This is a genomic window from Mucilaginibacter ginsenosidivorax (genome assembly GCF_007971525.1).
Taxonomy (GTDB): Bacteria; Bacteroidota; Bacteroidia; order Sphingobacteriales; family Sphingobacteriaceae; genus Mucilaginibacter; species Mucilaginibacter ginsenosidivorax.
In genome coordinates this window covers 1204747-1262417 of sequence record NZ_CP042437.1, presented here as the reverse complement: position 1 = coordinate 1262417, position 57671 = coordinate 1204747, and the positions used below count along the sequence as shown (strand labels likewise).

The following is a 57671-nucleotide window of genomic DNA, read 5'->3' as shown; positions in this document are numbered from 1 at the left end:
TGTTGTTTTCGACAACGCGCAGTATAATTAGTGAATTGGAGTTCCAAATCGGGGATAAAACAGCGTGAAAAACCTATAAGCAGGCAGCAATAATGCCGGTATCTGCCTTAAATTTAATAACTAATGGAAATCTGGCCTCTTAAATAAGTAACCGCTTTGCCACTCATAAGTACGCGGTCGCCTTTAAGTTCGCACCAGAGTTCGCCGCGGCGGGACGAGATCTGGTAGGCATGCAATGTATTTTTACCTAATTTTTTTGCCCAGTAGGGGATCAGGTTGCAATGGGCCGATCCGGTAACCGGGTCTTCGGGGATACCCGCACCGGGGGCGAAGAAACGCGATACAAAATCGCTGTGATCCCCAGGCGCAGTAACTATCACGCCAACGGTATCCATTTTTGACAAGGCAAAAAAATCAGGTGTAATGTCTTTAATATCCTTTTCGCTCTCATAAACCAGGAAGTAGTCCCTTGAGCGGAAAAAGGCCTGCGGCTGTTTTTCGCCTAATGCCTCGGCCAGCCCGTTTGGCGGCTCGATAGGTATGGGCGGCCTTGATGGGAAATCCATGGTGTATTTATCGCCAACGCGTTTAATATGCAAAGTACCTGCTTTTACGGTTTCAAAATGTATTTCATCGCCCTCAAAGCCCAGTTCGGTAAACAATATATGAGCGGCTGCCAGGGTGGCGTGGCCGCAAAGGTCAATCTCATATTCGGGGGTAAACCAGCGCAGTTTGTAGCCGGTATCGGTTTTTACAAAAAAAGCGGTTTCGGCCAAATTGTTTTCAACGGCTATCATTTGCATGGTAACATCGGGCAGCCATTCTGTAAGCGGGCAAATAGCCGCGGGGTTGCCTCCGAATAATCTATCAGTAAAAGCGTCGGCCTGGTATATGGGGATAGTCATAACAAATGTTCTGGTGTAGCTAATATAGTGATGAGAATCAAGAATAAAGCGTAAACAATCAATAAAAAAAGCATCATTCATTTTGAGTGGATAACTTCCTGTAATATCCCGTCCCGATTTGTAATTCACAAGCACGCCGCTTGCTTAATAATTAGGACGACAAAAAAAATTAATTATTAAACAATTCAATGTGTCAATTTGACTCTTTGTATGAATAAATTGTTTTTATTCAAAAAAAAATCGCTTACTTAACCTATCTTTTTAATGCTTTATCACGTAGAACTGCCTTTTTAATTAATTATTTATTTTAAATGGAAAAGCTGAAACGAATTATTGGTTATGGCGATCCAGCTTTATCGCTCGAGAATAAACTTTTTAATGCCATAGCCTTATTCATTTGCCTTAATAACATTATATCCGTTAGTATCAATGTGTTTTTAGGGTTTAGCTGGGGGCTGATACTGGCCAATCTTTTTGTACTAAGTTTCTCTGCATTTGCTTATTACCGTAGCCGTTTTGTACACTATAGCGAAAACACCGCTTACATATACATTGGTTTGGGTATTGTTGCCATGTTCCCGGGATGGTTTTACAATGGCGGTATCGGCGGGTCAACCACCCAAATAGGCATCTTTTTAATTGTATTAATAACCTTATTAGTAAAACAGCGCTATCATTATATTTTCATTGCTTTGTTGTGTGCTGTTTTTATTACCTGTTATCAGTTAGAAAAAATACATCCCGAATGGGTATCAGGGGCAACAAGCAAAGCATCTGCCGAATTTGACCTGATTGCATCTGCTATAATTAATATCATATTGGTGGGCTTATTAATAGGCTTCATTAAAAAAAGCCACGAGAGCGATAAGCGCGACTTAATAAAAAAAAGCGAGCAACTTCAACAATCGCAAATTGAATTGCAGTCTTCAAAAGAAGAGGCCGAAGCCGCCACATTTGCCAAGTCGAACTTTTTGGCCAATATGAGTCACGAAATACGCACCCCGCTAAATGGCATCATCGGGGCTTCGCAGTTATTATCCCGGTCGGCACTTACGCCAGAGCAGCACGAACTTTTACAAACCCTGCAATCAAGCGGACACATCCTTATCAATATCATCAGCGATATATTAGATATTTCGAAGATCGAGGCTGATAAATTAACCATTACCCCGGTTGCCACCAACATCAGGCATTGTGTTAAAACAATCATTGATATCAGTCAGCCGGGAATCACCAATTTTCATAAACCTATCAACCTAAGTTATCATGTTGATGATAATGTATCGCAATTTGTTAAGGTTGATGAGGGGCGTCTGCAACAAATTTTAGTAAACCTGGTAGGTAACGCCATTAAATTTACCGATGAAGGCGCGGTTACCGTAACAGTTAAGGGCTCCGAGATAAAAGACGGCATACAAGATATCAGCTTCCATGTAAAAGACGATGGCATAGGCATTAGCCAGGAATCATTAACGCAACTATTTAAACCCTTTACGCAGGTAAATACAACAGCCCTGCGTAAGTACGGCGGCACCGGCCTTGGCCTGTCTATCTGTAAAAAGCTGGTGGAGCTGATGGGGGGCAAAATATGGGCTATTAGTAAAGAAGCCAAAGGATCGGTGTTTATTTTTAATTTGCCCTTGCAAATTACCAGCGGCGATTTGCCCACCGACACAAAAACGGATAATAAAGAGATTTTTAGGTACCGCCCGCTCAAAATACTTCTGGCTGAGGATAACAAAATGAACCAGCTGATAGCCAGCAAAATTTTTAAAAAGGTTGGCTATAGTATCGACATTGCCGAAAACGGAGTTGAAGCCATCCAGATGAGTGACAAGCAGCATTACGACCTGATATTTATGGATGTACAGATGCCCGAAATGGACGGACTACAGGCCACCCGTACCATTATTAAAAAGCATGGTAAAAACGCGCCCCCAATTATAGCCATGACGGCCAACGTTTTAAGTGAAGACGAAAACGAGTGTACCACAGCCGGAATGAAGGATTTTGTAAGTAAGCCCTTTACCTTTGAGCGGTTGGAGAACGTAATACAGAAATGGACTAAGGTTTGATGGTCCAAAATAAAAAAATCAGTAAATAATACCATTCAAACTATGTACAGTACCATTAAAGCGATGGTATTGTGTGTAGCTTTGAATCATGATACAAAGTATTCCCGTTTATGATATTTGTTCCTTGTCTGACGTAAGGCAGGACGATTTATTGATAAGCCGTTTTGCACCTTATCTTGATGCTCATAAAAACCTGTTTTTTCCGCACAGGCACTCTTTTTATCACCTGGTACTGTTTACCCGGGGCGCAGGCACACATAGTATCGATTTTGAGCGTTTTGATGTAATGCCAGGTCAAATATACTTTATGGTGCCGGGGCAGGTTCACTCCTGGCAGTTTGAGGGTTTTACCGACGGGTATATCATCAATTTTTCGGAGGCTTTTATCCAATCGTTTTTATTACAGCCGGGTTACCTGGATAGCTTTTCATTTTTTAACGGTAATTTAAAAGACGCGGTGGTTAATTTACCTGCCGATAGTTTTGCTACAGTAAAAGAGCTGTTTGAACACATTATTTTCGAGATAATGAAACCTGCGCCATTGGGCAGTGATATGGTGCGGCTGCTGATGCTGCAGATATTCATCCATGTGAACAGGCTTAATTCCAATCCGGCAGGTTCGGGCAAGCTAACCTACAACCAAACGCTGCTAAAAAACTATCAAAAATTAATTGAACAGCATTATGCAGATATTAAGCTGCCAAAAGATTATGCCGAACTGTTGTACATTACCCCAAATCACCTTAACGCAGTTTGTAAGGACTTGTTAGGTTTATCGGCAGGCGAGTTGATTCGTAACCGCACGTTGCTGGAGGCTAAGCGCTTGCTTACCAATCCGCAGCTAAGCATCAGTGATATCTCACTCAGGCTGAATTTTAGCGACAACTCTTATTTTACCAAATTTTTCAAAAAAACAGAAAGCGTTACTCCCGAAGAGTTTCGCAAACAAATATTAAAACCTTAAAACTGGTAACATTATGGAAAATACCCAATATAAATTAGCGGCCTGGCCGGCCATAGTACACGCCAAATGTCCCCGTTGCCGCCGCGGCGACTTGTTTGCCAACAGCATGTATGGCTTTAAGGGCCAGGTAATGAACAAAACCTGCCCGCACTGCGGCCTTGTTTATGAGCGTGAGCCCGGCTATTTTTATGTAGCCATGTTTGTGAGTTATGCATTAAATGTTGCTGAGATGGTTACGCTTGCGGTTGCCATTAGTGTTTTAACCGGCAGCAGTAACCCGTGGTTATATTGCGGCATTATATTGAGTGTGGCTGTGGTATTGTCGCCTTTTAATTTCAGGTATTCAAGGGTTGTGTTGTTACACTGGTTAACTCCGGGTTTACATTATCATCCCGAAATGAGTAAGGATAATTTGTAAACCATTAAACCAAGTGGCGCGCTTTCTGTCAAAATTATAACAATTCATATTTACCGTGACTTTAATTTTTTGAGTTATGAAAGCGAGAATAGAAAACATAAAAACCGATATGTACAAAGTGTTTGTAACAGGCAATGCCGATAACGTACAATTAGCCAAAGCTTACTTTTTATTGGCAATCCCTATGCTAACCATATTTTTCACCTTCGGCCATTTTAAGTATTAATATATGCAGCCGGCAGTATATAAAAACAAGTCAGCCGGTACATTTCTGCACCGGCTGCTTGCAACTGTTTCCCTAACTAAATTAAACTAAAATTAACTGAATCGAACTATTTGAATTTTTGGGGCAGACTAAATTGATTGAAGGCCATCTGGAAATTAACGAGGCCCGAATATTTTTTATAGGCCTGGGATATATTTCCGTTAACTGCATAATAGAAATACGAAGGCGCGCTTTCTTTTACGCTTGTAAGTACATAAGGCCCCGTTTGGTTGGCAGCCATTGTTGAATCATGCGCCGGGTTTTCGTTACCAGGCTGTGGTGATGTAAATTCGTCTGTTTGCGATTGAACCTGCGGATCGGATGCAAATACACTGGCACATGCCAATAGCACGAGTGATGCAATCACGAAGAATAAAAAATGGTAGAATAGTTTCATAGCGATAGGCGATTAAAATCAGGACCAGGTATTAAATAAATGTTACATCAAATATACGGCTTGACAATTAAAAAACACACGGTGTTTTCACCGAAAATGCATACGTAGTTTTACGCAATTTTCAAGAGAAATTAGGTTTTGCTGATATATTTTATACTTATTGCCCTCAGATTTTAAATTCTTTGTAACATACCTATTACAATTAGGCTGCAAAATCCACACCTGTCTTTAACTGATCGGACGGCGGTTCGTGGCTGTCATTTCGTGCCCCCCATAATGGCCGCAAACCAATATCGGTGTTGCTGCCATTATGGTTAAATACGGATTAGCTTTAAACGAACGGTACTGCGTTTATAAAGAAATTGGCAAAAAGATAAGCATTAAACCTTAAAGCATTCAGGTAGCCCACAAAAGTGCGAAAGCAAGAACCGGATAGGGCTACAACACTTCGCCGGCAGAAGCCTATCTTTGAAATATGAACGGTTTAGCCTGGCGAGAGCCGTATCCGGTTATAAACAAATGGGGATATCGTCACAAAAAGCGTGCGATAAAACTGTTAAATATAGATAGTGTTTTACGAACACCACAAAAACCATACCGCTTGCCTGTTTCACTTGTTTTTATCCAAAAACAGGATAAATTATCAATATGTGTTTTTTAACAATCTGTAAATCAATATATTAAAAAAAATATCTATAGCTTATTTTTTTTGAAAATACACCCTACAATTGTAATTTTTTACAACAATTTTATAACTTTGGTCGTTCTGTAGTAAATAAAAAGTACAGAGAGGTTTATAAATAGATGAGACAACTCAAAATAACGCAATCCATTACCAATCGCGAATCACAATCGCTTGACAAGTATCTGCACGAGATTGGTAAAGTTGATCTGATAACAGCCGAAGAAGAAGTAATATTAGCCCAAAAAATCCGTGAAGGCGACCAGGCGGCATTGGAGCGTTTAACCAAAACCAACCTGCGCTTTGTTGTATCCGTTGCCAAGCAATACCAAAACCAGGGCCTTACCCTGGGCGACTTGATTAATGAGGGTAACCTCGGCCTCATTAAAGCCGCCAAGCGTTTTGATGAAACCAAGGGTTTCAAATTCATATCCTATGCCGTTTGGTGGATCCGTCAATCAATATTACAGGCTATTGCCGAACAATCGCGTATTGTGCGTTTGCCGTTAAACCAGGTAGGCTCATTAAGTAAAATAAGTAAAGCATTCTCCAAACTGGAGCAGGAGTACGAGCGCGAACCATCGCCCGAAGAACTTGCCGATATTTTGGAAACTACTGTAGATAAGATTTCCGATACCCTCAGTAATTCAGGCCGCCATGTATCTATGGATGCCCCCTTTGTACAGGGCGAAGAAAACACCTTATTGGATGTACTCGAAAATCAGGAACCCAACACAGATTCCATCCTGATCAATGAGTCGTTATCCGAAGAAATTAAACGTTCGCTATCAACTTTAACCGAGCGCGAGCGTGAAATCATTGTGCTATTTTTTGGTTTGGGAACGAATCACCCGCTTTCATTAGAGGAGATTGGCGAGAAATTTAACCTTACCCGCGAACGCGTTCGCCAGATAAAAGATAAAGCCCTGCAACGTTTGCGCCATACTTCAAGGAGCAAAATTTTGAAATCGTATTTGGGATAATTCAGCAGAGTCAAGAGATAAGAACCAGGAATTAAGATATAAAAGGCCAGGATTGAGCGAACTACTCAAATCCTGGTTTTTTTTTTAGAGAGACGGATGACGTAAAACTCGCTGCAATCGCACCCCATAATTACAAACCTGCAACATTTTAACCTCCATAAAATTTAATCCTCAAATTGCCGTTACATAGCTAACCTGTCATAGTTAGCTCAATGGTAAAATCAATAAAAATAGGTTGGTACTTTTATAAACCGTTAATGGTATGGTGCACGCTCGCCTCGCTTGCCTGTGTGTATTACCTTACCTCGCGTCAATTAAATGTTCCGTTTGCTGTAATATGTAAACTGGTTAGTTACGCCGCCATACTTGGCGTGCAGTATCTGAATTTTAACGCGGCGCAAACCTATTTCTATTTTCGCAATGCCGGCTACAATATCAACGTACTTTACTTATCAGTATTTGCCTGCGATTTTATCGCTTTCATCATCCTTTTATCCTTATCAACCATCCGTTAAATTTGGAGCCACTCATATTAAAAACCGATAGCGTACAACTGGAGTTTGGCGGGCGCAAAATATTACAGGATGTTTACTTGGAATGCAAACAAGGCGAAGTATTGGGTATCCTGGGCCGAAACGGCTGCGGCAAGTCATCTTTATTAAGGATCATATTCGGCACACTCCGCCCTGCCTATAAACACGTAAGTATTAACGGGGAATACATCAAAAAAGGCTATAAAAACATGCGTGTGGCGTACCTGCCCCAGCATAACTACCTGCCCAAAGGCATTAAAATAAAAAAGCTGGCGGCAACCATTATTGACGACCGCTTTTGGGGCGATTTTTCGACTCATCCCATCTATGAAAAATATGCCGAAAAAACTATAGCAGATTTATCAGGCGGAGAACTGCGGCAACTGGAAACATTGATGGTTATTTACAGCAAAGCCGATTTTATTTTACTTGATGAGCCTTTCACCCACATCTCGCCCATACAGGCCGAGGCTTTTAAAGAAATTATCAGGAAATGCGCCAAAATAAAAGGCATCATAGTAACCGACCATCAATATTACAATATCCTGGATGTAAGCGACCGGATTATACTGATTACCGATGGCTACACAAGACCAATTCGCAATAATGATGAATTGGTTACTTATGGTTATGTGAGCCATATTAATTAAACACCACGCCATGTAACATATAAGCAACTGGCACTGTCTATTACCTAAACAACCACGATGCCCCGGCCTTACGTATATTTGATAGTTTTGTTATTTGTTGCCTGCTGGCAAAAAGGCGGGTGCAGCACAAACACATCTATCAACGGCATCACATTCAAAGATGCCAAACGCGGACCGGACCCCGATCCCTCGGGCGATTTTAATACACTTATAGTACCTATAAAACGGGCCGGTAACCTTATCCTGGTAGAAGCCCAGATTGACTCTGTTGCAGGCAACTTTGTACTGGATACCGGTGCGCCTTATCTGGTTTTAAACGCTACCTACTTCAGATACATGCCCGTTATAGCCGACCAGGAGTCGGCAGGTTTAAATGGCAACGCGCCTGGCGCTTTTACTACCGAAGTGCACAATTTCAGCATACTCGATTTGCATTACCCGCGCCTTACAGCCGATGTAACCGATTTGTCGGCCATCGAAAACGGGCGCAATGTTAAAATACTGGGCTTATTGGGCACCCGGCTGTTTAAAAAGTTTGCTATTACTGTTGATTTGTTCAGGAACACCCTCTACATCCACAAACTGAATGACGACGGTGAAATACCTGTAAATGAAAAAGTTTTTCACGAACCGTGGATGTTTACCACGTTTAATTATACCAATGATGTAATGTTTATAAAAGGCGTTGCCAATAATACACCTCTGTGGTTTGCATTTGATACCGGAGCCGAAACCAACTTAATGGATTATGACAGGGTGCGCAAACTATTGCCCGGCATGGCGGTACTCAACCGTACAAAAACCACCGGCATTGGCGGCTCGTCATTTGAGGTGATTTACGCCAGGTTTGATACCCTAACCGTTGGCGGCCGGCGGTTTGTGAAAAACCGCGTGCTGTTAACCAACCTTGATAAAATGGGCAAAGCCTACGGGCACACTGTTGACGGGATACTTGGTTTTGATTTTTTTATCCGCGGTATCTTTAGCATCAACTTTGTAAAAAGAGAATTTGAAATGTACATTTACACTAACCAGTAGTATGAAAAAGTGCAGATCGGTTTTAATTATTTTTTTGTTGTTTACCTGCTTCTCCATTGCAGCAGGGGCGCAAACACGCAATTCCCTTGTGTTAGGTAAAGATCATTTGATTATGCTGCTTGATCTGCGTTCGTCAAAAACACAACTGGATAGTATTTTAAAAATCGCTGGTATCAAAAAACCAAATGGCGCTGCCATTTTAAATGGCGATTTCTCGTCATTGGCCAAAGACGGATGGAACATTGGCAAACGCGATAAAAATATGGTTAGGTTTGACAGGTCGCTTACCGACTTAAACCTGAACCCACAAAATCCACCCTACCAGATAACCACTAACCTTGATGGCAATATTGATGCCCCAGCGGGTATACCTGGCTATCCTGCCGATGAATTATACGGTATAAACAAGTTTATGCGGGTTACGGTATATGAATTACCATCGGGCTTAACGCGCTTTTACCTGCCCGGCTATTTAAACGCTAAACGCGTTTTATTATCGGGTAACTTTAACAATTGGAGTACGCTGAAGGGGGTAATGGCAAAAACCGATAGCGGATGGGTAAGCGATGTAAAACTGGCACCCGGGGTATATGAATATAAATATATTATAAACGGCCGCTGGCAGCGCGATAAAAGCAACCTGCAGCAACACCCGGATGGTTTTAGTGATGTAAACTCGGTTTACTACCGCGTTAACCACACCTTTAGGCTTGCCGGCTTTACAGGTGCCCACAAAGTTACCATAGCTGGTAGTTTTAATAACTGGAATACCGATAATACTCCGCTACAAAAAAAAGACGGTGGCTGGGAAACCAAACTTTACCTGCGCGACGGCACACATACTTATCGCTTTTGGGTAGATGGCCAATGGTACGCCGACCCGGCAAACCCGGCGAAAGTAAAAGATAACGGAGGGCATATTAATTCGGTGCTAAACCAGGGCGAGGCGATTAGCTTTAAACTTGATGGATATAAAGACGCTAAAGCCGTTTACATAGCCGGCAGTTTTAATAGCTGGAAGCCCAATGAAATAAGCCTCCGGAAAACGGCTGCAGGCTGGGCCATAGCCTTAATGATTCCGGCAGGTAATTACGGTTACAAATTTATTGTTGACGGAAACTGGATAACCGACCCTAAAAACCGCCTTTACGCTATTGAAGGCGGCGTAAATAACTCCTTTATTGCCGTTAAGCCCAATTACACGTTCAGGCTTAAGGGGCACGCCAACGCCGGAAGCGTGCACCTGGCAGGCAATTTTAATGATTGGGACCCATCGGGTTTCACCATGGCTCACAATGCCGACGAATGGGTAATAAACCTGTACCTTAAACCGGGCAAATACCGGTACAAGTTTTTGATTGACGGCAACTGGATTCTTGACCCGGCCAATAAACTTTACGAACAGAATGAATACAATACAGGAAATTCTGTTTTGTGGGTGGAGTGAGTTGTGAGTGGGATTTTGTTAAATTGAACAATCCGGTAGTCCGGTAAATCTTTTGAAGTCCTGCGTCAGACAAAATATGGCTGTAGGAGTTTGTGCGGATTAGAGGCGCTAAATAAAGATTGCCGGCAGGGATCCGCAAGCTGTTGGTTTACGGTTGTTGCCGGCAATCTGTGTGTAAAATAATCTCTTGTTTAGCAAAAATTAATAGGCGCTTGCCGTTGTCAATAATTCAATAGCTTCGTTGCTTAGTTGTAACGTTGCTGCTTCGGCAAGCTCTTTTAATTGGGGAATGTTGGTGGCGCTTACTATGGGGGCCGTTACTGTGGGCCTTGCTATTAGCCAGGCTAATGCAACAGCGGCTGGTTTGCTGTTATATTGCGCCGACACTTCATCTAAAGCACTCAGGATACGCAGGCCACGCTCGGTAAGATACTTTTTAACCATGCCCGCGCGCTTACTGCCTTCCAGATCGGCCTCAGAGCGATATTTGCCGCTTAAAAAACCACTCGCTAACGAAAAATAGCTGATAACGCCTATGTTTTGTTCTTTGATGAATGGTTCAAACGTGGTTTCATATTTTTCCCTGTCAAACAGGTTGTATTCGGGCTGCAGGCTTTGGTAGGCGGTTAGTCCTTTTTCGCGGCTCACTTTGAGCGACTCATGCAGCCTTTCTACCGAAAAATTGGATGCGCCGATGGCCCTTACCTTGCCCTCTTTTACCAATTGATCAAACGCGCTTAACGATTCTTCAACCGGTGTGTTTGCATCATCAAAGTGCGATTGGTAAAGGTCAATATAATCGGTTTGCAACCGGGTTAATGAAGCCTCGGCCGCTTTTATGATATAATCCTTTTTAAGCCCTCTTTTATCGGCCGAAAGCTCGGCCCCAACCTTTGTGGCTATAATTACCTTGTCGCGTTTTCCGCTTTGTTTAAGCCAGTTGCCAATCTCGGTTTCCGATTCGCCCCCCTGGTTGCCGGGTACCCAGGCAGAGTAAACGTCGGCCGTATCAACGGCGTTAAAACCTGCATCTAAAAAAGCATCCAGCAATAATGCCGTGCCGGTGCCTTTAACTGTCCATCCAAACACATTGCCCCCAAAAATCAAAGGAGCTGTTTTAATGCCCGATGAGCCTAATTCGCGTTGTTCCATAGCATAAATTGTTAAAAAACTAATATGCTGATAAAAGTACCGGCGTGGTATAATTGTTTGTCAGGGAAATGAAATAGTTGTGAGTTGTGAGTTGTGAGTTGTGAGTTGTGAGTTGTGAGTTGTGAGTTGTGAGTTGTGAGTTGTGAGTTGTGAGTTGTGAGTTGTGAGTGGGCATTATGTTAAATTAGCCCGTCCGCAGGCAACGCCCGGATGAGTAAGCAAGAAGTTAGTATCAGGAATCAAGATTTTTTGCTCATTATCAAGTAGCGGAAAAATCGCTCAACTCACCATTCACTACTCACCACTTACTTCAAAATGCTATCCGTCACCTTCGCAATGTCATAGCTTATTTTGTTGATGAAACCCAGCTGTTCTTTCAACAGGTTTTCGTCGGCGGTAAGTTCGGGTTTTTCAACTTCGGGCAATAGGGTTTTGCCAACCGTATATTCAATACTTTGGCCATGCAGCTTTTTGTTGCTTTCGTTAAGTACCGATATGTTTTTCTTGAGCAAGCGCAGTGCTTCGGGGTGTGGCCGCTGAGCGTTTTTTACCAGGCCGGCTTGTATAACGGCTATATATGATGATAAAATATGGTTAAGTACCACAAATTTGTGCACCTCCTTAACGTTACGCTGCTTGCTTTTGGGCTCGGACGTCATACGCTCAAAAGCGGCCGATAAGTTGGCCGATTTTACGTAGATATCTTTACGGGCCAGCTTGTAGGCTGTAGTACCTATAGTTTTGCCCGATAAACTTTCGGCAATGGTAATCAGGTACTTAATGTTGGCTGTTACAACATCGCGCAGGGTTTCTTCAATTATCTCAAACTCCCATGTTGGGAAAATAAGATAGCTGGCAATAAAGGCTATGGACGAGCCTATTACTGTATCCAATATGCGCTCCTGCGCAACGTTCAACAGGCCTACTCCCAAAAACTTAAACAGAATGAGCACGTAGGGTGTCATGAAAATAACGCTTACCACATAGTTTAGCCGCTGAAAACTATAAGCCCCCACCATAAATATGGTAAGTAAAACAAACTGAACGGTGCTATCGGGTATAAAGTTCAATATCAATATGCCCATTGCGCCACCGCCAATGGTACCTATAAGCCTTTGATAGTTGCGCTGTTTTGATAGGCTGAACCCGGGTTTTAATATCACAATAATGGTTAGCAATACCCAATAACTATGATGGCCCTGTGCTATGGTTTTGGCTGTTATGAAGCCAACCAGGCAAACCAACGATACCCGCAGCGCGTGTTTAAAAGCGCCGGATGCCAGCGTAAAGTTATCGAAGAAAATATGCGGCGCGTAATCCTGGTGGGTTACAAATTGGGAGTACTCTACTTCGCCTTTTATTTCGGTTGATTTTAGTAAGGTTTTTGAGTTGTAGTAGTTGTATATGTTGTTAATGCTTTCGGTAAGGTTACGGAGGTTAATGAGCACCTTTTTTAGCACCAGGGTGCTGGTTTCCTGCTGGTCTTTTCCTATGGCGTCTATTTTTAGTTTTAGCTTTTCCAGCTCTACATTAAAATCCATTACATGGCGATGGCGGGTGTTTGATAGTACAATGTAGGCCACATCATCCAGTTCATCGGCCATGTGGTGAATAATGCGGGCTATCTCATTTAGTACCCCGGTATCCTTAAACCTTTCGCGCATCTGGTAGTAGTCATAATGCGTGGCCATTATTTGCTCAAACATATCTACCAGGTCAACAAAGGTTAAAACCAGGATGCGGCTTGACGGGGTTGATTCCCTTACCACCAGCCTGCTTTTAAACAACATTTCGCGCACGGCATCCTGGTGCTGGCTTACCTGTATCTGTTGCGATACCAGTTTACGGTAATTATCGTCGATATCGCTTTCAGGATTATAAAACTCGGCTTTGATGCGCAAAAATTTGGCAATATCGGCCACGTTTTCGCCGAGGGTTTGCTGCGCAGCCCGGTAGGGGCGGATGCCAAAAAAAATTAGGCTGAACAACATATACCATACACCACCGGCCAGTATCTGCAGGCTGTACAGTAACACTGCCGATGGGGGCAGGGCCTTATCCATCATAAATATCATAATGAGCAAACTGCAGGTACCTACCGATGCGGCCCGGTTGCCATAAACCGTAAACATGCTGAACAGGAACGAGAATAAAGTAATCTCGATACCCAGGGTATAAATATTAAGACGTGCAAAACCGGTAGTAACTGCAACTATGAATAAGCACAAATTGCCAATAGCCATGGCGTTGCGCTTGTGGGTTGCCGGGCCGGGGTTATCAATAACACAAATGCAAAGGGCCCCTAATGATAAGGTAAGCCCAAGATCAAATTTGCCAAACTCCAGTAACAAAAGCGATGGCAACAGAATGCCCGCCGAAATGCGTAAGCCATCAGAAAAGTACTGACTGTAAAAAAAGCTGTTGATTTCGCGGGTGTTAAATTTCATTATTTTTTGTCCGTTTTTACCGGCAATAAAGCTACGATGAATACTTTTATGATTGATTTTTTGTTGAAACAGATGTTATGTTTTCATTTACGCTTTTTTTGTACTCAAAATGCACTGCAAATTTACAATAATTAAATATTTTGCCCGGGTTTTAGTAAATATGGCATTAATACCAGTTTTTTGTTAGTAATTATCTATTTTTTGCCAAAAATGAATTAAATTCACCCCCGGTATTGTGGCCCGCCCTTTACCCATCAATTTTAACCCTCAATTTATTTGTGCTATGTCGTTAAATTTAAAACTCAGTCAAAGGGAAACAACTTTTAACAGCGAAGTTGTAACCCGTTTTGAGTTGTATAACAGTTTATTCCAAACCCTGCCGTTTTACCAGGTAAAGGATACCGGAATTTTACTGCCCTTTTTTAGCTCGCATTGCGAAAAGGGCGCCGCAATGAACGCATCGCCTACAGATATTATTGAAAGCTTTTTCAAAAAGTACGTACCGGATATTGATCATCGCGAGCAAATTAACCGCATGTTCCGTTTTATACAATATATCGAACGGCAGGTGGTTTTGTTTGATGCCATTGAAGATTCGTCATTTAATAAAATAGGTAAGTTTGACGATACTGGTACCCTGCAAAGCTTGTTGCAGCAAGCCGCTATAAGCGATGATACCCGCAAAAACATCAGCGAGAAACTGAAAGATTTTTCGTTGCGGCTGGTACTTACCGCCCACCCAACCCAGTTTTATCCGGGCACGGTGTTGGGTATTATGACCGATTTGATTGAGGCCGTAAAAGTTAACGATATACCTACCATTGATGTGTTGTTGCAGCAGCTGGGCAAAACCCCCTTTTTTAACAAAACATCGCCAACACCGGTTGATGAGGCCATCAGCCTTACCTGGTTTTTGGAAAATATATTTTATTATGCTGTATCGGGCATCCAATCCAAACTGGAAGAGGAGTTTGATATCGACACTACAAATCAATTGCTTGAAATGGGCTTTTGGCCAGGCGGCGACAGGGATGGCAACCCCAACGTTACCACCGAAAGCACCAAAGAGGTAGCCCGGTATTTAAGGCAGCGCCTGTTCAGGTGCTACTACCGCGATTACAGGGTGCTTAAGCGCCGCATCACTTTCCGCGGGGTAGAAAAACCAATGGCCAAGCTGGAAAAACTGATTTACAGGAACGCTAACGAAAACCATGCAGACCCCAAAGATTTGCAGGGCGAACTATTGGATTTGCTGCAAACCATTAAACACACCCTGATAACCGACCATGATGGCCTGTTTAAAGATGTTGTAGAAAACCTGATTCAAAAGATCCGCCTGTTTGGTTGTTATTTTGCTACCCTTGACATCAGACAGGACAGCCGCGTACTGCGCAACGTGTTTGACTATGTAACCTCGCAAACCGAAACCGGTGTTGTTGCGGGTTATCATGATTTTGAGGAAAAAGAAAAGCTTGAAGCGCTTCCGTTTAATGAGCTTGATTATCATCGTGCCGAAGATGCCGATGCCATGACCTGCGATACGCTGGATACCATCAGGCTGATAAAACAAATTCAGCGTAGTAACGGCGAAAAAGCATGCCAGCGTTTTATTATAAGCAACTGCCAGCGCGCATCAGATATTTTACAACTGATTGACCTGTTTTTATGGAGCGGATGGAAGAAGGACGAGTTGAAGGTTGATTTTATGCCACTGTTTGAAACCGTGAACGACCTGGCTAATGCCGGCGAGATTATGGAGCAATTGTATACCCACCCATATTACGCCGAACATTTAAAGTTACGCGGCCAAAGGCAAACCATCATGCTCGGCTTCTCCGACGGAACTAAAGACGGCGGCTACCTGATGGCCAACTGGAGTATTTATAAAGCAAAGGTCGAAATGACAGCCATTGCCCGCAAGTACGGCATTAGCCTGGCGTTTTTTGACGGAAGGGGCGGCCCACCGGCACGCGGTGGTGGCAAAACACACCGTTTTTATGCCTCCATGGGTAATGATATTGCCAATGAGCACATACAGCTCACCATACAAGGTCAAACAGTAAGCTCGCAATATGGCTCGGTTGAAACGGCCAGGTTTAATATGGAGCAGTTACTTAATGCGGGAATTATCTCTGCCCTGCATCCTAATCGTAAAGATTTGTTGGATAACAGGCACAAAACCCTGATATCGCAAATGGCCGATGAAAGCTACTCGCTTTTTATGGCCCTGCGCGCGCATCCATTGTTTTTAGAATACCTTGAAAAGTTTAGTCCGCTTAAATTACTATCAAAAATAAATATCAGCAGCAGGCCAACCAAGCGTGGCGGCGGCGGTCCAATGAAACTGGAAGACCTGCGTGCCATTAGCTTTGTAACCTCCTGGAGCCAGCTTAAACAAAGTATCCCTGGCTTTTACGGTGTAGGTACATCATTAAAAAAGATGAAGGACGACGGCAACTGGCAGGAAGTGCAGGAACTATACCAAACATCGGGTTTCTTTAAAACCATGTTGGACAACTGTATGATGTCGATGTCGAAATCTGATTTCAGGGTTACCGCTTACCTGGAAAAAGACGAGAAGTTTGGCGGGTTCTGGAAAATGCTAAAGGAAGAGTTTGTGCTTACCCGTTCCATGTTACTGGAGCTAACCGGCAGCGTAGTACTGATGGAGGAATACCCGGTTGAACGTAAATCAATCGCCATCCGCGAAAAAATTGTATTGCCGCTGGTTATTATGCAGCATTACGCCTTACAATGTTTAAACAATACCGAGGATGAAGAACTGATTGAAATTTACCGCAAACTGGTGATCAGGACGGTTTACGGTATAGTGAATGCGGGGAGGAATTTGGCATAGAAGCCCGGCACCGGCCCCCTCAAAATCTCCCCCGGTAGGGGAGACTTTTGAATATCAGGCGGCTTTTTTATAACGCAAAACAAAAGGCGGGACTTCTTAATAAAATCTCGCCTTTTGTTTTTTAAGTCTCCCCTACCGGGGGAGATTTAGAGGGGGCTGCTCGGCTCCATCCCTGTAGATATTGCAAACCTGTTCCACGCGTTTATGGCGATGATAGCCAGGATTACCTGTGCTATATAAGCTTCATCCAAAACCTTTGCAACAGCTTCATAGGTAGCATCAGATACATGGTGTTGTATCAGGGTTACTTCTTCAGTTAAGGCAAGGATGGCCCGCTCTTCTTCGGTAAAAAACGGTGTTTCGCGCCAGGCGTTCAGGGCGTAAATGCGTTGCTCGGTTTCGCCGGCTTTGCGGGCGTCTTTGGTGTGCATGTCTATACAAAAGGCACAGCCGTTTATTTGTGATGCGCGGATCTTGATCAGCTCGCGGTGGGTTTTGCTTACTATGCCTTTGGCAACGTATTGATCAAGGTTTAATAATATTTTGTAGGCTTCCGGGTCGGTTTTACCGATACTTACTCTTGTTTTCATTTTGTGTATTGTTTTAATACCCCAAAGGTGGCAACAAAACAGGCTTCAAAAAATGAATCAAGATTAAGAAAATAAAGGGTAGCGGTTTTTGTTTGACATGTATACATAACAACACCTGTGTCATTTCGAACGAGGTACGAGGAGAAATCTTCTACCCCCTGCAATTCAAAAAGCCGTCGGGATGCAGGGTGTAGAAGATTTCTCCTCACCCCGCTGGCTCAATTCCATCGCAGGCTCGTTCGAAATGACATTTTATAATTAAAAAGGTTTGGGTACACGTAGCCCGCTAGGGGATTAAGCTTAAATTCGTGGCATTAGCCGTAGGTCCGGTACATGTTCTGCTAAACTTTCTTCGCCCTTATTTTACTCATAAACTGCGGGGTAAAGCCCAGGTACGATGCCAGCATGTATTGAGGCACACGCTGCATAAATGCCGGGAACAGGCTGCTGAAGTGACGGTAGCGTTCCTCGTCGCTCATGCCGTAAATGTATTTGATACGGGTTTGGGTTGCACTAAACGCCCGTTGTTGTACTATCCTGAAATAACGTTCCAGCTTGGGCACTGCCTCAAATAGCTCTTCCTGTTTGTTTTTGCTGATGCTGATAATTTCCGTGTCTTCAACCGCCTGGATATAATAGTAGGATGGGCGGCCGCTTTCCAAGCTGTCAAAATCGGTCATCCACCAATTTTCAATAGCAAACAAGGTAGTTTGTTCATTCAGCTTTTTGTTGATGAAATACAGGCGCAGGCAGCCCTTACCTACAAAAAAAAGTTCCTTGCAAACACGCTCTGGTTCCAGCAGGAATGTTTTTTTCTTGACCGCTTTTACAGTTACCGCAGTATTAATCAGCTGTTCCTCATCCGCGGTAAGCTGAACAAATTTTTTAATATGGTTTGTAAGGGTAGATTGCACATACAATAATACAGGTATTGAGTGGGTTGTGCAAAAAAGGTATTCCTGTTGGGCGTGTCGCGTTGTAAAATCCCGTAGGCTGTAAAATTTCGTGAAATTCTGAAGGGGGAATGAAATACAATAAGAGAACTGTCATCCTGAACGTAGTGAAGGATCTATTCGCGAACTTTTCTGTCGGCGATGCATGTCGGTTAACAGATTTTTCACTTCGTTCAAGAAATAGTTCTTCACTCTGTTCTGAATGACAAAGGGGGGGGGACAACATGTCATGGGTAGGAACGAAGCATCTATTCGCGAACTTTATTGGCGGGTATGCATGGCGTACAATAGATCCTTCGCCATCGCTCAGGATGACAGAAAATGAAACTTGTGATGGTTAGGCACGAAGGATCTACTTTCGAACTTTTCTGTCGGCCATGCACAGCTGACAGATCCTTTGTTCCTCAAGATGACAGCGAAGTGAGGCAGTACCTTGCTCCCCGCTGTCTGTGTCCTCACCGACAGCTATCCGATTGTTTGTTAGTTTGTGGGTGGACTGCTCCGAATATATACAGGGAAGATGCCTGTGGGGACACAGGCATCGGAAATAGCAATAGGTTGTTTTTTGCTCCCCTTGGCCTGTGTCCTCTCATACCGCTATCCGAATGCCTGTCGGTTTGAAAATTATTTCTCCAGGTATTCTTTTAACGATATGCCAGTAATATGTGTCCAGCCGGCCACAAAGTTTTCGCGTTTGAATGATGGCAATTCCGGGAAAGTTTCCAGGCCCGCATGCGTAAGTTTAAGCCGCGTTCCGTCACCTTCGGGGAATAACTCCCAGGTTACCTCCGAATACCCCTCATAGCCATCGTATGTCCAGCTGTGGGTAATTTTACTGCCGTCAACCACATCGGTAACTTTACATTTGTGTAAAAACTCCTTGGTGCCGTCGCCACCTGTAAATTCAAACTCAAAGCCCACTACGGGTTTAAAATCGGCCAACTTAAAATACCATTCCGCCATTTTATCAACATCGGTAATAGCCGCCCAAACTTTGCTGATGGGGGCTTTGTAAATGCGCTCAATTACAAAAGGTTCTGTGTTCATAGCTTTTTAATTTTTGTTTATATCGATGGTGTGTTTTGTTCGTTGGTTAAAAATGTATCAAGGGCGTCCAGTTTGTTTGTCCAAAACCGACGGTACTGTTCGGCCCAGTCGGTAACTTCTTTCAATTGCTTCAGGTCGGCCCTGCAATAGCGTTCGCGGCCATGTTGTTTAATCACCAGCAGTCCACATTGGGTCAATATTTTGATGTGTTTGGATACTGCCGGGCGGCTCATATCAAAATTATCGGCCACAGCGTTCAGGTTCATGCTTTGGTGGGCAATCAGGTTGATGATTTCGCGGCGTGTAGGATCGGCAATAGCTTTAAAAACGTCTCGGTGCATAGGTGAAAAATGGCTATATGAAACCATTTGGTTACAAATATATATGAAACCAAATGGTTACGCAATGATTTGTAAAAAAAAATGCCGTATCGGTTTTCCGGGTAGCACAACGGCATTAAAAACCAGCAATAGCCATTTGAAAATACCGGGGAAATATACCGGCCAATTGAATTTCGATGTTAAAATCGAGTTTTGATCACTATGGTGCCCCAAAGGTGCCCGATAGATTAACTGCCGGGAGGGTTTTGCATTTATTTTCCGAAAGATGTTTTGGTTGAGGGGGATAGATGTTGGCTATCCCAAACTGGTCCCTTAGCAGCTTATTTGTCGGATGGGTTTTTCTTTTTGTTCAAGAGCATATCTACCATTTTGGCCAGGCGTTCGTCTCGCGTTTTTTCCTGTTTGGCAGTTAGTATCCACAATACATATTCTTTTTTGTTGCTGTAAGATAGTTGCTGATACCATGCCATTGCCGGTGGATGTTGCTCAATTGCACTTTTTATATAGTCGGGCAGGGTAATTATCTTATTATCAACATCGATATAGGCGCTATGCTCATTGTTGCGGATGCCATCATTGCGTCCTTCGGATACCTTTACCTTATCCTGCGGGCGAAAACGCAAGGCAGTCCAGGTTTCATTTATAGCGGCAGATGCTACCGGGCGCAAGCCATAAACGGATGGTTCGTGCCAGCTGCTCATCATCTCCAGATCAGTGGGGATTTTAGATGTTTTTTTGGGATAAATAATCCAGAAAACAGCGTCGTCATTTAGCACAGGGGCAATTACTTTAAGCTCGGATGCCAGTTGCTGGCTGTTGGTTACAAATAAAAGTATGCCATTAAAATTTCCGGCGATATTAAAAATAATTTCGGCATCGTTGGGCAGCGGCATTAGGATATCCAGGAAATTAGCCGGTGAATTATGTAATAACCAACGGGAATTGGGTTTTATTTGAAGCTTTTTGGTTATAGGATTCATTGTTTCAGTATCAAGTAGTTAGTATCAAGATAAAGAGCTATTGTTACAAACTTAAAAGAAAACCGTGAACAAAATCAACCAATAGCTAACTTGGCAAAAAAGTCCCACAGCACAATACCGGCTGATACTACAATGTTGAAGGAATGTTTGGTGCCAAACTGGGGAATTTCGATACAGGCATCTATGGTTTGCATAACCTCGTCGCTTACGCCGTTTACTTCGTTGCCAAATATGAGGGCGTACTTTTGAGCGGGATCGGGAACGAATTCATTGAGCATGGTGCTGTTTTCGGCTTGCTCAACGGCAATAATCACGTAACCCTCATTGCGTAGTTGTTCAACCGCCTGTAGCGGGGTTTCGTAATAAGTCCAGTTTACGGAAAGGGTGGCACCCAGGGCAGTTTTTTCAATTTCGCGGTGCGGGGGCTGAGCCGTGATGCCGCAGAGGCAAACCTGCTCAACCGCAAAACCATCTGAAGTACGAAAGATGGACCCAATATTGTGCATGCTGCGCACATTATCCAACACTACTGCAACCGGCAGCTTGGCTTGTTCTTTAAATTCATCAACCGAAGCCCGGTTCAGCTCATCTAATTTTAATTTACGAATCTCCATATGGTTCATTAGTTCATTGGTTCATTAGTTCATTGGTCTTTTATGACGGGTTAATGAACTAATGAACCATTGGAGCGCAAAAGTATCGATAAATAGCCTAAATAGCCACTTCGTTTAGTAAGCCTACGCCGTTACCTATTAATGAGCTATATACCGATGGTGCATAACCTATTTTGCGGGTATAATATTCGGTAACGCCTTTGCTATAGTCTTCAAAAGCATCGCCTTTTACCAAAGCTATGGCACAGCCGCCAAAACCTGCCCCTGTCATGCGGGCGCCGGCTACGTTGGGGTTTGTTTTACTGTATTCGGCAACGGTATCCAGTTCAACACCGCTTACCTCGTATAAGTCGCGCAGCGAATCGTGCGAGGCATACATCAGGCGGCCAAATTCATCCAGGTTGTTGCCGGCCAAAGCTTTCGCTGCAAGTTTTACCCGGTCGTTTTCTTCAATTACGTGTTTAGCACGTTTAAGTACCGTTGGGTTGGTAATCAGGTGCTGGTATTTGCTGAATGTTTGGCTATCAATATCGCATAAGTAATTGATGTCCAATTCCTGTTGCAATGCTATTAAAGCAGCCTGGCATTCTTCTACACGTTCGTTATATTTTGATTCGGCAAGCTTGCGGGGCTTGTTGGTATTGATAATGGCCAGCACATATTCGCCCAGGTTACTATCAACTGCTTCGTAATCAAGCGTATCGCAATTAAGCATCAGGGCTTTGTTTTTTTCGCCGAAGGCAACTGCAAACTGGTCCATAATACCGCAGTTTACACCAATAAAGTTATTCTCGACTGATTTGGATAGTTTAACCAAATCAAGTTTGCTGTAACCACTATTAAAAATATCATTTAACGCAAAAGAAGTTACCACCTCGATAGAGGCCGACGATGACAGGCCCGAACCGATGGGGATATCGCCGTAAAAAAGCATGTCAAGTCCTTGTAAATTATGGCCTTCCTGTATAAAGCTATTGATTACACCTATGGGGAAATTAAACCAGGTTTCGCCCACTTTTTCGTACGATGCCTGTAGGGGCGTATCTTGTTGCTCGCTGAAATTTAAGCTTCTGAAACGGAAAACACCATCCTCGTTGGGTGATGTTAACAGGTAGGTGCCAAAAGTGATGGCACAAGGCATAACCAGGCCCCCGTTATAATCGATATGTTCGCCGATAAGATTTACGCGTCCTGGTGAGAAATAGGCGTTGTCGGCTTCTTTATTAAAAATGTTGATAAATTCCTGGTGCAGATTATTCTTCATTATTAGGTTATATTACAATTGGGAAACAAATATTGTAAAAATTGTCAAGTTTACATTTATAAATTTAAATTAATTTCAAAAAACATCAAATTTTTACGAGAAATATTGAGGTTTTGTATGGATTTTTAATTTTATAGCTTTACATCCGGCAGAAATAAAAACCAACTGATAAGGTTGGGTTTTACCAAAATTTAAAACTTATGAAACAATACCTGGTTACCGGTTATGATTATACCGACGAAGGCGCCCTTGAACGCCGAATGAATGTACGCCCGCATCACCTTGATGGGGTAAAGGAGCTTAAAGCAAATGGCAATTTTATTGCCGCCGCAGCCTTCCTGAACGACGAGGGCAATATGATAGGCTCGGTAATGATGCTGCAATTTGAATCGGAAGAGCAGTTGGATGCCTGGAAAAAGGCCGAGTCCTACGTAACCCAAAACGTTTGGGAATCTGTAGATGTGAAACCTATTAAAGTTGCGGTTATTTAATTAGTCATTGTCGCTTCGCTTGTCATTAGTCATTGTCGCTTCGCTTGTCATTTTGCTGCGCAGTCATTGGTCATTTCGCTTCGCTGTCATTAGTCATTGGTATCTGCATAATTTGTAAAAATAGTCTGAACTAATTAAAACAATGAAAGGTGAGGTCAATTCCCACTAATGACTAATGACTAATGACTAATGACTAATGACTAATGACTAATGACTAATGACTAATGACTAATGACTAATGACTAATGACTAATGACTAATGACTAATGACTAATGACTAATGACTAATGACTAATGTTATTCCCTTCCCACTCGCCAGCGGTTCATTTGCCAGTAGCCGTCGGCATCTTTGGTGTAAAATGCGGTATAGCCAATGCCCATCATGTTAAAATCGAAAGCAAACTCGGTTACGGTGGGGTCGTCGGGTAAAAAATTGGGGAGTACGCTATCGGCAACTAAAGCTATCTGCTCGCTTAGTTCGTCCTTATCGTTTTTAACAACTTTAATTTCGGTGCTTTTAATATAATCTTCCAGGTTTTTAAACTGGTAATCGGGTATGGGGGCAAATTCATCCTTAAGCTTGCGGGCCGCATTGAATGCATCTGCAAGACTTTGTTGTTTATAAGCTTCCATTGCTTTCAGTAAATCCGGAGCTGATATTTCGGGCACGCCGTCGGCGCCGGTGGTGTAAAAGCTGTTTAGTATTTCTTCTTTAGTTTTCATGTGCAGGGTATCACTTTAATACAAAACAAAAGGATGCGGTAAAATTAACCACATCCTTTTGTTTTTAGCCTTAAATAGCAAATTAATTACAATTCGCCAAGGCTGTTCAACACATCCATATCGTCTTCGGATAGTTGAATGTTGGCTGTTTTCATGTTTTCTTCTAAATGTTTTACGCTGGAGGTACCTGGAATGAGCAATATATTTGGCGAATGGTGCAGCAACCAGCTTAAAGCAACCTGGTGAATGGTTGCGTCATGTTTATTAGCCACGCGTTTTAGTGCTTCTTCGCCTTTTACATTACCGCCACCAAGCGGAAACCATGGGATAAAGGCAATATTATGTTCGCGTGTGTACTCCAGTTCAGCCTCCCATTTGCGGTTATCAACACTGTACATGTTTTGTACCGATACCACCTCAAAAAACTGTTGTGCCAATTGTATATCCTGCACACTCACCTCAGATAAGCCTATGTGTTTAATTTTGCCATCCTGTTGTGCTTTTTGCAACACTTCGAATGATTTTTCGGCAGGCACTTTCGGGTCAATGCGGTGCAGCTGGTACAGGTCAATTCTTTGCAGTTTAAGGCGTTTGAGGCTTCCTTCAAGGGCCTGCGTTAAATGTGCGGGCGATGAATCAACGGGCCATTCGTTTGGGCCGGTACGCAGCAGGCCGCCTTTTGTTCCAATAACCAGGTCGGCGGGGTAGGGTACAAGCGCTTCGGCAATTAGCTCTTCTGATACGAAGGGCCCATAGCTATCGGCCGTATCGATAAAATTAACGCCCAGTTCAACCGCGCGTTTTAGCACACGGATGCACTCTTTTTTATCACTGGGCGGGCCCCAGATGCCCTGCCCGGTAATACGCATGGCGCCATATCCCAGGCGGTTTATTTTGAAATCGCCCCCTAAAATGAAAGTTTTTTCAAATGAACTTGTTGTAGTTGCCATATTGTAATTGTTGATTATAAGTTGAACTCAAATTTGCCCTTATTGTTTGGGGGAAGTTGTGAGTTGTGAGTTGTGAGTTGTGAGTTGTGAGTTGTGAGTTGTGAGTTGTGAGTTGTGAGTTGTGAGTTGTGAGTTGGCATTATGTTAAATTAAGAATCCAATAGTCCATTTATGGGAGAAAGCCCTGTTCATATTGTAAACGTTAGAGATTTCATGTAGCAGTCCTGATACTTGATACGCGCTACTTGATACTAAAAAAGCTATCTTTCCATAAAAAATCAACCTTCATGACCGATCAGAATTTTACCAACCACAGGCGTTTGGCGCCAGGTTATCATTACGTATTAACCCTTTTACTTTTAGTTGGGGTTATATCAGCCATAGTAAATGTAGTATTGCAATGGGGCACCAGCGGATTGATGACCTCGCTACTGATATTGCTATTGTTTACCTGTTTGCTTTTTGTTTTTATCATGATGCGCACTTTTCCGCTAAAAGCGCAGGATAGGGCCATACGTGCCGAAGAAAGCCTGCGTTACTTCATACTTACCAGGCAGCCATTAAGCAGAAACCTTAGTATAGGCCAGATAGCCGCGCTGCGTTTTGCAGCTGATGAGGAAATGGTTCAGCTTGTCGAAAAAACATTAGCCGATAACCTTAAACCCGACGAGATTAAAAAAGCCATCCAAACCTGGAGAGCCGATTATCATAGGGTATAAGGTTAAACTCTAAATCCCAAAATTTGAACCCCAAACGCTAAATTCTAAATCCCAAATTCGAAGATTGGAAGTCGGGATATTAAAAGACTGACTTTTAGAATTTAGATTTTAGGATTTAGAATTTTTCACCCCCTTACCTCCAGGCTCCCAAAATAGCGCCCATAAGTGTTAGGGATACTAAACTGTAGCCGCCATTGATAAATATAAGGCGCCAGCTTTTAAGTTCAAACAGGCTCATGGTGGCAATGGCACTGAATGTCCAGATGCCGGCAAGGGCGCCTGCTGTTGTACCCCAGGCCAGGTCTGTTTTTGCGTCGGCCAAAAAGGCTGCCAGGTTTGCGGCCATAATGAGCGAAAAAATGGCGGTCATTCCAAATATCTTTAGCTTATTGCCGGCCTTTAAATCGTCTTCATTAAGTTTATTATCGGCTATCCAGGCTTTGGCAAACATGATTGGCGAATACCAAATACCGCCTACTAAAAATGACGAGAGAGCAGCCACCACAACGGCAGCCCAGTTGATTAAATTAGGGTTCATAATGATAAGTTTATGTGTGATTTATGTGTAACTAAAGTTATCTGTTTTTGGAATAAACAACAAAGATTTTTTGTGGAATGAGGGGGCTGATTTTAGGATTTGGAGGATCTGGATACTACCTAAGGCATGTTGTAATTTTGATTGCGCAGGCCTGTCACCCTAAGCCTGTCGAAGGGGCGTGCGGAGAGGCCTTTGCCCGGTATGCTTCGATAGGCTACCCATGACAACGCTCTTTAGTATGTCATTTCCCCTTTAGCGTTTTGGCGATATGTTACCACTAACCATAGCGTATTTCGGGTCAAAAAAACATTGGCTTTGAACGCAGGCTAAGACTCACCCGGCTACGCTTCGCTGGACCACCCTCTCTCCGGCTGCGCCGCAAAGAGGGTTGAGGAAATAAAAAAAATATTTTTAGCCCCTTTATGCGCAAGTCGGAGAGAGGGGCAGACGGGCGGAGCCTCGTCGGGGTGAGTCGACTCGCCGCCTTGCTAAAAACCTATTTCACATTAAAATGTATTACCTGCCTGCCTAAATTACCGTCGCCATCAAGGCCTTCAATAATGGCCCGGTATGAGCCACGTGCGTCGCTGTTGTAAAAGTTAAAGGCGGCTACGCCATTTTTATCGGTAATTACTTTAGGGTTCCAGTATATGGTGTTCCTGAGATCGAGCCCTATTACGCTGCTTTTGCCAACTTCGTATTTAGGCACGTAAAAATCCCTGGCTTTGCTATAGCCTTGTACCGCAAACGTAATTACGTTTTGTTTGGGTATCAAAGCCATTAATTGCGACAGCGAAATTTTTTGAGTTTTAATCACTTTTTTGTGTATGATCATAACACCTTTTGTACCGTTTACCCGGTTTATGCCGCTTAAACCATCGTTCAAAAATATCTCTACCGATTCTACGTCATCGCCACTCATTGATGCCAGGTTGCTAACATCAATCTGGGCGCTGTTAATATAAATTTGTACCGGAGTGGTTTTTTTTCCCTGGTTATAATCGCGGGTTACATAAAAGTTATTATCGGCATAAGTTAAGCCAAGCGCCATGGTGCTTAAGCAATTGATCAATATAGGGCAGCCTTTAAGCTGGTCGGGGTTGATTTCATGATCAGCCTGAGGGCTTAAGCCTGCAAATGTGCCATAATCGGAGTGGCTGGCTTTTTTAACAACAGATTTTGCCTTAATTACTACCTCTTTAAGCACCCTTGAGCTTTGATATTGTTTATGGCTGTTTTCCAGGTAGGGGCGTATAACGCTATCGATATTCACAATTTCATCGGCAACATTGGGGTTTTTGTTTACCTTTTGGTAAAGTTCGCCATTAACATTTATCACCATGTTGCGGCCATTGGGGTTATTGCGGGCACTCAAAGTGATTTTTGAAGTATCTCTGACCATTACGTCAGAAAATTTGAAGTTACCCGCCATATCGGTAAGGGTTTCGGCCGAAAAATTATTATCCGGCACAATAAGGCGAATGCTGCCCTTGCTAACCGGCAGCCCGGTATTGGTGCGTAATATACCCGATACCTCGATGCCCTGTTCAGGTGCTGTATAAATAGGCGGGTTTTTATCGGCCAGTATATCCTCGTAATTAAAACGGGTATAACCCTGGGTAAGCATCAAAATATCAAGATTATCTGCTTTTTCCTGGTCGGGTTTATTAAAGTAGTAGTTGGGTTTTTCGATGTAGCCTTTAAGATCAGATGTAAGCAGAATGTAACTTAATATGGTTTGTTCGTTATTTTCTTCGGATGGGATGGTGGCATCATCCAAAACGGCTACCGAAAAGCTGCCTATTACCGGGGCTGTTTTGTTAAGCGCCGTTACCGACATTTTTACGTTTTGCCGAACAGTATATGATGGCTTATCTGTTTTTAAATTAAGGCTCAGCTGATCGTTATGCTGTATAAATACCAGGCGCTGGCACAACGCGTAGCCGCCCGATGAAAACAACGTTATTTGCAATATACCGGTAGGGAATTTTGCTTTCGGGATGGCTGCCGAATAGCTTAAATCTTTTAACACGGTAGAAGCCGCGTAATATATAACACCCCCGCTTTGTGCTACCAGGTAAAAGCTTTTGTTTTGCTTGCGCTGCAAAAACACATCATTGGCAGCTATTTTTATGTTGAGATTATCGGGGTCGCTGTTATTAACGGTAAGGCCTATGCCCATACTTTGTACCCTTGGTAACTTGTATACTGCCGATGAGCCATTGGGAAAGGTAACAGTGGCGGTGTATAACTTACCACTCTCTGGTGTCATGGCAAATACACCCATCCCCAGGTGGGCCGATGTAAATGTGGCCACCTCGGTTCCTGCATCATCAGTTATTTTGCCCTTAACATCGGCTCCCAGGCCCTTGGCGTTGATAGCCTTAAATGCTACTTTGGTGCGCACGCCATTGGTTAACTGGCCACTTTCCGGGAAAAACTGAACGTCGAAATTGGTTATCGATCCTGTTAGCGGGAAGGTGTTGGTAATAAAATTGCGGTCGCCCATATCAATAGCCGTCACCAGCGACCCTGAAGTAAGGGTTGGGGCGTCGTTTTCCGGCAGTTCAACCAATAAGTTACCTTTGGCATCGGTTGTGCCTTTGCCTTTGGCTATGGCGTCGCCATTGCGTACCAATTGCCAGCTTACTTTTTTTTCGGCATAAGGCGCACTTGTGGGGTCTTTATAAACAATATTTGCGTTTAGCTTGATCAGGCCACCCTTTTTGCCCGAACTTTTGTAGCTAATGAAGGTATTTACCTTATTATCAATAGCGTTACCAATGTTTATAGTACGGTCATAAAAATACTCGGCATCAAAATTACGCATCCAGTTGGTGTATGCCCTAATGCGGTAAGTGCCTTGTTTTATGGTTTCGCCATCCAGCGTAATGTTTCCGTTGGCAAAACCGCTTTTTAAAGGTAGCCGCAAACCTGCTATCACCGAATCCTGGCTGTTAAGCAAATCCACATAAACAATACCGCTAAGGCCCGAAGGCTGGTGTTTCTCCACCGTTACATAAGCTTTAAGCCAGATGGTATCGCCTGCGGCATAATAAGGCTTATCCAGGTGCAGGTAAACTTTTTCTATCGGAAAGGATGTGGAATACTTCGCGGTTTTTTCGATAACGGAATTAATAGGGATACTATCCTGCTGCGCCATTGCGGCCAAGCCAAAAGATAAAAACAGCGATGCTACGAGTAAAAATTTTCTTGATATCATTAATATAATATAAAGCGGCTAACGGGGCTAATATAAACATTTAGGGCTGTTGCATACCGGGCGCACACAGCATTTAACATTTTTTTACAAACTGGCAGGATTTGAACTACGTTTTACAATGAACGCTTAAAAATACGCTGCATTGTTTTACATGGCGAAAGTTAAAGCCATTTGGCAGCACAGTGCAGAAAATAACATGATTGTTACTTTTTGTAATGACAAATGGCTGCAAAGCAAGGCTATTTTGCAGGCGCCATTTTACCTTCAACATGTACAGATACCATGCTTGAATGTACGATACCCAGTGTAGAGCCCGGTTTTACACCAAGATAAAACTTAAAATAACTATCCATAATACCGCTGGCCATCCTGTTGTAGGTTTGGGCAAATTCGGGGCCGCTTATGTCAAGGTCAATAAGCGGTTTGCCGTAATGCATACCGCCCTTATCATCAATATACATGGTGAACGAATAATAAAAATCCTTGTATGCTTTGTTAATCACGATATCATAAGTAGGGTCGAGGTAATCATCGGATGGGTCGAAATTGTTTTCGATGCCAGGCTTTGTAATGCGTTGTTTGACTGTTACCTGTGGGCTGCGGCTGGTAATTTGGGCCGGCTGCCTTGCCGAAAACTGTTTTTTATAATCGGCATTTGCTTTTGCCGCCAGCGAGCGGATAAACAGGGTATCCTGCCGGCTGGGGTGCCTTAGTATTGATGTATCGGTATGCAATACATTTTTTACATAGTTATCGGCATAAAAGGTCATGTACACTTTGGTGCCCTTGATATCAAGCGAATCGCCTTTTTGTTTAATAATTTCAAGAATAAGGCTATCCTTAGTCATTTTTTGCACCTTTAGCCAGGAGCGGGCGGCATTAAAAATAGAATCGTATCCGCGTGTAAGCGGAAAGTTGATGAATGCTTTTTTGGTAGGGCTGTAAATACTTACCGAATCGTCCGATTCAAATTTAAGTTTCCACTGCGGTTCAAGCTGGTAGCCATATTCGTTAAATGATAACCCGTTTTTTTGCCTGCGTTTTACTTCGGAATAGTTGATGCCATTGTAAGGCTTAAAATCTATTAATTCTTTTTTTTTATTGCCAGGACCGCCGCTGCAGCCCATTTGCGCAAGCGAGATGATTGTAAGCAGTATAAAACCAGCCAGTTTTATTGTTTTTATATTGATAGATAGCATACGCCTTAAAGATATAGATAATTCAATAAACAGCTAAAACGGACTTTAGATTTTGGAGATTTAGGGTTTTTAAGCCAAAGGACAGAGGACTTTTGCACAAATGATTTTAGCATTTATCCAAAATTTTTTTGCCAACGAAATAATGAACCAGCTAACCAATAAACGAATTAAATTCCTGTTATTCCCTGCACATGGATGTTAATTTTGCTGGCATGCAGCATGTTCAATGTTTTGCCTGGTGTAACTTTCAGGTAATGCTTTAAATAGCCGTTCATGACGGCGGTAGATTGATGTATGTAGTTGTCTTTTAAGGATTGGCCAAGAAAGGGTATGAGCGGCTCATTATAATGCATTTGCCCATCAGCATCAATATATACGCTGAATGAATAGTAAAAATCAGCATAGGCCTTAGTTATCGCGATGTCAAACGTAGGGTTCATATAATCGTCAGATGTATCAAAATGATTAAGCAGGTCACCTTCGGCAATCCATTTTTTTACTTTCACCTTGTGGCTTGTGCTGGATAACGTAGCGGGCTGCCTTGCTGCAAATGCCTTGGTATAATCTTTATTAGAGGCATCAGATAATCTTTTGATGAAGAGCGAATCTTTGTGGTTTGCTCTTTTTAATATAGCGGTATCGGTGTGCAGGGTATTTTTGATGTAATTATCAGCATAAAAGGTCATATAAATTTTTGTTCCCCGCTTATCAACGGTGTCGCCGTATGAATTAATTATTTCCAGTTTCAGGCTATCCCGGTTCATTGCTTTTACTTTGAGCCAGGTACGCGCGGTATTAAAAATAGAATCGTAGCCACGCGTTAACGGAAAGTTGATGAATTTTCCCTTAGTTGGGCTATAGATACTTGCCGAATCGTTAGATACAAAGTTGATACGCCATTGAGGCTCCATCTGGTAACCATAGTTAGTGAACGAAAGACCGTTTGCTGTGTGTCTTGAAATTTCTGAATAAGCTACTCCCCACACCGGTTTAAATGATATCAGGTCTTTTTCGCCGTTGTGTTTAACAATAGGAGGTTGTTTACAGGCCAGGTTAAAGAATATTGAAAGTGTTAGTAATAATACCGGTAGCTTTGTTTTTGTTATCATCAGGTAAAGGGTTTCGGTTTTAAATATAGGTTATTGATTTAATAAAATAATATTTGCGGAGCTTTTATACTATTTGCCGGGCTTGTAATTTTAAAACCAACCGGCAGCTAAGCAGTTAAATAATAAAACAAGAAATCATGGGAGTTGAAATAGAGCGTAAATTTTTAGTTGACCACAATCAATGGCAACAAATGCCAAAGCCCATAGGTACTTACTTTAGGCAAGGCTATATTTTAAGCGAGCCCGGTAAAACTATCCGCATACGCGTAACGCCTGATGAGGGTTTTATAACTATAAAAGGAGGCACTACCGGTTTAAGCAGGTTGGAGTATGAGTATGCAATCCCTGCCGTTGATGGTGAAGAGCTGTTGAATAATTTTGCCATATCCGAACTGAAAAAACGCAGGTATCGGATTGATGTTGGCGGCAAAGAATGGGAAGTAGACGAGTTTTTAGGCGATAACAAAGGCCTGCTGGTTGCCGAAATTGAACTGGAAAGCGAAGATGAAAAATTTATACTGCCGCCCTGGGTTACTACCGAGGTTACCGGCGAGGCCAGGTATTACAATTCCAATTTATCGGTGTTGCCGTTTTGCAAATGGTAGCAACATCAGGCACACTCGGGCAAACCCAGTAAAATATCCGTTTCAGGATCTCCGCTTATAGTTTTTACATATTTGTTGCCTTTGGGGCAAAGTGCCGGTATCAGGCAGGTTTTATTGCCATATTCGTCAATAATGTAGGCTTCGCCGTCCTCGTTCTTTATCCAGTCGTAAAGTTTTGCGCGTTCGGTTATTCCTTTAACGTTTATTCGCTCGTTAATCCACTCCAGCGAATCAATTGCCACATACGGGTTATCATGTGGTGTTTCATCGGTTTTAATACAAAGAATACGTACAGCCATGGTTAAAATACTTTAATTAATCAGGTGCGATAAAATTAAAGCAAAAAGAAAAATGCTGAAATAGGTGTTTTCACCCATTTGGGCGTACGTAGTTTTACTTATGAACAACCTACGCTACCTGTTGCAATTATCGGGGCTGAGCGTAAAATAAGTAAAGCGCGCCGGTATGGCTGCCGTGCCCTTTACAAAGCCGCTTATGGCAAAAATACCAATATAGCGGGGCTGCATCTCAAATTCCTGGCTTGCCACTTGCTTAAAGGCGCCGTTGGCACTAATACCGCCTGCATACAGGAAACGGAAAGTTTTGCCATGCTTTTCGATGCGTAGAGCAGAGTTTTGAAGATTGTTAAGAATTACAGGGTTATTGCGCGTGCTGTCGTTTAACAGAACAACCGGGGCATGCGCTATCTCTTCCGGTTTTCCGAAACCGTTGCCCAGGTAGGTAATAGCCTGCACTAATATTTCATTAGGCCGCTTATAGCCTCCAAAGTAATCATTATAAGCTAACGACAGGCGAATGCTTTTGCCGGTAAACGTTGTATCTTCCAGGAGCAAAATACCTGCCTGCTGCCATTCCTGTAGGGGGATAAAATTATCCAGGTGAATTTCGGCGGTAAAACAATCAGCGTTTATTTTTCTAAGCAATAAGTTTGATATGCCAGGTTTAGCATCCGGGCTGGGCCAGTTGTCGCCATTAAGGGTAAATAAGGATAGTACACCTGGTTTCTCGTTCTTTTTGCTCCAGTACAACGTTTTTTTAGCCTGCACAAACCAGCCATTATTGGTAATTGCTTTATCGCTTACATCCCTGAAGGTATCGGTAAATGACAGGGCTGTGGAATGCGGATACAAAAACAGGGCTAAAATTAAAACTGCCGCCAGGCCTGCAACCAATACTACAACTTTGCCGGCCGGTTTTTTCGCCGTTTGTTTTTGTACCACTTGCTGAAATTGTTTGCGGTACAGGAACCAATAAGGGTGATAGCTTTCATTGTTTTTACGCTGAATTTCGGTTATACGTGGTGCTTTAAGTACATACCGGGCAAGGGTATCTAATGTAGCTGTTGATGGGTTTTCCTGCTTTGTTGGGTTGCCATCTAAAATAAATATCGAATAGTTTTTAACACTCTTCCAGCCTATGGTGAGGCCTGTTTGCTCCTCTACATTATTACAGAAAATCTTGCTTTCCGTTTCAGGAATAATTCCGGTAAGATGCCGGCCAAAACATTTTTGGTAAGCTTCCTTAAATAATGCTGCAAAAACTGAAAAATCAGATGTTGTCATAAAGTGTTGATTGGTAGTTTTTTGTAGTTCCGCATTCAGAATTACGCCAAAATTACGCTGCAATTACGCCCTTCTAAAATACATCAAAACATCTTTACCAACAGGCCACAAAACGTGGTGTTTTTTAAAAAGTCAGTTTCATCATTTAGCACACGGTATCATGAAATTCAGGTTGTTGTTCATTTGTTGTGTTTTTTACGGCGGCGCGTTTGCGCAAATCCTCCAGGTACATTACGATTTGCGGCACACGGTAGATCCCGACCGCAATCCCAAAAACTTTTGCTCATTGTATTTTGAGTATTTTAAAGCGCAGGATAGTACATCCGCTTTTTTTAAGCCGGGCGCATTTTTTTTAAAGGTACAAACAGATATGCGGGGGCAGCAGGGTAACATTGCCCAGTCATTTATCCAGGCTTCGCAAAGCTTTAGGTTTTGGAAACCAAAAATAAACATTGCAATACAATATAGTGGCGGCCTTGGTGTAACCGAGCCAAAACAATACAGCTATTACATTAATAACGCATTCTCCGTTGGGCCAAGCTATGCCTTTACCTGGAAGGGTGCTTTTTTCAGCAACACCTTAAGTTACACTTATAATGCGGCGAAAAAGCCCGGTAACGATTTGATGTATTCCTTTTACTGGGGCAAAGGTTTTTGGAATTACAAGGTTGAATTTGCGGGCGATTTTGAGTTGTATACCCTTAATAAAAACCAGGGCGACCCAACTACCCAAAACCTGCGTGGCAAACGCCTTTGTTTTTTTGGCGAACCCCAGCTATGGTTTAACTTTAATAAAACTGTAGGCGCCGGCACAAGGGCCTTGCTATATTACCATGTAACCACTACCGATAATGTTTTGCAGCTTTGCCCAACTGTGGCGCTTAGGTTTAAGCTTTAAAAAATAGAGGGTGTTAAAATACAAAAGCCCTGGTTTAAGCATAACTCAAACCAGGGCTTTTGCGGTTAATAAAATATTAAGCCCAGCCAGTTCCTTTTTTAGCGTTACCTTTGGCAATGTGCTCTTCGGCAGTGGCTTTGCCCATGATAGCAGCCATTTTGTTACCTGCACCATCCGTACCGGTAGCAATGTACCTTCCAGATTTAATGTCGATCACAGGATCAACCATTGGTACATTCTTAGTTTTGGTTTTCACTGAATACGCGGTAATACCGCTTCCTTTTTCTGTTGCCATGATAAGTTCTTTTTATTTAATTTAAGTTAACCCGATTACTGCCGAATTGTTTTCGGCCTACTCACAATTGGTTTTACAGTGTAAACATGCATTAAAAAATTTTAATTCAAAATATTTGGCATAAATAATTTGTTAACACATTTAATGCATTGTTAATAAAAAAATAGCTTGAGGCGGTTTACCAGCATCTGTTGCGAAACTAAATATATTTAAAAGGCAGTTTTAAGTAAGCCGAGTGCACTTTTTTAACATTATGGCTTTGCATTTTGCATTAACGCACTATTGAATTTAACAATGAGGTTGAACAGCTCGCGGTACTTATTTAAAGGGAGTGTGGCGCTTATATCAAATACGTCATGGTAAGCTTTTATGCCGCCAAGGGTGTAAATAAAAAATGCAGGCACCCCTTTTTCGGTAAATAAATAATGATCGCTATTGGCCGCTTTACCCCGTTTGGCCACTTTAACAAAGTAGTGGTTATCGTTATTTATCTGCTGCATGGCGGCAAATTCATTGGGGTAGACGGTGGCGTTCACTACGGTTATTCCTTCAATGCCGGTGCCGTTAAGGTCAAGGTTTATTAAAAAGCGAATCTTTTTAAGGTCGATCAAGGGATTTTCTGTGAAGTATTTTGAGCCGAGCAGGCCAGCCTCCTCGCCCGAAAAGGCAATAAAAGCCATGGTGTACGGCTGTGGATGGGCGGCATAGTATTTGGCCAGGCTTAGCATTTGGGTTAGTCCGCTGGCATTATCATTGGCCCCGGGGAAGTACGTATTGCTGCCCATGCCGCCTAAATGATCGTAATGGGCGGTAATCACCAGGATGGAATCGGGCTTAACCGTACCCCTAACCACACCACAAACATTTGCAGTTTTAAAATCGGGAATGAGTTGGTTATCTATAGCTACGGTTAATGAAGCTGGCAACTGTTTCAGCGCTTTTTTATCAACCTGTATCACTGTAAAATCAAGCGCCTTACCTTCAACAGACCAGGTGAGCTTGTCTTCCAGCGATACAATAACCCTGTTTTGCCTGTCCACAAAATGCGTGCTATCAGTTTGTTCCAGCTTGCCCGTGCCTGTTGCGCCCCGGCTGTCGGGGCTCACAATGAACTCCTTGCCGGGGATAAGCCTAACCCCGTTGATGGTGACATCCATTTTGCCTGGGAAAATATTAACCGGGTAGCTAAACTCCTGCAGGTAATTTTTGCCCGTCATTGGTTTTACACCATAGCTTTTAAACTGTGCCGATATAAACGCTGCGGCCTTATGCACACCATCATGGGTATAACCACGCCCCCAAAAGTATGGCGAGGTAAGTGTATCTACCAGTTTACGGGCAAACAGGCTATCTTGCGCAAAGGTGGCACCCGATATAAAGAGGAGTAATAAGGTCAGTTTAAATTTCATTGCCTAAAATTATATAATTTGTTTAATTTTTGCAGATAGACAGCAATTGCCCAGGGAAATTGCATTTAAAAGTTGATCCGGAAGAAAGGTAGCTCCTAAAGAGCAAAAAAAGGGAACTACTCGTTTTTCTACAAACGGGTAGCCTCTGCGAGCAATGCTATTAAGTTATGAGGCTGTTTAAAAACGAGAGCTATTCATTGCCGTTGACTTTAGTCAACGGTAAAAGAAAGCATCGCAGCTGGCTTTAGCCAAATTATTCAAGCGGAATTTGGCTAAAGCCATTCGCCTTTTAATCATTATTCCGTTGACTAAAGTCAACGGCAATGATTTTATTAGATACATAAATAAAATAAATCAAATTTAAACAGGCTCTAAGAGAAGCGGAAAGTGAGAAATAATATCGAACACTGAATTTCGAATATCCAACGCCGAAGTTTTTCCTTCATTATTCGAAATTGGGCATTGGGTGTTCGATATTAAATTGGCCTTAATTCCTTAACTTAATAGCATTACTCTACGAGACAGCTTAAAAGTGTATTATTAAAAAAAAGTTAACCGTTTGTAGAAGAAGAAGTTTAAACACGATTCGCCTGATTAATTGCCCTGATAAAACTAACTTGCCAAGGCCATACAACGCCAGCTACCAATGAACTAATGAACCAGTGAACCAATGAACGTCAACCGGATAAATTATTATAATATATTAGGCATGCTTGCCGCGGCGTGCCTGGCTATTGTTATCCCGTTTGAGCTGGTGCTGATATCCTACGCTACGCTTGGTCCGCTGCATTACTTTACCGAAATATCCTGGTTAAACGGCAAACGATATTTTACCCTCAAAAAGTACGATCCTTTGTTTATTGCCGGGGTGGTGGTTATCTCCGTTTTGCTTAAACTGCCATACCCCTATGTTATTTACTACGCGTTTGGCCTGTCGTTCATATTGCTGGTCATTCCGGGGGCAATTATGCGCGTTATCGTTTTTACGGTGATTGTAGCGCTTGGTTACTTTTTGCTTACCAATAATATATTGCGCACTATTTTTGGCTTGTACCTGCCTACGCTCATCCATGTTTACGTTTTTACCGGGTCTTTTTTGCTGTTGGGGGCATTAAAAAACAAAGATTTTTCGGGCTATCTGGCATTTTTTACCTTTTTAATTTGCCCCGTATTACTGTGCGTGTTGTTTACGGGTTTGCACAACGCCCCTGCGCAATGGGCTATGCATAACTACGGGCATTTTGCAAATTTGAATACAACAACCCTGCGCAGTAAAACCATCGATTTGTACAACAACAAAACCAGTATTATACTCACCCGCTTTATTGCCTTTGCTTATACCTATCACTACATTAACTGGTTTGCCAAAACCAGTGTAATTAACTGGCACCGCATTACCATTACCAGGGCAACAATTATTGGTATTTTGTGGCTTGCATCGGTAGGCCTGTATTTTTACAACTATAACCTGGGGATACGCTGGCTATATATCCTGAGCCTGGCGCATGTGATACTGGAATTTCCGCTTAACCAGCGCAGCTTTATGGGGATAGGGAGGGAGTTGAGGGGGCGGTTTACGGCGTGATTTTTTATCGTGCAAAAACGCAAAAGCGTGCAAAGCTTAATTCGATGTTCCGTTTCTTTACTTATCTGCGCAAGATAAAACTACAATACTATTTTTATCTTATAATATGACGTGTTTGTAAGTTGTTGACTGTTAGTGTAAAATACCTGTCATTGCGAGGCACGAAGCAATCCCCTATATGCTAAGTCCCACATCGTTCGGGATTGCTTCGTGTCTTATAATGACATGATTATAATACGTTGATTATCAAGTGTATTTTTTTATTCCCCTCTCGAGAGGGGGCGCGGTGGGAGGTGAGTTGGCAGGGGTGTGTTTTCCGCGTTTCATTGCGCGCGCATAACACACCCCTCCGCCCCTCTCAAGAGGGGAATCGCACATTTCCACCGCTTTTTTTAAAAGGATTCGCAAATATTTTATTGTCCACAACAACTCCGCTCGCAACCATGTCATTACTGTTTTTTCCAGCTTAGCTGGTACCCACTCGCAATGACGATAGCTTAGTGCATTGATTTAACTATAATTTTGTTGCAGGTCATCACTGTTTTTTTCAGGTTTACCTGGTGGTTACTTGCAAAGACGCGAAGGGCAAAGTTTTTCGATTCCTGTCATGCTATGAAAGTATTCAGTTCCTAAATCTATTTTTCATTCTTTGCGTCTCCGCGCGACATACGCTCATCTACATAAAACTATCAGCTTCCCTATAAGCCTTTATCAGCGCCAGTTCGCCTTCTTTTCCTTGCCCGGCGGTGCCGTGCTCCATTCCTAAAACGCCGCGGTAGCCTTTGTTATAAATATGTTTGAAAATGTTTTTATAGTTTACCTCGCCGGTGCCGGGCTCTTTACGGCCGGGGTTATCGCCAATTTGATAGTATCCTATTTCGTCGTAAACCAAATCGAGGGTAGGGATGATGTTGCCCTGGTTGCGCTGTACGTGGTACATATCGTACAATATTTTGCATGACGGACTGCCTACAGCTTTGCAAATGGCATAAGCCTGGTCGGGCGTGCGCAAAAACAGGTCGGGGTTGTCACTTAGCGGCTCCAGCACCATAATAACGCCATGAGGTTCTAAAATGGCTGTGCCTTTTTTAATGGCCTCTATTACATTACCGGTTTGCACGCCAATGGGCAGGTTGCGCACAAAATCGCCGGGTACAACAGTTACCAGTTTGCTGTTAATGCGTTTGGCAATTTCTACAGCCTGCTTGCATGATGCAATAAATTTCTCCACCTGATCGGCCTTACCGGATGCCAGCATGTTGCTGTCGTTACCCAAACCCGGCTGAACAAATACGCCCATGGCCATGCCCAGTTTGGCCAGGGTATCGCCAATTTTTTTCTGCTCATCTTCGGTACGGTGGCTCATTCCATTATCCTCAATCGAGCGGAAGCCTTTATCATACGCAAATTTTATCTGCTCAACAAAATTATCACCGGCATGGTTTTTAAACATACCATCGTGAATACCATAATTAAGATTGAAAGGCTTGTCGGCGGCGGTTGTTGTCACCCCAGCCGGGTCGGCACAGCCGGTAAGTGTAGCCGCATTTAATACACCGGTACTTAATAATGATGCGCCCGCAAGCATCGAGCTTTGCACAAAGTTTCTGCGTTTCATAGGCCTTGATTGGTTTGAGCAGGCAAGATAGTTTTATTGGAGGCAAAATTCAAAAGTAATAAATCTAAAATATCTCAGTGGCTGTCTAAATTTGATTTAGATTATTTATGTATCACTTAAAAATCATTGCCGTTGACTTTAGTCAACGGAATAATGGCTGAAAGGTGAGTGGCTTTAGCCAAAGTCCGCTTGAATAATTTGGCTAAAGCCAGCAATTATAATTTTTTTGCCGTTGACTTCAGTCAACGGCAATGAATAATTCCGTTTTTAGAACAGATTCTCAGTTCAATATCGTCTATGATTACTTGGTAGCATTCATAGGAATCGTTTTTAAAAGTTGATCTTGAAAAAAGGTAACTCCGAAGGAGCAAAAAAAGATTAACTATTTAGTTCTACAAACGGGTAGCATCTACGAGGCAGCTTAAAATGTATTTACTTGTATGTAGATGAAAAAGTTTAAAACCGATATCCTTGAGGAAGTATTTTGAATTTATATAGCTTTAAATCAGTGTATTGTATAAAATAACTTAAAAAACAGTTATATAACGTAAAATTTAGTTGTATAACTGAAAAATCAGTTATATATTTGATTTATGGAAGAGCTAACAAAAACAGAAGAGCGTGTAATGCAGGTAATATGGCAGTTAAAACGATGCTTTGTTAAGGATATTATTGAGGCGTTGCCGGATGATCCGAAGCCGCCTTACAATACCATATCATCAGTTGTAAGGCTGCTGGAGAAGAAGGGCTACCTGGATTATAAAGCTTATGGTAAAACCTACGAGTATTTTCCCAAAATAGCCAAAGCCGAGTATCGGAAGGCTTTTTTCAGCCGGTTTTTTGCGGGTTACTTTGATAATTCGGCCGAGAGCCTTTTTTCATTTATGGTGAAGGAAGAAAAGCTGAGCCAGGAAGATATCGACAAATTAAAAGCCATCATCAATAAAAACGAAAAATAATGGAAGCCATAGCCTATTTGCTGCAGGTATCGGCCTGTACCGGTGTTTTTTATATGTTTTATTACGCGTTTTTGCGCAGGCTTACTTTTTTTACCATCAACAGGTGGTACCTGCTGGCAACATTGCTGCTTAGTTTTGTTATACCGGCCATTAAAATACGGGTTGATGAACAGCCACATTATGTAGCTGTAGTACAGCACGTGGTTTACGTGAATGCCCCGGAGGCTATTCAACCAATACCCTTTAACGCCGCTCCCCCAAAAATGGGGCCTGTTGCGCCGCCGGTAAACCGGGCGAGTATCATGGGGTGGGTATATGTAGTAGCTGTTATTTCGTTATCGGGTTACTTATTCATAACACTCATTATCTTTTTTACCAGGATTAAAGGCAAGCCTTTGGCTAAAATGGGAAATGTTAAAATTGTAAGCGGCTACAAAAAGCTTGGCAATGGGTCGTTTTTTAACTATATATTTTTAGCTGATGAAAATATCTGTTACGAGGATCTGAAACACGTAATAGGGCACGAGATGATGCATGTAAGGCTGTATCACTCGGCAGATAGGGTGATAGCGCGGCTGGCACAAATAGCCCTTTGGTTTAATCCGTTTGCATACCTGTTTGCCAGCGCTATTGAAGCCAACCACGAGTTTGAGGTTGATGCAAAAATGACGCATAGTGTTGATAAGCGGGTGTATGCCAACCTGCTGCTGCAGTTATCGGTAACGGGGCAGGGTATGCTGCACAATGGTTTTAGCAAAGTACAGCTTACCGGCAGGATACAAATGTTGTTTAACAAACCATCAAAAAATATGAAAAAGCTAACTTATGTGCTGATTGTACCTATGGTAACCATCAGCTGCCTGGTGTTTGCAACCAGTTTAAAAACCAGCGCGAAAAAAAATGCGCCTGCAGTTACTGTTACAGACACCGCTGTTAAGTACCGGCAAAAAGTAAAATACGGCATAGGGCAACAGTTATCAATGGCAAAATTTAAAGCCTATCAGCAAACAGATGATTATAAAAACAAATCGGCACTGGTTAGGGAGATTATAAATAAAGAAATTGCCATTAAAGTAACAGAACTGATCAGAGATAAAAAGACCGGGATACCGCAGGGATATAAAGTAACTTACAATAGCATGCCGCTTGAAATTAAAACCTTTTACGGCGACGGCAAAGAGCTTTATAGCCTGCTTAATGTTGGCGATGAAGTTACCGTAAAGCTATTTGGCGGCGGTATTGGCGAGGGTATCCCGGTAGTGTTTTTTCCGCAATACATTGTCAAAAACAATGTCAGGATCTTTCAGCCGGTGCAGCCGGAAACCATCCGGGAATATCCTTTTTTATATGAAGTAAACCGGGTTAGGTTCACCGATGGCAAGGTTGCACAAATTGAGAAAGACAGCAATGGAAAATGGAAAACCGCGGTAATTGAAAAAGATAATGGCTACAGGTTTAACCTGGCATTCAAGGCCAACTCTCCTGATTTTGCCGGCATCAAACAAGGCGACCAGGTAAGGCTGCGTTTTGTACACGAGGTTAAAACAGGGAAAAAAGTATACGCCGTGAATGATTGGGTTTCGATATCCGAAAATATAGCGGATTACGGATTTAAAAACCCGGATATGTTTTACAAATTTTATGAAAAAATGTAAAACGGTTTATGCCCAATCGTTTTATCTGAATCCGGATTGACCAGGTTTATTAAAATTCCTTCATCCTATAATGTTTAACCAACAATGGCCATCCTTTTGCAGGGTGGCCATTGTTGGTTTTTTAATTACCCATTTGTTGAATTTTTCGTGCCCTTTCCCAGAGGATTTCCATTCGTCGCTTGCCTAATGTGTAACAACGATTCAACAAAAGCGAAAATATTTACCCCTATTCACCGACTTTAATCCGTTGTTCGCCGACGAAAACATGGCCTATATCTATTTCACCAAAAACAGCTGTAACGTTTTAAAAATGGGGGCGTCTTATTGGTGTATTTAAAATTTACAATATACAATTACTTGACAATCAAAATATTAATATCATGAAAACTACATTAATCACCTTTGCTGCTTCATTACTTTTAGTAGCTGGTTTATCAAACTCAACCTTGGCATTCACAAAAGATACCAAAACTGTTGCCACTGTATTAACCGATGTAAGCAACATCAACAAAATCGAAATCCGCGGTAACGTTGAACTTTACGTATCGGCCGGTACTACCGACCAGGTAAAAGTTTATAATAAATACTACGCCGAAAGCGCCCTGGTACAAAGTTCAAAAGGCGTATTACGTATTACTTCATACAACAACGAAAAATTAGTGGTTTGGGTAACAGCAAATGATTTGCGGGCTATCAGCGCCTATGATAATGCCGAGGTTAAATCATTCGGTAACCTATCTGCCATCGAGTTGGAAGTTAGCCTGCATAACAACGCCACTGCCAATTTAAAACTGGATGTTTATACTGCTACCGTAAATACAAGCGATAAATCAAAAATTGAATTATCAGGCACTGCCGAAGTTTATACTTTGAACCACAACACCCAATCGAGCGTGAACAATAACAAATTCATCGCCCAGGCCTACACAGATAAAGTGACTAACAGCGCTGCAAAACATAATGACGATTTAGCAGGCATATAATCCCCCGGAACACTTTTTGCAAAAGTCCATCATATAATACTACCGGAAGCTATCATTGATACATGATGGCTTTTTTGTTTTAGCCGGGCTACATCGTGGCCATTTGGATTTAACAGTTGAAGTGGCTCGGCCGGTGTTCAAAATAACTATAGGCTTGTTGCTACGTCTCCATTTATAAATTAACTTTGCGCCATGCCTGTTACCTATAAATTTATCAAAGAGCCTACCAACCGCTGGTATATTGACCTGCCCGATTGGCAAGGCGTGCACGCCGATCTGGAAATGGTTGAAGGCGCCGACACCATGCTTGACTATGTTGGCCAGGGTGCCCGCGAAGTGGAACTGCAATTGGCCGAAGAGCCTTTTGAAAACGCAACCCCGCTTCAACTTATTGAGGATTACCGCGACCATGTAGGGGGCGGCATTTATTTGCTTGCCCAATACAACGGCGAAGTGCTTAACCAGAAAATGTGGCTCTGCGGCGTTACCGAATTTGTGTTTGGTAAACTGCCCGAGGTTATCTATTTCAGGAAGGTATAACTGACTTGGTTAGGGCGGCAATCAACTGGTTGGTTTCAGTTATTTTAAAGTGCCGGTTTAATTGGTCATTGGCCCGCAAAGAAAACCTGGCGGCAGCCCCGGGCAGTTTTAAAGTACTCTTTTTTACACTGCTTTTTCTGAATTTTTTTCGTAAGATTTCTTTGTATCGTTTTTGTGTGAAAAAATGTATTTTTTGTTTCAATAAATAGCGTATTTGTTGCACAAAAGGTTGAATTAATTACCTCATTTTACCTGTTTATGCATGAATAATGGGCTATTTTGAAATATAAAAGGAAGCGAATAAATTTGTGTCGTTCCTATGCATCTCGTTTTAATTTATTTGAATTAGCGTTATCCATTTTTACCTTCCACACTTAAAATTACAGTTGTATATAATGTAATTGTTAAGCCCAAATCAAGCTAAAATCATTTCGCATCCGGGGCTGTAAATTGTGCTTTAAAAAGTGTACCTTTGCGCCATTATTTTCTTGAAAACAAAGCGCTTAATTATCATGCTTTTAGCTTCAACGACGATAAAATAAAACTATTGCAATGAAAAAAATTGTCGACTACAGAAAGCTTTTAAACGTTACCGAAGCTGCAGAATTACAGGAATTAAAATCAAACTACCGCAACATGATGAAAACCTGGCACCCGGATAAGTTCCAGGACGAGAGCAGGGTTGAAGCGGAAGAAAAAAGTAAAACCATTATTGAAGCATACCACTTTTTGGTTAGCATAGCGCCCGAAACCCGTGCGCAATCGTTAACCGAATATACGGCCACCACCACGCTGTCAAACATTGCCGATTTTGAATACAAATCGCAGGTGTTAAAAATTTCGTTTTTGGATGGTAATGAATATGAGTATTTTGACGTTCCCAAAGCGGTTTATGTAAAGCTGATTAATGCCGATTCGCCGGGCAGGTTTGCGCGCAGGCATATTTATAACGAGTACGTTTACCGCAGCGTAAGCAGGCTGGTAGCTACGGCGTAAGCCTGAGGTTTGAGTTGGGTGGTCTGAGGTCTGAATTTGCCGGTATGGGAAAAATCAGCCCTCAGGCCTCACATTTCACAACACAGAATCATCCCCGGTTCAATCGTTCAAAATCTTCAATGGTGTCAATATCAATGGCGCCAAGGCCAAATGGTACCGACATTACATCATCCGGGTAGGCATTGATGAGTTTTTTGGCGCCTTCGCTGCCGGTCAGTTCCATTAATTCCGGAAAGTACTTTTTGTCGAACAAAGCGGGTACTCCCAATGTGTTTTTATACGTGCAGGCAATTATGCCGGCGTCGTTTTCGGCCTTTCGTTCGGTTAACTGGTACAGTAGCAATGGGTCAACAAATGGCTGATCGCAAAGCATCAATATTGCTGTTGTAACTGAAGGTTCTAAGCGCAGCAGTTCGGTTATGCCCAGGCGAATAGAAGAAGCCATGCCTTCATGCCAGTCGGGGTTGTAGGTAATGTTAATTTGCTGGTCGGATATGTTTGGGCGAATTTCGCCTTCATTGGCACCTAATACTACAACCGCGCAATCGCAGCAAGCCGAGGTTAAAGCGGTTTGTATGGCGCGCTGTAATAAAGTTTTACCCTGGTAAACCAGGTTTTGCTTTGGCGATCCGAAGCGGCTTGAAGAGCCGGCTGCAAGTATAATTACCCCCGTCATTCGTTTTTTTAAGTTTTTTTAAGGCATAGATTGATGTACAATTTGCTGCGCCACATGGTTATGGATAGTAGTTTTATAACGTAATGATGTTCCTGCACGGCTCTTTAATATCGCCTGCATTTCGGCAACTATAGAGAGTGCAATTTCATCGGCATTTTCAGATCCTATATCCAATCCCGCGGGTCCAAATATGCTTTCCAGTTGTTGCGGTGTAGTTTCTATACCTTCACCGGCAAATTCATCCAGCATTCTTTGTAATCGTTTTTTTGGTCCCAGCACCCCGATGTATGAGGGGCTGAGCGGCAGCAGTTGCTTTAATACGCAGGCATCGTAATTATAGTTGTGTGTCATCAAAATAATTACAGTACGGTTATCTATTTTTACATACTGCAAAGCGTTCTCGGGTTTTGATATGGTTATTTTTGCAGCAAACGGAAATCGCTCGGGTACAGCATAGTTGGCGCGGCCATCTACCAGGTGAATTATCCAACCCAGAGCGGCAGCTATTTGTACCAGCGGGATAGCGTCATTGCCGGCACCAAATAGCACCAAAGAAACGGCAGGTTGCAGCAACTCGATAAAGCAGGTAAATTTATCGCCATACAAATAGGTTTTAGTTACCGAATTGCCGTTGGTCAATACATGTTTGGCATCTTGCAGCAGGGCTTCCTTAATGGCATCATCAGGAAATTGGCCACGTATTTCTTCGTCCTTATTGAGCAATAGGCAGGTGCCTGGCTGCGGGGCCTGTTTGTCGTTCATGGTAAACAGGGTGATAAGTACCACCGGTTCACGTTTGCTTAAAAATTGTTTAAACAACTGTATTGGGTTGTCCGGCCTATCGGCAAAAATGGGTTCAATCATAATATGGATAATCCCGTTGCAACCCAGCCCAACGCCAAACTTGGCGTCGTCATCGTCGGTAGTATCGTAAGTAACCAGCATGGGTTTGTTTTGGGCCATTACCAGGCGTGCTTTGCGCAGGGCATCGCCCTCCAGGCAGCCGCCACTTATAGCGCCGGTAAGCTGCCCGTCTTCGGTAATAAGCATGCGTGCGCCGGCCCGGCGGTATGATGACCCTTCAACATGTACAACAGTGGCCAGTGCGGTTTGCCTGCCGGCATTATGGGCCGCATCAAAAGCGGCAATTATATCTTTAAGTTCTTTCACCTTGAAATTTCAATGAGTTGGCAATGGATAAGTGAATATCGGGGTATAAGTGGATTTAGCCAATTTTAACCGGCAAAAAAATACATTTAAACCACAAAGGTCAAATTTGTAATTTTTACTTTTACATTAACGATCATCAGCCAAAAACAACAAATTTGTTAATTAACTTATAAACGCAGTAAATTTTTTCACTTGTTAACAGATAACCACGGCCGAAATATCAATTACCTGCGCTTAGCAGTTACAGACCGCTGTAACCTGCGCTGTTTTTATTGCATGCCCGAGGATGGCCTTAACTGGCTATCGCGTAAGGAGCTGATGAGCTACGAAGAAATGCTGAAAGCCTGCGCCTTGATGGTGAACATGGGCATCCAAAAGATAAGGATTACCGGCGGAGAGCCATTTGTGCGTAAGGACATCATGCAGCTGCTTACTTCGATATCAGCATTAGATGGCTTGCAGGAGTTAAGTCTCACAACCAATGGTGTGTTAACAGCACCCTATGTGCCCGAGCTGAAGAAAATAGGTGTGCGCTCGGTAAACCTGAGCCTGGATACGCTGGATGCCAATCGTTTTTTTACCATCACCCGCCGCGACGAATTTGCCAATGTGATGGCCGCTTTAGAGGCTTTGCTGCATCATGACATCGAAGTAAAGATAAATGCGGTAGTAATGGATGGCAAAAATACGCAGGATATTATCCCATTGGTTGAAATGACCCGGGATTTGCCCGTAAGCGTAAGGTTTATAGAAGAAATGCCTTTTAATGGCGATGGGCATTTATACACCGGCCTGCAATGGGATTATGTACGGATACTGGACGAGATTAAAACGAAGTATCCACAGATACAGAAGATAGACGATCCGGCTTACTCCACATCATACAACTACAAGGTACCGGGGCATAAGGGTACCGTAGGCGTTATTGCTGCTTACTCGCGTACCTTTTGCGGCACTTGCAACCGTATCAGGATAACCCCGCAGGGCGAATTGAAAACCTGTTTATACGACGATGGCGGATTAAACATTAAAGACCTGATGCGCGCCGGAACAAGTGATGATAATCTTAAACTTGCTTTGCTGAATGCATTTAGCAACCGCGCTGCTGATGGCTGGGAAGCAGAAAAAAAACGTATCGTGCATCCTGGCATCCATGAATCGATGGCTACTATTGGCGGGTGAAAAAAGCCAAAAGCCCCAGGCAATGGGTAGTAATCGCTTTTAAAAACTTGATGTAGAAAGGTAACCCCTACGGGGCAAAAGATATATTTGAACGTTTATTCTACAAACCGGTAGCCTCTACGAGGCATAATGTCATACTTAATAAAGGCACTTGCCTCGTAGAGGCTATCAGTTTGTAGCAATATCCTATCTAAAATTCTTTTATGCCCCGTAGAGGGTTACCTATATCAGCATTAAAAGCTATTATGATAAGGTGAAAAATTTTAAACGCGATAGCTGCAGAAACAATCATTGGTGCCAATGACTAAACTTTGAAATACAAATAAGACTTTAGGCTTTGTGCCTTTTGCTTTAAGCTAAATTTATAAATGACAACTGTTGAACAAGCCGAAAATCTGATATTGGCCCGGTTAAGAAATTACGGGGATGAAAGCGTTCCCTTTGACCAGGCCCTGGGCAAGGTATTGGCAGAAGACATTAAAGCCGACCGCGACTTGCCCCCCTTTAACCGGGTAACTATGGATGGCATCGCCATCAGTTTTAAGGCTATAAAAGATGGCATCAATACTTTCCGCATAAAAGCAACCCAGGCCGCGGGCGATGAACCTGTGGAGATTGATGATCTGAATGGATGCATCGAGATTATGACCGGAGCCGTGTTACCCGCATCGGCAGATACCATAATTCGTTATGAGGATGTAGAGATAAAAGATGGTCTGGCCAGCATTGATGCAGAAGGTATTAAGCAAGGCCAGAATATTCATGTACAGGGGATAGATAAAAGGCTGGGAGAAGTATTGGCATCGGCCGGCCAGTTAGTTACACCGGCAATTATCGGCGTGGCGGCATCGGTAGGCAAAACCCATCTGCTGGTTAAGAAAATGCCAAAAGTGGTAATTATCTCATCGGGAGATGAATTGGTTGATGTGCATGAAATGCCATCGCCCTACCAGATCCGTAAATCAAATAGCTATACCGTTAAGGCGGTTTTACAGCAGCATGGTTTGCAACCAAATGTTTTACATATTCCGGACGATCCTGAAGTAACCAAAACGCAGATACAACACTGCCTGCAAAATTACGATGTATTGCTGTTAAGCGGCGGCATCAGCATGGGCAAGTTTGATTATATTCCACAGGCGCTGGATGATTTGCAGGTAACAAAGCTCTTTCACAAAGTAGCTCAGCGGCCTGGCAAACCGTTTTGGTTTGGCCAATACAAGGATAAGGTATTGGTTTTCGCGTTTCCAGGTAACCCGGTAGCCACTTTTATGTGCCTGAACCGGTATTTTTTAACCTGGCTGAATGCCACTTTAGGTTTACCCCAACAATTGCCGGTTTATGCTGTTTTAGATAGTGATTTTCAGTTCGGGCCTGCTTTGCAATACTATTTGCAGGTAAAGCTGTACAGCAACACGCAAGGGCAGCTTATGGCCTCGCCTGTTGAAGGCAATGGTTCCGGCGATTTTGCTAACTTAGCGGATACCGAAGCATTTTTGGAATTGCCCCTGGAAAGGAGTGAATTTAAGCAGGGCGAGGTGTTTAAGGTATGGCGGTTTGTCTGAACCGGAAATTCGGGAATTTATAGAATTTCCTGATTTTAGCTTCAGTACTTTCCCTGCCGTCAAAGCAATTCTTAAATTCTAAAAATTCGTTTAATTCGAGTTCAGACAAATAAAATAATGTTAACCCACATAGATAAACAAGGCAATCCAACAATGGTTGATGTATCTGCAAAGCAGGTTACACACCGCACAGCCACGGCACGCAGCATCGTGGTGTTGCCTGATGAGGTTTTGCAGCATTTGGCTGATGGTGATTTGATTAGTAAAAAAGGACCTGTATTTCAAACAGCCATCATAGCCGGTATTATGGCGGCCAAAAAAACAGGCGATCTGATTCCGCTTTGCCACCCGCTGGGAATGGATAATTGCAGCGTTACAGTACAGGTGAACGAACAACAGGAAATTGTGATTGAATGTACGGCCAGCATAACTGCTAAAACGGGTATCGAGATGGAGGCGCTGGTTGGTGCCTCTGTAGCGGCGCTTACCGTTTATGATATGTGCAAGGCCATGAGCCATGACATTGTTATAAAAGAAACCAAACTGATAGCAAAAACAGGAGGTAAACGTGATTTTAAACGAGCATAACCAGCCGGAAAAAAAGCACAAAAAGCATGCTAAGCTGGTGCGGCCGGCCACAGGTAACTTTGGCCGTAACGAATGGGCCATTGTTGGCGGGCCATGTACGGTTATCAAACTACTGGCCGACGATGTGATAGCAACACTATCGGCAACATACAAATGTGCTTATGCTGATACATCGCACAATGATGATATTACTCTGGTTCCCGGGCGCCTGGCAAGCGGGGCCATGCTGGATTATAGCGACCAGGTAAACTACCAGCAATTCAACTTTCAAAACCCGCTGATGCCCTACCAGCTTAAACAGCAATTTGCCAATGCCGATCTGGTATTGGTTAATGGTAACCATCAGCAGGCCAAAGCGCAGGTGGTTATTATCGATAACAATAAAAAAGCATCGTTATTAAAACGCATTGAGCAACTTAATAATGTGCAGTTGTTTTTATTGGCCGATAACAGCGACGATGTTTTTGATTTTATAAAGGAAACCGTGCCCTGCTGGCAACAGATCCCGGTTTATAAATTGGGCGACAGGGACAAGATCATTGCCTTTTTTGAAGCCAACCTGAAACAAAACAGGCCAGTACTAAACGGCCTTATATTGGCAGGAGGCCAAAGCTTGCGAATGGGCGTTGATAAAGGTAGCATCAACTGGCATGGCAAGCCGCAGCGGTATCACATGGCCGATATGTTACAGCCATTTTGTAACCAGGTATTTATATCGCACAGGGAGGGCCAGCTGGCTGAAGCTGAAGAGCCGTACCCGGTTTTGCAGGATACCTTTACCGGGCTTGGTCCATACGGGGCTATATTATCTGCCTTTAGGGAAAACCCGGACAGTGCCTGGCTGGTGATAGCTTGCGATTTGCCTTTAATGGACGATGCCACTTTGCGCAAACTGGTGGCCTGGCGCAATAGCTCGTCAGTTGCTACCGCTTATCATAGTCCTGTTACCGAATTTCCTGAACCATTGATAGCCATTTGGGAGCCTAAGAGTTATCCAATACTATTGTCATTCCTGGCACAGGGATATTCCTGCCCACGCAAGGTGTTGATTAATACCGATATCACCCTGTTAAATGCACCCGACCCTGAAGCGTTAACTAACGTGAATACGCCCGAAGAAATGGAGATTGTTAAAAGGGCGATCCACCAAAAATTAGCTGCCAACTTATGACCGATAATGATTTAAGATACACTTGCCAGATAGCCTTGCCGGGTTTCAGCGAAACCACCCAGCAACTTTTGCAGCAGGCCAAAGTACTGGTAGTAGGGGCGGGCGGATTAGGCTGCCCTTCGGCGCAATACCTTACCTCCTCAGGTGTGGGTACTATAGGTATTGCCGATTTTGATGTAGTATCCATCAGTAACCTGCACCGGCAGATCTTGTATACACCCGGCGATGTGGGCCGGCAAAAAGCTACACTTGCCTGCCAACGTTTGCAATTGCAAAACCCTGGGGTAAAACTCATACCTTATACCGACAAAATCACATCTGATAATGTCCTGGAAATTGTTGGTGGATATGATATTGTTGTGGATGGTACCGATAATTTCGAGACACGATATTTACTAAACGACGCCTGTGTAATAAGCGGGAAGCCCCTGGTTTATGGGGCTATTTACCAGTTTGAAGGCCAGGTAGCCCTATGGAATGTAGCGGTTAAAGACGATCAGCGTTCGCCCAATTACCGTGACTTGTTCCCGCAGGTTGATGCCACCCAGATTCCTAACTGTACCGAAGGCGGTGTAATACCCACCCTGGCAGGTATAATTGGCTGCATGCAGGCCAATGAAGTGATAAAATACATCACCAAAACCGGCGAACTGCTGGCGGGTAAAGTGCTGATTTTTGATGCACAAAGTATGCAAAGCCGCATCATCAGGATAGGGTCGATTACCAAAACCAATATCAGGCGGTTGGCAACTACGGTAACTATTCCAACGATATCTGGCGAGGAGCTGAAAGCACGAATGGAACGGGACCCGACTATCGAGTTGATTGATGTACGTACTGAACAGGAACGCGATGCCTGCGATATAGGGGGCACCCATATTCCGCTGGACGAACTGGAAAGCTACCTGCCTTATTTTGCCAGCACCAATACAAAGGTTTTCTATTGCGCTACCGGTAAAAGGAGCGGAGAAGCAGTGAAGCTGATATTAAAAAAGATCCCCGAGGCTGATGTATTGTCGTTAGCGGGAGGGATTGTTGGCTATGTTTCATTGGATCATTAGGTCATTGTTGTGATGGCTGACTTGTCATGAGTAGTAGCAAAATCCGAGGATTCTGAAGGATAAATGAAATTCAAAAATAAAAGGCTGTCATCCTGAGGTACGAAGGATCTATTCGCGAACTATTTTATCGGTCATGCATAGCTGACAGCTCCTTCGTGCCTACCTATTACGCTTTTTTTATAAAATGCTGATTATAAGTATGGTATTGTAAAGTGTGATCTTTCCTTCAGAGGCCGCCGGATTTTATAACTACCCATGACATGTCGTACTTTCGAGGTGCGTAGGCCTTTCACCCTGAGACTGTCGAAGGCGCGCGCGGACGGGCCTTTGCCCGCTATGCTTCGACGGGGCTAAGCATGACAGCCCTTTTTATGATGTCATTCCCCTTCAGAATTTCGCGAGATTTTACAACTCAGGATGACAGGAAAATTGGATATGTCATAGGTAGGAACGAAGCATCTAATCTACGCCATTCATAAAACGCCAAAAATGTTCGCGAATACATGCTTCGTTCCTCAGCATGACAGGGGGAGAATTGAAAATGCTTTATGTGATCAAATAAATCCGAAATCCCAATTCCGAAATCCTCAAGGATGGGCCGCTACCCAAACATCTCCATCTTCAAAAGCCTCCTTTTTCCAGATAGGTACGGTTTGTTTTAAAGTATCTATAATATAACGGCAGGCATCAAAAGCAGCATCCCGGTGAGCGGCGGATACCGCTATAATTACCGGTACTTCGCCAACCTGCAATTCACCAGTGCGGTGATGGATCAATATTTTTTGTACAGGCCATTTATCAAAAGCCTGGCTGGCTATCTTGTGCATTTCGCTGATGGCCATAGGTTCGTACGCTTCAAAATCAAGCTTTAGCACAGTTTTGCCTTTGGTAGCGTTGCGTACTGTACCGATAAACACATCTATCCCGCCAGATTCGGGCGACATAATCCAATTGATACAAGCCTGGATATCCAGTGTGTTTGCGGATAGTATTATTTGTGTGTTGGTCATGCTTGTCGGTCGGCTAATGATTTCATTAAATACTTTGGCGATTCGTGGTAGCCCTGCCGGTAATAAAACCGGTGCGCATCAACCCTTCGTGAGTGGCAATGCACTTCAATCCGGTCGCATTTTCTTGCGATGGCCAAATTGGTAAAATGTTCTTCCAGCGCTTTGCCTACTCCCATGCCACGGGCGTTTTCATCTACAGCAAAACAGCTTATCCGCGCAAAATCACCTTTAACTACCAACTGTGTTAAAAAATCAAAAGCGATAAAGCCTAAAACTTTGCCATCGGCTTCATAAATCAAAACCTCCGATTGCGGCTGGCTAAGTATTCGTTCTAAATTGGCAGACAAAAAATCCCCGGTTCCCGGGTAGCCAAGCTGGTCCAGTAAATCTGATAATGCTGTCTGATCTGCCAATGTGGCTTTTCTGATGTTCATGTTTGGACGACAAAAAAAAATTCGAAGAGAAGATGTCTGATAACGAAAAATAATTTTGAATAGCGGGCTTTTTGGATGCGACAAAAAGCTCCTGCTGACTAAATTTATCCTCCGCTCACTGGAGGAATAATAGCTATTTCGTCCCGCTCGTGAATGGTATCTCCCGGCAAAGCGTATTCATTATTGACGGCCACCATGTACGATGCCAGTTGTTTTAGGCGGGGGTACTGCTGCTCCAGCGCATATTTTAAATTGTAAATGGTGGCATCATTTGTAAGTTCCAAACTCACCAACCCGCTGCCAAATATCTCCTTTGTAACACCAAATGCCAATACATTGATCTTCATACCTCAAAATTAGGGCAAAATAGGATAGGATAAGCCATAGAAATATAAATAATTGATATTCAAAAGCTCTCCCTTCAGGGGGCCGGGGGGGTAAACAACTTTCCATCTAAATTGTATATTTACATATGGCCGCCAATTCTGAAAAGCATATTCCAATTATTAAAGTGAACGCATCATCGGGTGTTATAACTACTGATACCCTTGCTGTAGAAGAGCCACTGGAAATACGATTGGAATACGGCACCGAACCCGGGCGCCAAATACAGAATATATCGATAACTATGCGAACGCCGGGGCACGATGCCGAACTGGCCAAAGGTTTTTTATTTACAGAAGGCATTATCAAAAATGTAGATGATATAGCCGCCACGGCCCATAGCTTTATTGCCTGTGCCGGGGAAAAAGAGAATGTGATACAGGTTACGTTAAACCCGGGAATTGAGCCCAGTCTGCAAAATACAGGGCGTAATTTTTATACTACGTCCAGCTGTGGCGTTTGCGGCAAAAGCTCTATCGATGCCATACGCACTGTAAGCAGTTTCGCTGCACTGGAGGCCGATGAAGATACCATTTTAACGGATGTTTTATACCGGTTACCCCTCATTTTAGAAAGGCATCAGCGCGTATTTGCCAATACGGGTGGTTTACACGCTTCGGCCTTATTTACTACCGAAGGCGAACTTTTACTATTACGCGAAGATGTGGGCAGGCACAACGCGCTTGATAAGCTGATAGGGGCTGCACTTGGCTATGGCTGGCTGCCCCTACGGCAAACTGTATTGCTGCTTAGTGGCAGGGCAAGTTTTGAATTGGTGCAGAAAGCAGCAATGGCAGGCATTAACATTATAGCGGCCGTTGGCGCGCCATCAAGCCTGGCCGTGCAATTGGCCGAAGAGTTTAATATTACGCTGATAGGTTTTTTGCGCGATGAACGTTTTAATATTTACACCGCGGCACACCGCGTACAGATACCTGGCAGTAAAATTGCCGATAGCGGCAGGGTTCCCGCCGAAAACATACTACACCCATGAAAATACGTATTAAAGGCAACTCATTAAGATACAGGCTTACCAAAAGCGATATTGCACAACTGGTAGAGGAAGGCCATTTGCAGGAAGAGGTGGACTTTGGCAGCCAGCAACTGTACTACGCTATTAAAGTTGTTGATGACGATCACCTGTCATCAATATTCAGGGAGAATACGATTATCCTGTTTGTGCCAAAAAATGTGATTACAGAACTGGCGGAAACTGATAAGGTGGGTTTTGAAGGTAAACATGGCAGCCTGAACTTATTAGTTGAAAAAGATTTTACCTGTCTTGATAATGTCGCTGAAGACCAGAGTGATAACTACCCAAACCCATTGCTTACTAAAAAGATATGAGCGAGCACATCAAAGAGCAACCTGCTGCAGAAAATCCGGAAGAACTGCTCGACCTGAAATTAACTAAACCCAAAACATGGGCGGCCGGCATTCCGGCTGTAACGGTTGCTATGGTTGATATTTTGCAGGAGTCGGGGTTTGTGCGCGGGATGGAAGGCTTGTTTAAGATGAACAAGAAAGATGGTTTCGACTGCTCTGGCTGTGCCTGGCCCGATCCGGATGATGACCGGTCGCCAATTGCCGAGTATTGTGAGAACGGCGCAAAAGCCCTTGCCGAAGAAGCCACCACCAAAAAGCTTACTGCCGAATTTTTTGCCCAAAACTCTGTTTTTGATTTGGCCAAACTGAACGATTACGAGATAGGCAAAAAAGGCCGGATAGCACAGCCTGTATACCTGCCTAAAGGCGCGTCGCACTACCAACCGATAAGTTGGGACGAGGCTTTTAAAAAGATAGCCGACAAATTGAATAGCCTGGCATCGCCAAATGAAGCTGCATTTTATACCTCGGGGCGCACCAGTAACGAGGCTTCGTTTACTTACCAACTGTTTATTCGCGAGTATGGTACCAACAATATGCCCGATTGCTCAAACATGTGCCACGAATCAACCAGCCTGGGGCTGGCCGAGGCCATTGGCATAGGCAAAGGAACAGTTACACTGAACGATTTTTACGATACCGACGTAATTATTATCATGGGGCAAAACCCCGGCACCAATCATCCCAGGATGCTTAGCGCCCTGGAAAAAGCTAAAAAACATGGGTCTAAGATCATTGCTGTAAATCCGCTGCATGAGGCGGGGTTGATGGGCTTTAAAAATCCGCAAACGGTGAAAGGCGTATTAGGAATAACCACCCAATTAGCCGATTTGTACCTACAGGTGAAGATCAACGGTGATATGGCGTTGTTGAAAGCTATTGAAAAGCTGCTATATAAAGCCGAACTGGAATCTCCCGGTACGGTGTTCGACCATGAATTTATAAAAAACAATACCGAAGGCTACGTAGCATTTTTAAACCATCTTAACGAATATGATATAAACCACCTGGCTAACGAAGCCGGAGTGCCATTAGCGCAGATAGAGCAAGCCGCCGATATACTTAAGGATAAAACCCGCATTATTATTTGCTGGGCCATGGGTGTTACCCAGCATAAAAACGGCGTTGCCACCGTTAAAGAAATTGTTAACCTGGCTATGCTGAAAGGCACTATAGGTAAACCCGGCGCCGGCCTTTGCCCGGTGCGTGGCCACAGCAATGTGCAGGGCAACCGAACCATGATGATATTTGATAAGCCTAAACCTAAACAGCTGGACAAGCTGAAAGAGGTTTTTGGTTTTGAGCCGCCACGTCAACACGGTTACGATGTGGTGGAGTCGATACAGGCGATGCATGAAGGGAAGCTGAAGGTGTTTTTTGCTATGGGAGGCAATTTCCTGTCGGCTACGCCAGATACCACTTATACGGCCGATGCCATGCGAAAGCTCGAAATGTCTGTCCATGTATCTACCAAACTCAACCGCAGTCATTTAGTACATGGCGATGAAGCTTTGATATTACCAACGCTTTCGCGCAGTGATAAAGATATGGTTAATGGCGAAGCGCAGTTTATCAGCTGCGAAAACTCAATGGGGGTTGTGCAAATGTCGAAGGGGATGCTGGAACCCATCTCTAAGGATTTGCTGAGCGAGAACCAGATTGTTTGCAGGCTGGCTAAAGCCACCTTAGGCAAGCGTTCTGTTATTGATTGGGATAAGTATGCCAAAAGTTATGATGCAGTGCGCGATGACATTGCTAAAGTGATTCCCGGTTTTGATGATTATAATCAAAAGGTACGTGTACCGGCTGGCTTTTATTTGCCTAATGGCCCGCGGGAAGGCAAGTTTGAAAATATTAAGTTCGGCAATAAGGTTGATTTTAACATTGCCGGCCTGCCCCTACACGAATCCAAAACGGGAGAATTCCGGATGACCACCATCCGCAGCCATGATCAGTTTAATACAACCATCTACGGGCTGAACGACCGCTATCGCGGAGTCCATAATGAGCGCAGGGTAATATTTATGAACGAAAAAGACATTGCCAAAGCCGGTTTTAAACAAGGAGAACACGTGGACCTTTACAATAACTTTGGCGGGGTTGAACGCGTGGCCCGCCTGTTTGTGGTGGTCCCTTATAACGTCCCCGAAGGAAACACAGCAACCTATTACCCCGAAGCCAACGTATTGATCCCAATTGACAGCGTAGCTGAGGGAAGTAATACGCCTACATCAAAATTGGTATTTATCAGTATAAAAAAGCACGGGGTTAAGTGAGGTTTTGGAATAGTCGTTATACCCACAACGCGGCGATCGCAAACAGCAACGCAGCTGTCATAACTAACGCCCCCAGCTTTAAAAATGT

The 57671-nt window shown here is 43.2% G+C and carries 56 protein-coding genes (1 of these 56 running past the window's edge); 28 read left to right on the top strand and 28 right to left on the bottom strand.

Going from position 1 to position 57671, the window contains the following annotated elements:
• Nucleotides 1-113: 113 nt before the first annotated feature.
• Nucleotides 114-905, bottom strand: coding sequence for a PhzF family phenazine biosynthesis protein (locus FSB76_RS05110; RefSeq protein WP_147052503.1), 792 nt, complete (start codon nt 903-905; stop codon nt 114-116).
• 311 nt (nt 906-1216) lie between these two features.
• Here FSB76_RS05110 and FSB76_RS05105 point away from each other — a divergent pair, with 311 nt between their 5' ends.
• The 4 genes from FSB76_RS05105 (at nt 1217) to FSB76_RS32055 (ending at nt 4588) form a co-directional block, all read left to right on the top strand.
• Complete coding sequence (locus tag FSB76_RS05105) at nt 1217-2980, top strand: ATP-binding protein (protein ID WP_147052502.1); 1764 nt, start codon at nt 1217-1219, stop codon at nt 2978-2980.
• Nucleotides 2981-3068: 88 nt separating this feature from the next.
• Nucleotides 3069-3944 carry an AraC family transcriptional regulator gene (locus FSB76_RS05100; RefSeq protein ID WP_147052501.1) on the top strand — a complete coding sequence of 292 codons (876 nt, stop codon included), beginning with the start codon at nt 3069-3071 and terminating at the stop codon, nt 3942-3944.
• 13 nt (nt 3945-3957) lie between these two features.
• The gene (locus tag FSB76_RS05095) at nt 3958-4362 is read left to right on the top strand and encodes a DUF983 domain-containing protein (RefSeq protein WP_147052500.1); all 405 of its coding nucleotides are present in this window, start codon (nt 3958-3960) and stop codon (nt 4360-4362) included.
• A gap of 76 nt (nt 4363-4438) precedes the next feature.
• A complete protein-coding gene (locus tag FSB76_RS32055) occupies nt 4439-4588 on the top strand; it encodes a hypothetical protein (RefSeq protein WP_158642841.1) in 150 nt (49 codons plus the stop codon).
• 106 nt (nt 4589-4694) lie between these two features.
• Here the strand turns inward: FSB76_RS32055 and FSB76_RS05090 are convergent, their stop codons facing one another.
• Nucleotides 4695-5024 (bottom strand): hypothetical protein, encoded by a 330-nt coding sequence (locus tag FSB76_RS05090; protein ID WP_147052499.1) that lies wholly within the window; start codon nt 5022-5024, stop codon nt 4695-4697.
• 804 nt (nt 5025-5828) lie between these two features.
• Here FSB76_RS05090 and FSB76_RS05085 point away from each other — a divergent pair.
• The 5 genes from FSB76_RS05085 to FSB76_RS05065 all read left to right on the top strand — a co-directional run bounded on the left by FSB76_RS05085 (nt 5829) and on the right by FSB76_RS05065 (nt 10357).
• Nucleotides 5829-6689, top strand: coding sequence for a sigma-70 family RNA polymerase sigma factor (locus tag FSB76_RS05085; protein ID WP_090466905.1), 861 nt, complete (start codon nt 5829-5831; stop codon nt 6687-6689).
• Nucleotides 6690-6901: 212 nt separating this feature from the next.
• Entirely contained in the window at nt 6902-7204 is a 303-nt protein-coding gene (locus tag FSB76_RS05080; RefSeq protein WP_147052498.1) for a hypothetical protein, read from the top strand.
• 2 nt (nt 7205-7206) lie between these two features.
• Nucleotides 7207-7872, top strand: a complete 666-nt coding sequence (locus FSB76_RS05075; RefSeq protein ID WP_158642840.1) for an ATP-binding cassette domain-containing protein — start codon at nt 7207-7209, stop codon at nt 7870-7872.
• A 57-nt stretch (nt 7873-7929) separates the two neighbouring features.
• Nucleotides 7930-8910 (top strand): aspartyl protease family protein, encoded by a 981-nt coding sequence (locus FSB76_RS05070; RefSeq protein WP_147052496.1) that lies wholly within the window; start codon nt 7930-7932, stop codon nt 8908-8910.
• Between the two features lies 1 nt (nt 8911).
• Nucleotides 8912-10357, top strand: coding sequence for a hypothetical protein (locus FSB76_RS05065; RefSeq protein ID WP_147052495.1), 1446 nt, complete (start codon nt 8912-8914; stop codon nt 10355-10357).
• A 201-nt stretch (nt 10358-10558) separates the two neighbouring features.
• Here the strand turns inward: FSB76_RS05065 and FSB76_RS05060 are convergent, their stop codons facing one another.
• Together FSB76_RS05060 and FSB76_RS05055 are read right to left on the bottom strand one after the other, a co-directional pair.
• A complete protein-coding gene (locus tag FSB76_RS05060) occupies nt 10559-11509 on the bottom strand; it encodes an aldo/keto reductase (protein ID WP_147052494.1) in 951 nt (316 codons plus the stop codon).
• Between the two features lie 305 nt (nt 11510-11814).
• On the bottom strand, nt 11815-13956 hold the full coding sequence (locus FSB76_RS05055; RefSeq protein WP_147052493.1) for an FUSC family membrane protein: 2142 nt from the start codon (nt 13954-13956) through the stop codon (nt 11815-11817).
• Nucleotides 13957-14239: 283 nt separating this feature from the next.
• On the opposite strand from FSB76_RS05055, the gene FSB76_RS05050 reads away from it, so the two are divergent.
• Nucleotides 14240-16813, top strand: coding sequence for a phosphoenolpyruvate carboxylase (locus tag FSB76_RS05050; protein WP_147052492.1), 2574 nt, complete (start codon nt 14240-14242; stop codon nt 16811-16813).
• Between the two features lie 146 nt (nt 16814-16959).
• On the opposite strand, the gene FSB76_RS05045 is transcribed toward FSB76_RS05050, so the two are convergent.
• From FSB76_RS05045 to FSB76_RS05015, 7 genes are all read right to left on the bottom strand, one after another.
• Nucleotides 16960-17403 carry a carboxymuconolactone decarboxylase family protein gene (locus tag FSB76_RS05045; RefSeq protein ID WP_147052491.1) on the bottom strand — a complete coding sequence of 148 codons (444 nt, stop codon included), beginning with the start codon at nt 17401-17403 and terminating at the stop codon, nt 16960-16962.
• Between the two features lie 341 nt (nt 17404-17744).
• Complete coding sequence (locus FSB76_RS05040; RefSeq protein ID WP_147052490.1) at nt 17745-18317, bottom strand: Crp/Fnr family transcriptional regulator; 573 nt, start codon at nt 18315-18317, stop codon at nt 17745-17747.
• A 663-nt stretch (nt 18318-18980) separates the two neighbouring features.
• Entirely contained in the window at nt 18981-19403 is a 423-nt protein-coding gene (locus FSB76_RS05035) for an SRPBCC family protein (RefSeq protein ID WP_147052489.1), read from the bottom strand.
• A gap of 17 nt (nt 19404-19420) precedes the next feature.
• Nucleotides 19421-19744 carry an ArsR/SmtB family transcription factor gene (locus FSB76_RS05030; RefSeq protein ID WP_147052488.1) on the bottom strand — a complete coding sequence of 108 codons (324 nt, stop codon included), beginning with the start codon at nt 19742-19744 and terminating at the stop codon, nt 19421-19423.
• Between the two features lie 320 nt (nt 19745-20064).
• A complete protein-coding gene (locus tag FSB76_RS05025) occupies nt 20065-20724 on the bottom strand; it encodes a YdeI/OmpD-associated family protein (RefSeq protein WP_147052487.1) in 660 nt (219 codons plus the stop codon).
• A 74-nt stretch (nt 20725-20798) separates the two neighbouring features.
• Nucleotides 20799-21332 carry an RNA methyltransferase gene (locus tag FSB76_RS05020; protein ID WP_147060890.1) on the bottom strand — a complete coding sequence of 178 codons (534 nt, stop codon included), beginning with the start codon at nt 21330-21332 and terminating at the stop codon, nt 20799-20801.
• A gap of 103 nt (nt 21333-21435) precedes the next feature.
• A complete protein-coding gene (locus tag FSB76_RS05015) occupies nt 21436-22602 on the bottom strand; it encodes a galactokinase (protein WP_147052486.1) in 1167 nt (388 codons plus the stop codon).
• Between the two features lie 200 nt (nt 22603-22802).
• Here FSB76_RS05015 and FSB76_RS05010 point away from each other — a divergent pair, with 200 nt between their 5' ends.
• On the top strand, nt 22803-23093 hold the full coding sequence (locus tag FSB76_RS05010; RefSeq protein ID WP_147052485.1) for a YciI family protein: 291 nt from the start codon (nt 22803-22805) through the stop codon (nt 23091-23093).
• A gap of 297 nt (nt 23094-23390) precedes the next feature.
• Here the strand turns inward: FSB76_RS05010 and FSB76_RS05005 are convergent, their stop codons facing one another.
• Nucleotides 23391-23816 (bottom strand): hypothetical protein, encoded by a 426-nt coding sequence (locus tag FSB76_RS05005; protein WP_147052484.1) that lies wholly within the window; start codon nt 23814-23816, stop codon nt 23391-23393.
• An 86-nt stretch (nt 23817-23902) separates the two neighbouring features.
• Complete coding sequence (locus tag FSB76_RS05000; protein WP_147052483.1) at nt 23903-24766, bottom strand: aldo/keto reductase; 864 nt, start codon at nt 24764-24766, stop codon at nt 23903-23905.
• A 287-nt stretch (nt 24767-25053) separates the two neighbouring features.
• Between FSB76_RS05000 and FSB76_RS04995 the strand changes: the two genes are divergently transcribed.
• Nucleotides 25054-25485 carry a DUF6526 family protein gene (locus FSB76_RS04995; RefSeq protein ID WP_147052482.1) on the top strand — a complete coding sequence of 144 codons (432 nt, stop codon included), beginning with the start codon at nt 25054-25056 and terminating at the stop codon, nt 25483-25485.
• Between the two features lie 133 nt (nt 25486-25618).
• Here the strand turns inward: FSB76_RS04995 and FSB76_RS04990 are convergent, their stop codons facing one another.
• The 4 genes from FSB76_RS04990 to FSB76_RS04975 all read right to left on the bottom strand — a co-directional run bounded on the left by FSB76_RS04990 (nt 25619) and on the right by FSB76_RS04975 (nt 31554).
• On the bottom strand, nt 25619-26023 hold the full coding sequence (locus tag FSB76_RS04990) for a DUF1761 domain-containing protein (RefSeq protein WP_147052481.1): 405 nt from the start codon (nt 26021-26023) through the stop codon (nt 25619-25621).
• Between the two features lie 496 nt (nt 26024-26519).
• Complete coding sequence (locus FSB76_RS04985; protein ID WP_147052480.1) at nt 26520-29246, bottom strand: carboxypeptidase regulatory-like domain-containing protein; 2727 nt, start codon at nt 29244-29246, stop codon at nt 26520-26522.
• A 239-nt stretch (nt 29247-29485) separates the two neighbouring features.
• Entirely contained in the window at nt 29486-30445 is a 960-nt protein-coding gene (locus FSB76_RS04980) for a hypothetical protein (protein ID WP_147052479.1), read from the bottom strand.
• Nucleotides 30446-30612: 167 nt separating this feature from the next.
• Nucleotides 30613-31554 (bottom strand): hypothetical protein, encoded by a 942-nt coding sequence (locus tag FSB76_RS04975; protein ID WP_147052478.1) that lies wholly within the window; start codon nt 31552-31554, stop codon nt 30613-30615.
• Nucleotides 31555-31691: 137 nt separating this feature from the next.
• On the opposite strand from FSB76_RS04975, the gene FSB76_RS04970 reads away from it, so the two are divergent.
• Nucleotides 31692-32159, top strand: coding sequence for a CYTH domain-containing protein (locus FSB76_RS04970; RefSeq protein WP_147052477.1), 468 nt, complete (start codon nt 31692-31694; stop codon nt 32157-32159).
• A gap of 5 nt (nt 32160-32164) precedes the next feature.
• Here the strand turns inward: FSB76_RS04970 and FSB76_RS04965 are convergent, their stop codons facing one another.
• Both FSB76_RS04965 and FSB76_RS04960 read right to left on the bottom strand, forming a co-directional pair.
• Nucleotides 32165-32458 carry a hypothetical protein gene (locus FSB76_RS04965; RefSeq protein ID WP_147052476.1) on the bottom strand — a complete coding sequence of 98 codons (294 nt, stop codon included), beginning with the start codon at nt 32456-32458 and terminating at the stop codon, nt 32165-32167.
• A gap of 114 nt (nt 32459-32572) precedes the next feature.
• The gene (locus tag FSB76_RS04960; protein WP_147052475.1) at nt 32573-33742 is read right to left on the bottom strand and encodes a hypothetical protein; all 1170 of its coding nucleotides are present in this window, start codon (nt 33740-33742) and stop codon (nt 32573-32575) included.
• 160 nt (nt 33743-33902) lie between these two features.
• Here FSB76_RS04960 and FSB76_RS04955 point away from each other — a divergent pair, with 160 nt between their 5' ends.
• Entirely contained in the window at nt 33903-34640 is a 738-nt protein-coding gene (locus FSB76_RS04955; protein WP_147052474.1) for a DUF5020 family protein, read from the top strand.
• Between the two features lie 76 nt (nt 34641-34716).
• On the opposite strand, the gene FSB76_RS04950 is transcribed toward FSB76_RS04955, so the two are convergent.
• Together FSB76_RS04950 and FSB76_RS04945 are read right to left on the bottom strand one after the other, a co-directional pair.
• On the bottom strand, nt 34717-34935 hold the full coding sequence (locus tag FSB76_RS04950) for a hypothetical protein (protein ID WP_147052473.1): 219 nt from the start codon (nt 34933-34935) through the stop codon (nt 34717-34719).
• Between the two features lie 251 nt (nt 34936-35186).
• A complete protein-coding gene (locus tag FSB76_RS04945) occupies nt 35187-36344 on the bottom strand; it encodes a M28 family metallopeptidase (protein ID WP_147052472.1) in 1158 nt (385 codons plus the stop codon).
• A 670-nt stretch (nt 36345-37014) separates the two neighbouring features.
• Here FSB76_RS04945 and FSB76_RS04940 point away from each other — a divergent pair.
• Nucleotides 37015-37929, top strand: coding sequence for a hypothetical protein (locus FSB76_RS04940; protein WP_147052471.1), 915 nt, complete (start codon nt 37015-37017; stop codon nt 37927-37929).
• 676 nt (nt 37930-38605) lie between these two features.
• Here the strand turns inward: FSB76_RS04940 and FSB76_RS04935 are convergent.
• Complete coding sequence (locus FSB76_RS04935) at nt 38606-39547, bottom strand: hydroxypyruvate isomerase family protein (protein ID WP_147052470.1); 942 nt, start codon at nt 39545-39547, stop codon at nt 38606-38608.
• 593 nt (nt 39548-40140) lie between these two features.
• Here FSB76_RS04935 and FSB76_RS04930 point away from each other — a divergent pair.
• The 5 genes from FSB76_RS04930 to FSB76_RS04910 all read left to right on the top strand — a co-directional run bounded on the left by FSB76_RS04930 (nt 40141) and on the right by FSB76_RS04910 (nt 44680).
• Nucleotides 40141-40506 carry a BlaI/MecI/CopY family transcriptional regulator gene (locus FSB76_RS04930; RefSeq protein ID WP_147052469.1) on the top strand — a complete coding sequence of 122 codons (366 nt, stop codon included), beginning with the start codon at nt 40141-40143 and terminating at the stop codon, nt 40504-40506.
• Nucleotides 40506-42161: a M56 family metallopeptidase gene (locus FSB76_RS04925; RefSeq protein ID WP_147052468.1), complete on the top strand. Its 1656-nt coding sequence runs from the start codon at nt 40506-40508 to the stop codon at nt 42159-42161. The genes FSB76_RS04930 and FSB76_RS04925 overlap by 1 nt, the downstream gene beginning before the upstream one ends.
• A 380-nt stretch (nt 42162-42541) precedes the next feature.
• Nucleotides 42542-43144, top strand: coding sequence for a GIN domain-containing protein (locus tag FSB76_RS04920; protein WP_147052467.1), 603 nt, complete (start codon nt 42542-42544; stop codon nt 43142-43144).
• Nucleotides 43145-43336: 192 nt separating this feature from the next.
• Nucleotides 43337-43684, top strand: coding sequence for a DUF6717 family protein (locus FSB76_RS04915; protein WP_147052466.1), 348 nt, complete (start codon nt 43337-43339; stop codon nt 43682-43684).
• Between the two features lie 552 nt (nt 43685-44236).
• Nucleotides 44237-44680: a KTSC domain-containing protein gene (locus tag FSB76_RS04910; protein WP_147052465.1), complete on the top strand. Its 444-nt coding sequence runs from the start codon at nt 44237-44239 to the stop codon at nt 44678-44680.
• A gap of 88 nt (nt 44681-44768) precedes the next feature.
• Here the strand turns inward: FSB76_RS04910 and FSB76_RS04905 are convergent, their stop codons facing one another.
• Entirely contained in the window at nt 44769-45356 is a 588-nt protein-coding gene (locus FSB76_RS04905) for a nucleotidyltransferase family protein (RefSeq protein WP_147052464.1), read from the bottom strand.
• Nucleotides 45357-45374: 18 nt separating this feature from the next.
• Nucleotides 45375-46526 (bottom strand): XdhC family protein, encoded by a 1152-nt coding sequence (locus FSB76_RS04900; protein WP_147052463.1) that lies wholly within the window; start codon nt 46524-46526, stop codon nt 45375-45377.
• A 192-nt stretch (nt 46527-46718) separates the two neighbouring features.
• On the opposite strand from FSB76_RS04900, the gene moaA reads away from it, so the two are divergent.
• From moaA to FSB76_RS04875, 5 genes are all read left to right on the top strand, one after another.
• Entirely contained in the window at nt 46719-47708 is a 990-nt protein-coding gene (gene moaA, locus FSB76_RS04895) for a GTP 3',8-cyclase MoaA (protein ID WP_147052462.1), read from the top strand.
• Nucleotides 47709-48076: 368 nt separating this feature from the next.
• Nucleotides 48077-49273 (top strand): molybdopterin molybdotransferase MoeA, encoded by a 1197-nt coding sequence (locus FSB76_RS04890; protein WP_147052461.1) that lies wholly within the window; start codon nt 48077-48079, stop codon nt 49271-49273.
• Between the two features lie 117 nt (nt 49274-49390).
• The gene (moaC, locus tag FSB76_RS04885) at nt 49391-49861 is read left to right on the top strand and encodes a cyclic pyranopterin monophosphate synthase MoaC (RefSeq protein WP_147052460.1); all 471 of its coding nucleotides are present in this window, start codon (nt 49391-49393) and stop codon (nt 49859-49861) included.
• Complete coding sequence (locus tag FSB76_RS04880) at nt 49842-51032, top strand: NTP transferase domain-containing protein (RefSeq protein WP_225976427.1); 1191 nt, start codon at nt 49842-49844, stop codon at nt 51030-51032. The genes moaC and FSB76_RS04880 overlap by 20 nt, the downstream gene beginning before the upstream one ends.
• Entirely contained in the window at nt 51029-52093 is a 1065-nt protein-coding gene (locus FSB76_RS04875) for a HesA/MoeB/ThiF family protein (protein ID WP_147052459.1), read from the top strand. Before FSB76_RS04880 ends, FSB76_RS04875 begins: the two co-directional genes overlap by 4 nt.
• Nucleotides 52094-52680: 587 nt before the next feature.
• Here the strand turns inward: FSB76_RS04875 and FSB76_RS04870 are convergent.
• The 3 genes from FSB76_RS04870 to FSB76_RS04860 form a co-directional block, all read right to left on the bottom strand.
• Nucleotides 52681-53103 (bottom strand): molybdenum cofactor biosynthesis protein MoaE, encoded by a 423-nt coding sequence (locus FSB76_RS04870; RefSeq protein ID WP_147052458.1) that lies wholly within the window; start codon nt 53101-53103, stop codon nt 52681-52683.
• Nucleotides 53100-53537 carry a GNAT family N-acetyltransferase gene (locus FSB76_RS04865; RefSeq protein ID WP_147052457.1) on the bottom strand — a complete coding sequence of 146 codons (438 nt, stop codon included), beginning with the start codon at nt 53535-53537 and terminating at the stop codon, nt 53100-53102. The genes FSB76_RS04870 and FSB76_RS04865 overlap by 4 nt, the downstream gene beginning before the upstream one ends.
• 104 nt (nt 53538-53641) lie before the next feature.
• Nucleotides 53642-53884, bottom strand: coding sequence for a MoaD/ThiS family protein (locus FSB76_RS04860; protein ID WP_147052456.1), 243 nt, complete (start codon nt 53882-53884; stop codon nt 53642-53644).
• Between the two features lie 125 nt (nt 53885-54009).
• Here FSB76_RS04860 and fdhD point away from each other — a divergent pair, with 125 nt between their 5' ends.
• Genes fdhD through FSB76_RS04845 form a run of 3 tightly spaced genes read left to right on the top strand, consistent with a single transcriptional unit; the run spans nt 54010 to nt 57583 of the window.
• Nucleotides 54010-54915 (top strand): formate dehydrogenase accessory sulfurtransferase FdhD, encoded by a 906-nt coding sequence (fdhD, locus tag FSB76_RS04855; protein ID WP_147052455.1) that lies wholly within the window; start codon nt 54010-54012, stop codon nt 54913-54915.
• Entirely contained in the window at nt 54912-55268 is a 357-nt protein-coding gene (locus FSB76_RS04850) for a DUF7009 family protein (protein WP_147052454.1), read from the top strand. Before fdhD ends, FSB76_RS04850 begins: the two co-directional genes overlap by 4 nt.
• On the top strand, nt 55265-57583 hold the full coding sequence (locus FSB76_RS04845) for an FdhF/YdeP family oxidoreductase (RefSeq protein ID WP_147052453.1): 2319 nt from the start codon (nt 55265-55267) through the stop codon (nt 57581-57583). The genes FSB76_RS04850 and FSB76_RS04845 overlap by 4 nt, the downstream gene beginning before the upstream one ends.
• A 16-nt stretch (nt 57584-57599) precedes the next feature.
• On the opposite strand, the gene FSB76_RS04840 is transcribed toward FSB76_RS04845, so the two are convergent.
• Nucleotides 57600-57671, bottom strand: partial view of an arsenic transporter gene (locus FSB76_RS04840; protein ID WP_147052452.1) — the 3' end only. It continues 1170 nt past the right edge of the window; only the last 72 of its 1242 coding nucleotides appear in the window; its start codon lies beyond the right edge, outside the window — the gene reads right to left on this strand; its stop codon occupies nt 57600-57602.

What these genes read in the sequence shown, in the direction of transcription:
- FSB76_RS05110 (WP_147052503.1), bottom strand. Translation starts at nt 905, where the DNA reads ATGACTATCCCCATATACCAGGCCGACGCTTTTACTGATAGATTATTC.
- FSB76_RS05105 (WP_147052502.1), top strand. Translation starts at nt 1,217, where the DNA reads ATGGAAAAGCTGAAACGAATTATTGGTTATGGCGATCCAGCTTTATCG.
- FSB76_RS05100 (WP_147052501.1), top strand. Translation starts at nt 3,069, where the DNA reads ATGATACAAAGTATTCCCGTTTATGATATTTGTTCCTTGTCTGACGTA.
- FSB76_RS05095 (WP_147052500.1), top strand. Translation starts at nt 3,958, where the DNA reads ATGGAAAATACCCAATATAAATTAGCGGCCTGGCCGGCCATAGTACAC.
- FSB76_RS32055 (WP_158642841.1), top strand. Translation starts at nt 4,439, where the DNA reads ATGAAAGCGAGAATAGAAAACATAAAAACCGATATGTACAAAGTGTTT.
- FSB76_RS05090 (WP_147052499.1), bottom strand. Translation starts at nt 5,024, where the DNA reads ATGAAACTATTCTACCATTTTTTATTCTTCGTGATTGCATCACTCGTG.
- FSB76_RS05085 (WP_090466905.1), top strand. Translation starts at nt 5,829, where the DNA reads ATGAGACAACTCAAAATAACGCAATCCATTACCAATCGCGAATCACAA.
- FSB76_RS05080 (WP_147052498.1), top strand. Translation starts at nt 6,902, where the DNA reads ATGGTAAAATCAATAAAAATAGGTTGGTACTTTTATAAACCGTTAATG.
- FSB76_RS05070 (WP_147052496.1), top strand. Translation starts at nt 7,930, where the DNA reads ATGCCCCGGCCTTACGTATATTTGATAGTTTTGTTATTTGTTGCCTGC.
- FSB76_RS05065 (WP_147052495.1), top strand. Translation starts at nt 8,912, where the DNA reads ATGAAAAAGTGCAGATCGGTTTTAATTATTTTTTTGTTGTTTACCTGC.
- FSB76_RS05060 (WP_147052494.1), bottom strand. Translation starts at nt 11,509, where the DNA reads ATGGAACAACGCGAATTAGGCTCATCGGGCATTAAAACAGCTCCTTTG.
- FSB76_RS05055 (WP_147052493.1), bottom strand. Translation starts at nt 13,956, where the DNA reads ATGAAATTTAACACCCGCGAAATCAACAGCTTTTTTTACAGTCAGTAC.
- FSB76_RS05050 (WP_147052492.1), top strand. Translation starts at nt 14,240, where the DNA reads ATGTCGTTAAATTTAAAACTCAGTCAAAGGGAAACAACTTTTAACAGC.
- FSB76_RS05045 (WP_147052491.1), bottom strand. Translation starts at nt 17,403, where the DNA reads ATGAAAACAAGAGTAAGTATCGGTAAAACCGACCCGGAAGCCTACAAA.
- FSB76_RS05035 (WP_147052489.1), bottom strand. Translation starts at nt 19,403, where the DNA reads ATGAACACAGAACCTTTTGTAATTGAGCGCATTTACAAAGCCCCCATC.
- FSB76_RS05030 (WP_147052488.1), bottom strand. Translation starts at nt 19,744, where the DNA reads ATGCACCGAGACGTTTTTAAAGCTATTGCCGATCCTACACGCCGCGAA.
- FSB76_RS05025 (WP_147052487.1), bottom strand. Translation starts at nt 20,724, where the DNA reads ATGAATCCTATAACCAAAAAGCTTCAAATAAAACCCAATTCCCGTTGG.
- FSB76_RS05015 (WP_147052486.1), bottom strand. Translation starts at nt 22,602, where the DNA reads ATGAAGAATAATCTGCACCAGGAATTTATCAACATTTTTAATAAAGAA.
- FSB76_RS05010 (WP_147052485.1), top strand. Translation starts at nt 22,803, where the DNA reads ATGAAACAATACCTGGTTACCGGTTATGATTATACCGACGAAGGCGCC.
- FSB76_RS05005 (WP_147052484.1), bottom strand. Translation starts at nt 23,816, where the DNA reads ATGAAAACTAAAGAAGAAATACTAAACAGCTTTTACACCACCGGCGCC.
- FSB76_RS05000 (WP_147052483.1), bottom strand. Translation starts at nt 24,766, where the DNA reads ATGGCAACTACAACAAGTTCATTTGAAAAAACTTTCATTTTAGGGGGC.
- FSB76_RS04995 (WP_147052482.1), top strand. Translation starts at nt 25,054, where the DNA reads ATGACCGATCAGAATTTTACCAACCACAGGCGTTTGGCGCCAGGTTAT.
- FSB76_RS04990 (WP_147052481.1), bottom strand. Translation starts at nt 26,023, where the DNA reads ATGAACCCTAATTTAATCAACTGGGCTGCCGTTGTGGTGGCTGCTCTC.
- FSB76_RS04985 (WP_147052480.1), bottom strand. Translation starts at nt 29,246, where the DNA reads ATGATATCAAGAAAATTTTTACTCGTAGCATCGCTGTTTTTATCTTTT.
- FSB76_RS04980 (WP_147052479.1), bottom strand. Translation starts at nt 30,445, where the DNA reads ATGCTATCTATCAATATAAAAACAATAAAACTGGCTGGTTTTATACTG.
- FSB76_RS04975 (WP_147052478.1), bottom strand. Translation starts at nt 31,554, where the DNA reads ATGATAACAAAAACAAAGCTACCGGTATTATTACTAACACTTTCAATA.
- FSB76_RS04970 (WP_147052477.1), top strand. Translation starts at nt 31,692, where the DNA reads ATGGGAGTTGAAATAGAGCGTAAATTTTTAGTTGACCACAATCAATGG.
- FSB76_RS04965 (WP_147052476.1), bottom strand. Translation starts at nt 32,458, where the DNA reads ATGGCTGTACGTATTCTTTGTATTAAAACCGATGAAACACCACATGAT.
- FSB76_RS04960 (WP_147052475.1), bottom strand. Translation starts at nt 33,742, where the DNA reads ATGACAACATCTGATTTTTCAGTTTTTGCAGCATTATTTAAGGAAGCT.
- FSB76_RS04955 (WP_147052474.1), top strand. Translation starts at nt 33,903, where the DNA reads ATGAAATTCAGGTTGTTGTTCATTTGTTGTGTTTTTTACGGCGGCGCG.
- FSB76_RS04950 (WP_147052473.1), bottom strand. Translation starts at nt 34,935, where the DNA reads ATGGCAACAGAAAAAGGAAGCGGTATTACCGCGTATTCAGTGAAAACC.
- FSB76_RS04945 (WP_147052472.1), bottom strand. Translation starts at nt 36,344, where the DNA reads ATGAAATTTAAACTGACCTTATTACTCCTCTTTATATCGGGTGCCACC.
- FSB76_RS04940 (WP_147052471.1), top strand. Translation starts at nt 37,015, where the DNA reads ATGAACGTCAACCGGATAAATTATTATAATATATTAGGCATGCTTGCC.
- FSB76_RS04935 (WP_147052470.1), bottom strand. Translation starts at nt 39,547, where the DNA reads ATGAAACGCAGAAACTTTGTGCAAAGCTCGATGCTTGCGGGCGCATCA.
- FSB76_RS04930 (WP_147052469.1), top strand. Translation starts at nt 40,141, where the DNA reads ATGGAAGAGCTAACAAAAACAGAAGAGCGTGTAATGCAGGTAATATGG.
- FSB76_RS04925 (WP_147052468.1), top strand. Translation starts at nt 40,506, where the DNA reads ATGGAAGCCATAGCCTATTTGCTGCAGGTATCGGCCTGTACCGGTGTT.
- FSB76_RS04920 (WP_147052467.1), top strand. Translation starts at nt 42,542, where the DNA reads ATGAAAACTACATTAATCACCTTTGCTGCTTCATTACTTTTAGTAGCT.
- FSB76_RS04915 (WP_147052466.1), top strand. Translation starts at nt 43,337, where the DNA reads ATGCCTGTTACCTATAAATTTATCAAAGAGCCTACCAACCGCTGGTAT.
- FSB76_RS04910 (WP_147052465.1), top strand. Translation starts at nt 44,237, where the DNA reads ATGAAAAAAATTGTCGACTACAGAAAGCTTTTAAACGTTACCGAAGCT.
- FSB76_RS04905 (WP_147052464.1), bottom strand. Translation starts at nt 45,356, where the DNA reads ATGACGGGGGTAATTATACTTGCAGCCGGCTCTTCAAGCCGCTTCGGA.
- FSB76_RS04890 (WP_147052461.1), top strand. Translation starts at nt 48,077, where the DNA reads ATGACAACTGTTGAACAAGCCGAAAATCTGATATTGGCCCGGTTAAGA.
- moaC (WP_147052460.1), top strand. Translation starts at nt 49,391, where the DNA reads ATGTTAACCCACATAGATAAACAAGGCAATCCAACAATGGTTGATGTA.
- FSB76_RS04875 (WP_147052459.1), top strand. Translation starts at nt 51,029, where the DNA reads ATGACCGATAATGATTTAAGATACACTTGCCAGATAGCCTTGCCGGGT.
- FSB76_RS04870 (WP_147052458.1), bottom strand. Translation starts at nt 53,103, where the DNA reads ATGACCAACACACAAATAATACTATCCGCAAACACACTGGATATCCAG.
- FSB76_RS04865 (WP_147052457.1), bottom strand. Translation starts at nt 53,537, where the DNA reads ATGAACATCAGAAAAGCCACATTGGCAGATCAGACAGCATTATCAGAT.
- FSB76_RS04860 (WP_147052456.1), bottom strand. Translation starts at nt 53,884, where the DNA reads ATGAAGATCAATGTATTGGCATTTGGTGTTACAAAGGAGATATTTGGC.
- fdhD (WP_147052455.1), top strand. Translation starts at nt 54,010, where the DNA reads ATGGCCGCCAATTCTGAAAAGCATATTCCAATTATTAAAGTGAACGCA.
- FSB76_RS04850 (WP_147052454.1), top strand. Translation starts at nt 54,912, where the DNA reads ATGAAAATACGTATTAAAGGCAACTCATTAAGATACAGGCTTACCAAA.
- FSB76_RS04845 (WP_147052453.1), top strand. Translation starts at nt 55,265, where the DNA reads ATGAGCGAGCACATCAAAGAGCAACCTGCTGCAGAAAATCCGGAAGAA.